This is a genomic window from Maritimibacter fusiformis, assembly GCF_008086115.1.
Lineage (GTDB): Bacteria > Pseudomonadota > Alphaproteobacteria > Rhodobacterales > Rhodobacteraceae > Muriiphilus > Muriiphilus fusiformis.
In genome coordinates this window covers 390,980-439,101 of the sequence record NZ_VSIY01000015.1, presented here as the reverse complement: position 1 = coordinate 439,101, position 48,122 = coordinate 390,980, and the positions used below count along the sequence as shown (strand labels likewise).

Annotated in this window: 51 protein-coding genes (1 of these 51 cut by a window edge); 23 read left to right on the top strand and 28 right to left on the bottom strand. The window is 67.1% G+C overall.

All coding sequences use genetic code 11. From position 1 onward, the window contains the following. The 9 genes from FVF75_RS16920 to mutM form a co-directional block, all read right to left on the bottom strand. Nucleotides 1–345: IS110 family transposase (locus FVF75_RS16920; RefSeq protein WP_148379376.1), on the bottom strand; the 345-nt coding region annotated here is incomplete at its 3' end. 874 nt (nucleotides 346–1,219) lie between these two features. Beyond that, entirely contained in the window at nucleotides 1,220–3,637 is a 2,418-nt protein-coding gene (gene gyrB, locus FVF75_RS16915) for a DNA topoisomerase (ATP-hydrolyzing) subunit B (protein ID WP_148379957.1), read from the bottom strand. An 87-nt stretch (nucleotides 3,638–3,724) separates the two neighbouring features. Continuing rightward, complete coding sequence (locus FVF75_RS16910; RefSeq protein WP_342779826.1) at nucleotides 3,725–4,147, bottom strand: VOC family protein; 423 nt, start codon at nucleotides 4,145–4,147, stop codon at nucleotides 3,725–3,727. Continuing rightward, nucleotides 4,144–5,262: a DNA replication/repair protein RecF gene (recF, locus tag FVF75_RS16905; protein WP_148379956.1), complete on the bottom strand. Its 1,119-nt coding sequence runs from the start codon at nucleotides 5,260–5,262 to the stop codon at nucleotides 4,144–4,146. The genes FVF75_RS16910 and recF overlap by 4 nt, the downstream gene beginning before the upstream one ends. Beyond that, a complete protein-coding gene (gene dnaN, locus FVF75_RS16900) occupies nucleotides 5,259–6,377 on the bottom strand; it encodes a DNA polymerase III subunit beta (RefSeq protein ID WP_148379955.1) in 1,119 nt (372 codons plus the stop codon). The genes recF and dnaN overlap by 4 nt, the downstream gene beginning before the upstream one ends. A gap of 127 nt (nucleotides 6,378–6,504) precedes the next feature. Beyond that, complete coding sequence (gene dnaA, locus FVF75_RS16895) at nucleotides 6,505–7,857, bottom strand: chromosomal replication initiator protein DnaA (RefSeq protein ID WP_148379954.1); 1,353 nt, start codon at nucleotides 7,855–7,857, stop codon at nucleotides 6,505–6,507. A 532-nt stretch (nucleotides 7,858–8,389) separates the two neighbouring features. Then, nucleotides 8,390–8,653, bottom strand: a complete 264-nt coding sequence (gene rpsT / locus FVF75_RS16890; protein ID WP_148379953.1) for a 30S ribosomal protein S20 — start codon at nucleotides 8,651–8,653, stop codon at nucleotides 8,390–8,392. Nucleotides 8,654–8,816: 163 nt separating this feature from the next. Continuing rightward, on the bottom strand, nucleotides 8,817–9,593 hold the full coding sequence (locus FVF75_RS16885; protein WP_148379952.1) for an enoyl-CoA hydratase: 777 nt from the start codon (nucleotides 9,591–9,593) through the stop codon (nucleotides 8,817–8,819). A 73-nt stretch (nucleotides 9,594–9,666) separates the two neighbouring features. Further along, nucleotides 9,667–10,512 carry a bifunctional DNA-formamidopyrimidine glycosylase/DNA-(apurinic or apyrimidinic site) lyase gene (gene mutM, locus FVF75_RS16880; RefSeq protein WP_148379951.1) on the bottom strand — a complete coding sequence of 282 codons (846 nt, stop codon included), beginning with the start codon at nucleotides 10,510–10,512 and terminating at the stop codon, nucleotides 9,667–9,669. Between the two features lie 76 nt (nucleotides 10,513–10,588). Here mutM and ubiE point away from each other — a divergent pair, with 76 nt between their 5' ends. Continuing rightward, on the top strand, nucleotides 10,589–11,341 hold the full coding sequence (ubiE, locus tag FVF75_RS16875) for a bifunctional demethylmenaquinone methyltransferase/2-methoxy-6-polyprenyl-1,4-benzoquinol methylase UbiE (protein ID WP_148379950.1): 753 nt from the start codon (nucleotides 10,589–10,591) through the stop codon (nucleotides 11,339–11,341). Further along, complete coding sequence (gene ubiB / locus FVF75_RS16870) at nucleotides 11,341–12,870, top strand: 2-polyprenylphenol 6-hydroxylase (protein ID WP_148379949.1); 1,530 nt, start codon at nucleotides 11,341–11,343, stop codon at nucleotides 12,868–12,870. Before ubiE ends, ubiB begins: the two co-directional genes overlap by 1 nt. Here the strand turns inward: ubiB and FVF75_RS16865 are convergent. The 3 genes from FVF75_RS16865 to FVF75_RS17890 all read right to left on the bottom strand — a co-directional run bounded on the left by FVF75_RS16865 (nucleotide 12,860) and on the right by FVF75_RS17890 (nucleotide 15,608). Continuing rightward, entirely contained in the window at nucleotides 12,860–13,783 is a 924-nt protein-coding gene (locus tag FVF75_RS16865; protein WP_148379948.1) for an aminoglycoside phosphotransferase family protein, read from the bottom strand. The two genes, ubiB and FVF75_RS16865, sit on opposite strands and share 11 nt — an antisense overlap. A gap of 62 nt (nucleotides 13,784–13,845) precedes the next feature. Then, the gene (locus FVF75_RS16860; protein ID WP_148379947.1) at nucleotides 13,846–14,523 is read right to left on the bottom strand and encodes a flagellar hook capping FlgD N-terminal domain-containing protein; all 678 of its coding nucleotides are present in this window, start codon (nucleotides 14,521–14,523) and stop codon (nucleotides 13,846–13,848) included. 14 nt (nucleotides 14,524–14,537) lie between these two features. Further along, nucleotides 14,538–15,608, bottom strand: a complete 1,071-nt coding sequence (locus FVF75_RS17890; protein ID WP_281289633.1) for a flagellar hook-length control protein FliK — start codon at nucleotides 15,606–15,608, stop codon at nucleotides 14,538–14,540. Nucleotides 15,609–16,570: 962 nt separating this feature from the next. Between FVF75_RS17890 and FVF75_RS16850 the strand changes: the two genes are divergently transcribed. The 6 genes from FVF75_RS16850 to FVF75_RS16825 all read left to right on the top strand — a co-directional run bounded on the left by FVF75_RS16850 (nucleotide 16,571) and on the right by FVF75_RS16825 (nucleotide 20,579). Then, entirely contained in the window at nucleotides 16,571–16,855 is a 285-nt protein-coding gene (locus tag FVF75_RS16850) for a rod-binding protein (protein ID WP_148379945.1), read from the top strand. Then, nucleotides 16,842–17,195: a flagellar biosynthesis protein FlgN gene (locus FVF75_RS16845; RefSeq protein ID WP_148379944.1), complete on the top strand. Its 354-nt coding sequence runs from the start codon at nucleotides 16,842–16,844 to the stop codon at nucleotides 17,193–17,195. Before FVF75_RS16850 ends, FVF75_RS16845 begins: the two co-directional genes overlap by 14 nt. Nucleotides 17,196–17,410: 215 nt before the next feature. Then, the gene (locus tag FVF75_RS16840) at nucleotides 17,411–18,925 is read left to right on the top strand and encodes a flagellin (RefSeq protein ID WP_148379943.1); all 1,515 of its coding nucleotides are present in this window, start codon (nucleotides 17,411–17,413) and stop codon (nucleotides 18,923–18,925) included. Between the two features lie 89 nt (nucleotides 18,926–19,014). Continuing rightward, entirely contained in the window at nucleotides 19,015–19,377 is a 363-nt protein-coding gene (gene flaF / locus FVF75_RS16835; protein WP_246138123.1) for a flagellar biosynthesis regulator FlaF, read from the top strand. Beyond that, nucleotides 19,374–19,784, top strand: a complete 411-nt coding sequence (flbT, locus tag FVF75_RS16830) for a flagellar biosynthesis repressor FlbT (RefSeq protein ID WP_148379941.1) — start codon at nucleotides 19,374–19,376, stop codon at nucleotides 19,782–19,784. Before flaF ends, flbT begins: the two co-directional genes overlap by 4 nt. Nucleotides 19,785–19,787: 3 nt before the next feature. After that, nucleotides 19,788–20,579, top strand: a complete 792-nt coding sequence (locus FVF75_RS16825; RefSeq protein ID WP_148379940.1) for a DUF1217 domain-containing protein — start codon at nucleotides 19,788–19,790, stop codon at nucleotides 20,577–20,579. Here FVF75_RS16825 and FVF75_RS16820 read toward each other — a convergent pair. Further along, nucleotides 20,576–21,925 (bottom strand): FliI/YscN family ATPase, encoded by a 1,350-nt coding sequence (locus FVF75_RS16820; protein WP_148379939.1) that lies wholly within the window; start codon nucleotides 21,923–21,925, stop codon nucleotides 20,576–20,578. The two genes, FVF75_RS16825 and FVF75_RS16820, sit on opposite strands and share 4 nt — an antisense overlap. A gap of 82 nt (nucleotides 21,926–22,007) precedes the next feature. Here FVF75_RS16820 and FVF75_RS16815 point away from each other — a divergent pair, with 82 nt between their 5' ends. From FVF75_RS16815 to FVF75_RS16775, 9 genes are read left to right on the top strand one after another with little or no spacing between them, the layout of a single operon-like run. Beyond that, the gene (locus tag FVF75_RS16815; RefSeq protein ID WP_148379938.1) at nucleotides 22,008–22,397 is read left to right on the top strand and encodes a FlgB family protein; all 390 of its coding nucleotides are present in this window, start codon (nucleotides 22,008–22,010) and stop codon (nucleotides 22,395–22,397) included. A gap of 11 nt (nucleotides 22,398–22,408) precedes the next feature. Beyond that, nucleotides 22,409–22,801, top strand: a complete 393-nt coding sequence (gene flgC / locus FVF75_RS16810) for a flagellar basal body rod protein FlgC (protein ID WP_148379937.1) — start codon at nucleotides 22,409–22,411, stop codon at nucleotides 22,799–22,801. Nucleotides 22,802–22,812: 11 nt separating this feature from the next. Then, nucleotides 22,813–23,103: a flagellar hook-basal body complex protein FliE gene (gene fliE / locus FVF75_RS16805; protein ID WP_148379936.1), complete on the top strand. Its 291-nt coding sequence runs from the start codon at nucleotides 22,813–22,815 to the stop codon at nucleotides 23,101–23,103. After that, nucleotides 23,103–23,372 carry a flagellar biosynthetic protein FliQ gene (locus tag FVF75_RS16800; RefSeq protein ID WP_148379935.1) on the top strand — a complete coding sequence of 90 codons (270 nt, stop codon included), beginning with the start codon at nucleotides 23,103–23,105 and terminating at the stop codon, nucleotides 23,370–23,372. Before fliE ends, FVF75_RS16800 begins: the two co-directional genes overlap by 1 nt. 1 nt (nucleotide 23,373) lies before the next feature. Then, nucleotides 23,374–24,093 carry a flagellar hook-basal body complex protein gene (locus FVF75_RS16795; RefSeq protein ID WP_148379934.1) on the top strand — a complete coding sequence of 240 codons (720 nt, stop codon included), beginning with the start codon at nucleotides 23,374–23,376 and terminating at the stop codon, nucleotides 24,091–24,093. Nucleotides 24,094–24,108: 15 nt separating this feature from the next. Beyond that, entirely contained in the window at nucleotides 24,109–24,894 is a 786-nt protein-coding gene (gene flgG, locus FVF75_RS16790) for a flagellar basal-body rod protein FlgG (RefSeq protein ID WP_148379933.1), read from the top strand. Then, the gene (flgA, locus tag FVF75_RS16785; RefSeq protein WP_148379932.1) at nucleotides 24,894–25,340 is read left to right on the top strand and encodes a flagellar basal body P-ring formation chaperone FlgA; all 447 of its coding nucleotides are present in this window, start codon (nucleotides 24,894–24,896) and stop codon (nucleotides 25,338–25,340) included. Before flgG ends, flgA begins: the two co-directional genes overlap by 1 nt. A gap of 6 nt (nucleotides 25,341–25,346) precedes the next feature. Beyond that, nucleotides 25,347–26,078 (top strand): flagellar basal body L-ring protein FlgH, encoded by a 732-nt coding sequence (flgH, locus tag FVF75_RS16780; protein WP_148379931.1) that lies wholly within the window; start codon nucleotides 25,347–25,349, stop codon nucleotides 26,076–26,078. Between the two features lie 7 nt (nucleotides 26,079–26,085). Next, a complete protein-coding gene (locus tag FVF75_RS16775) occupies nucleotides 26,086–26,592 on the top strand; it encodes a flagellar basal body-associated FliL family protein (RefSeq protein ID WP_342779825.1) in 507 nt (168 codons plus the stop codon). A 2-nt stretch (nucleotides 26,593–26,594) separates the two neighbouring features. Here the strand turns inward: FVF75_RS16775 and FVF75_RS16770 are convergent, their stop codons facing one another. From FVF75_RS16770 to FVF75_RS16725, 10 genes are all read right to left on the bottom strand, one after another. Next, on the bottom strand, nucleotides 26,595–26,993 hold the full coding sequence (locus FVF75_RS16770) for a hypothetical protein (RefSeq protein ID WP_148379929.1): 399 nt from the start codon (nucleotides 26,991–26,993) through the stop codon (nucleotides 26,595–26,597). After that, nucleotides 26,990–28,099, bottom strand: coding sequence for an EscU/YscU/HrcU family type III secretion system export apparatus switch protein (locus tag FVF75_RS16765; RefSeq protein WP_148379928.1), 1,110 nt, complete (start codon nucleotides 28,097–28,099; stop codon nucleotides 26,990–26,992). Before FVF75_RS16765 ends, FVF75_RS16770 begins: the two co-directional genes overlap by 4 nt. Continuing rightward, nucleotides 28,099–28,872, bottom strand: coding sequence for a flagellar biosynthetic protein FliR (locus FVF75_RS16760; RefSeq protein ID WP_148379927.1), 774 nt, complete (start codon nucleotides 28,870–28,872; stop codon nucleotides 28,099–28,101). Before FVF75_RS16760 ends, FVF75_RS16765 begins: the two co-directional genes overlap by 1 nt. Further along, the gene (gene flhA / locus FVF75_RS16755) at nucleotides 28,869–30,956 is read right to left on the bottom strand and encodes a flagellar biosynthesis protein FlhA (protein WP_148379926.1); all 2,088 of its coding nucleotides are present in this window, start codon (nucleotides 30,954–30,956) and stop codon (nucleotides 28,869–28,871) included. Before flhA ends, FVF75_RS16760 begins: the two co-directional genes overlap by 4 nt. A 9-nt stretch (nucleotides 30,957–30,965) precedes the next feature. Continuing rightward, nucleotides 30,966–31,679: a transglycosylase SLT domain-containing protein gene (locus FVF75_RS16750; protein WP_246138122.1), complete on the bottom strand. Its 714-nt coding sequence runs from the start codon at nucleotides 31,677–31,679 to the stop codon at nucleotides 30,966–30,968. A 173-nt stretch (nucleotides 31,680–31,852) separates the two neighbouring features. Then, on the bottom strand, nucleotides 31,853–34,186 hold the full coding sequence (locus FVF75_RS16745; RefSeq protein WP_148379925.1) for a hypothetical protein: 2,334 nt from the start codon (nucleotides 34,184–34,186) through the stop codon (nucleotides 31,853–31,855). Next, the gene (gene motA / locus FVF75_RS16740) at nucleotides 34,183–35,052 is read right to left on the bottom strand and encodes a flagellar motor stator protein MotA (protein ID WP_148379985.1); all 870 of its coding nucleotides are present in this window, start codon (nucleotides 35,050–35,052) and stop codon (nucleotides 34,183–34,185) included. Before motA ends, FVF75_RS16745 begins: the two co-directional genes overlap by 4 nt. A gap of 74 nt (nucleotides 35,053–35,126) precedes the next feature. Further along, complete coding sequence (locus FVF75_RS16735) at nucleotides 35,127–35,726, bottom strand: MotE family protein (protein ID WP_148379924.1); 600 nt, start codon at nucleotides 35,724–35,726, stop codon at nucleotides 35,127–35,129. A 3-nt stretch (nucleotides 35,727–35,729) separates the two neighbouring features. Beyond that, a complete protein-coding gene (locus FVF75_RS16730; RefSeq protein WP_246138130.1) occupies nucleotides 35,730–36,128 on the bottom strand; it encodes a hypothetical protein in 399 nt (132 codons plus the stop codon). Between the two features lie 30 nt (nucleotides 36,129–36,158). After that, the gene (locus FVF75_RS16725; protein ID WP_148379923.1) at nucleotides 36,159–36,656 is read right to left on the bottom strand and encodes a flagellar basal body-associated FliL family protein; all 498 of its coding nucleotides are present in this window, start codon (nucleotides 36,654–36,656) and stop codon (nucleotides 36,159–36,161) included. A 109-nt stretch (nucleotides 36,657–36,765) separates the two neighbouring features. Between FVF75_RS16725 and fliF the strand changes: the two genes are divergently transcribed. The 4 genes from fliF to fliP are packed head-to-tail and all read left to right on the top strand — an operon-like array spanning nucleotide 36,766 to nucleotide 40,068. Next, the gene (gene fliF / locus FVF75_RS16720) at nucleotides 36,766–38,412 is read left to right on the top strand and encodes a flagellar basal-body MS-ring/collar protein FliF (protein WP_148379922.1); all 1,647 of its coding nucleotides are present in this window, start codon (nucleotides 36,766–36,768) and stop codon (nucleotides 38,410–38,412) included. Beyond that, nucleotides 38,409–39,038, top strand: coding sequence for a FliH/SctL family protein (locus tag FVF75_RS16715; RefSeq protein WP_246138120.1), 630 nt, complete (start codon nucleotides 38,409–38,411; stop codon nucleotides 39,036–39,038). Before fliF ends, FVF75_RS16715 begins: the two co-directional genes overlap by 4 nt. Continuing rightward, a complete protein-coding gene (locus tag FVF75_RS16710) occupies nucleotides 39,031–39,312 on the top strand; it encodes a FliM/FliN family flagellar motor switch protein (RefSeq protein WP_148379921.1) in 282 nt (93 codons plus the stop codon). The genes FVF75_RS16715 and FVF75_RS16710 overlap by 8 nt, the downstream gene beginning before the upstream one ends. A gap of 9 nt (nucleotides 39,313–39,321) precedes the next feature. Beyond that, the gene (fliP, locus tag FVF75_RS16705) at nucleotides 39,322–40,068 is read left to right on the top strand and encodes a flagellar type III secretion system pore protein FliP (RefSeq protein ID WP_425463238.1); all 747 of its coding nucleotides are present in this window, start codon (nucleotides 39,322–39,324) and stop codon (nucleotides 40,066–40,068) included. A gap of 15 nt (nucleotides 40,069–40,083) precedes the next feature. On the opposite strand, the gene FVF75_RS16700 is transcribed toward fliP, so the two are convergent. Genes FVF75_RS16700 through FVF75_RS16680 form a run of 5 tightly spaced genes read right to left on the bottom strand, consistent with a single transcriptional unit; the run spans nucleotide 40,084 to nucleotide 45,864 of the window. Next, entirely contained in the window at nucleotides 40,084–41,160 is a 1,077-nt protein-coding gene (locus tag FVF75_RS16700) for a flagellar basal body P-ring protein FlgI (protein WP_148379983.1), read from the bottom strand. Nucleotides 41,161–41,189: 29 nt separating this feature from the next. After that, complete coding sequence (locus tag FVF75_RS16695; RefSeq protein ID WP_148379919.1) at nucleotides 41,190–42,200, bottom strand: flagellin; 1,011 nt, start codon at nucleotides 42,198–42,200, stop codon at nucleotides 41,190–41,192. A gap of 2 nt (nucleotides 42,201–42,202) precedes the next feature. Then, nucleotides 42,203–43,663 carry a flagellar hook-associated protein FlgK gene (flgK, locus tag FVF75_RS16690; protein WP_148379918.1) on the bottom strand — a complete coding sequence of 487 codons (1,461 nt, stop codon included), beginning with the start codon at nucleotides 43,661–43,663 and terminating at the stop codon, nucleotides 42,203–42,205. Between the two features lie 23 nt (nucleotides 43,664–43,686). Then, nucleotides 43,687–44,994, bottom strand: coding sequence for a flagellar hook protein FlgE (locus FVF75_RS16685; RefSeq protein WP_148379917.1), 1,308 nt, complete (start codon nucleotides 44,992–44,994; stop codon nucleotides 43,687–43,689). A 60-nt stretch (nucleotides 44,995–45,054) separates the two neighbouring features. Further along, complete coding sequence (locus tag FVF75_RS16680; RefSeq protein ID WP_148379916.1) at nucleotides 45,055–45,864, bottom strand: flagellar motor protein MotB; 810 nt, start codon at nucleotides 45,862–45,864, stop codon at nucleotides 45,055–45,057. Nucleotides 45,865–46,046: 182 nt separating this feature from the next. Between FVF75_RS16680 and hmgA the strand changes: the two genes are divergently transcribed. Next, nucleotides 46,047–47,393 carry a homogentisate 1,2-dioxygenase gene (gene hmgA, locus FVF75_RS16675; protein ID WP_246138119.1) on the top strand — a complete coding sequence of 449 codons (1,347 nt, stop codon included), beginning with the start codon at nucleotides 46,047–46,049 and terminating at the stop codon, nucleotides 47,391–47,393. A 34-nt stretch (nucleotides 47,394–47,427) separates the two neighbouring features. Continuing rightward, a protein-coding gene (fahA, locus tag FVF75_RS16670) for a fumarylacetoacetase (RefSeq protein ID WP_148379914.1) crosses the window boundary here: on the top strand, nucleotides 47,428–48,122 show its 5' portion. It continues 571 nt past the right edge of the window; only the first 695 of its 1,266 coding nucleotides appear in the window; it begins with the start codon at nucleotides 47,428–47,430; its stop codon lies off the right edge, out of view.

The window sequence follows — 48,122 nt, the reverse complement described above, 5'->3', positions numbered from 1 at the left end:
CTCAGCGCTCTTCACTGCAACGAACCGCATGCTGGGACGGCTGGCCGCTTCGGCTATCGCCTCGGCGTCGGCGCGGTCATTCTTCTGGCGTTTCACGAACGGCTTCACGTAGGCGGCCGGAATCAACCGCACCTCATGGCCACTTGACTGGGCAACACGGCCCCAATGATGCGACGTAGCACAGGCCTCCATCGCCACCACACAATGCGCTTGCTCCGCTAAGAGCTGATACAGCCGTGGGCGCGTTACCGACCTATTGAATGCAACAGCGCCGTCCGCCATGACGCCGCAAACCTGAAAACTGCCCTTGGCAACATCAATCGCCAAAATGCTAATCTCTGACATGGATGCCTCCCTCGCGTTGGTTCCTACGAAACCGTTATGGCACACTCGATGCCGTCGGGTGGGGGCATCCACGGGTGGGGGCATCCACCGCATCAGTTCACAGTGCCCGCAGCCGCTGCGGCACCTGCACCGCCGTCTGCGGGGACTGCATCACCGTAAACTCTCTTTACAATTTCATTGGGAATGGCGTGCCCCAGCTATGGTGTGGGCCCGGCTTTCCCATGCCGAGCCTTTAGTCTCGGCCCTTCGGACTGCAATCCCATTGCGCTTGGGGGCGGGACGCGCGAGTGCAACCCTACTCACTGAAAAATTGTTCCCAAGCAAGACCGCACCCGGTTCGTGGCGTCGAAGTTCCGCTTCGCCGGCTAAAGGAAGTCACTTCTGCAGCGCAGCGAATTCACACTTCCCGCCCATTTCGTTGAAAAACTCCCCAATCGACGGAAAGAAGACAGGTCGGCAGAACATCATCCCGAGAAGCAGCGAGATCGCAAACGATGTTTGCAGGGTGGTACATCACGGGAACGATGTTCCAAATTCTTGAGACGGTTTTCTGGTTGAAGGGTTTTTTTACAGAATCCGCCCTCCTTGACGTCCAGGTCGACCGCTGCACGGGTCTGGCCCTTGTGCATTCGGACATCCTATTTGCTGTACAGGTCGCTTGATGGGCAACGGGCTACTGCAGCCGGAGACGATATCTGCCCCGATGCTATGAACTTGAGGCGGCTCGACATGAAGCTGAGCGAAGCAGGAAGCGCCAAGTGACGCGCTTCGAACCAACCCCCTTGAAAAGCCTAATAAATGCGAACAGGGCATTGACCACAGCGCGAAAAAATATGCGCGCCGCGAAAAAAAATACTCGCTCCCCTACAGCGCCTCAGAAATCGAGGTTTTCCACCGACAGGGCGTTGGACTGTATGAACTCGCGGCGCGGTTCGACCACGTCGCCCATCAGCTTGGTGAAGAGGTCGTCCGCCTCGGCCAGATCGTCGACCTTGACCTGTAGAAGCGTGCGCGCCTCGGGGTCGAGCGTGGTTTCCCAAAGCTGATCGGGGTTCATCTCGCCCAGACCCTTGTAGCGTTGCAGGGTCAGGCCCTTCTCGCCCTCAGCCAGCACCGCCTCGAGCAGTTCGGTGGGGCCGTGGATCAGTTGCTCACGGTCCTTGCGCACCAGATTGGCCGGGTCGCGGTAGTGGTCGCGGGTCTCGGCGCTGATCTGGCCCAGCCGCCGCGCCTCGCCCGAGCGCAGGACGGCCCCGTCCAGCGTGCGCACCTCTTCGACGCCGCGCAGGATGCGCGCCAGCCGGATGCCGTGATCCTGGGTGATCCGGCCCTGCCAGCCGCGCTCATACTCCGCCGCGACCAGGTCAAGGCGTCGGGCCACGTTGTCGGCCACCGCCTGCAGATCGCCATCGGCCGCGCCCGGGTCGAACGCCCCGGCCAGCGCCGCCTGTTCGAGGATGTTGCGCGGATAATGCGTCGGGAAGGCGTCGAGCACCCGGCGCACGCTGCGCGCGGCCTCGACCACGCGGGCCAGATCTTGCCCGGCGATCTCCTCGCCGTTCGACAGCTTGAGCACGGTGCCCTCGGTGCCCTGCTGGATCAGGTAATCCTCGAGCGACGGCTGGTCCTTGATGTAGACCTCGGACTTGCCGCGCGCGACCTTGTAGAGCGGCGGCTGCGCGATGTAGAGATAGCCGCCCTCGATGATCTCGGGCATCTGCCGGAAGAAGAACGTGAGCAACAGCGTGCGGATATGCGCGCCGTCGACGTCCGCGTCCGTCATGATGATGATCTTGTGATAGCGCAGCTTGGAGATGTCGAACTCGTCGCGGCCGATGCCGGTGCCAAGCGCGGTGATCAGCGTGCCGATCTCCTGGCTCGACAGCATCCGGTCGAACCGCGCCCGCTCGACGTTCAGGATCTTGCCCTTGAGCGGCAGGATCGCCTGGTTGTGGCGCGACCGGCCCTGTTTCGCCGATCCGCCCGCGGAATCGCCCTCGACCAGGAACAGCTCGCGCTTGGCGGGGTCTTTTTCCTGGCAGTCGGCCAACTTGCCGGGCAGCGACGCCACGTCCAGCGCAGACTTCTTGCGCGTCATCTCGCGCGCCTTCCGCGCCGCTTCGCGCGCCAGCGCCGCCTCGACGATCTTGCCGACGATCATCCGGGCCTCGGCCGGGTGTTCCTCGAACCAGTCGCTGAGTTTTTCGTTCATCAACCCCTCGACCGCCGGGCGCACCTCGGACGATACCAACTTGTCCTTGGTCTGCGACGAGAACTTGGGGTCCGGCACCTTCACCGACAGAACGCAGGTCAGCCCTTCGCGGGCGTCGTCGCCGGTGAAATTGACCTTTTCCTTCTTCGCCAGCCCGGAGGAGTTGGCGTACAGGTTGATGGTCCGCGTGAGCGCGCCGCGAAAGCCCGCAAGGTGGGTGCCGCCGTCGCGCTGCGGGATGTTGTTGGTGAACGGCAGAACGGTCTCGTGATAGCTGTCGTTCCACCACATCGCGACCTCGACGGTGATGCCGTCGCGCTCACCGACCATGTGGATCGGCTCGGGGATCATCGGGCTTTTGTGCCGGTCGAGGTATTTGACGAATTCCATCACCCCGCCGTCATAATGCAACTCGGTGCGCAGCGGCTCGGCCGGGCGCTCGTCCTCGAGGAGGATGCGCACGCCCGAGTTCAGGAACGCCAGTTCCCGCAGCCGGTTTTCCAGCGTCTTGAAACTGTAGTCGAGGTTCGAGAACGTGTCGGTCGAAGCCATGAAACGCACCATCGTGCCTTTCCGGCCCTCGGCGTCGCCGACGACCTCGAGCGACTCGACCGTGTCGCCATGTTCGAACCGGACCCGGTGTTCCTTGCCCTCGCGCCAGATCGTCAGTTCCAGCCAGTCCGACAGCGCGTTGACCACCGAAACGCCGACGCCGTGCAGGCCGCCCGACACCTTGTAGGAGTTCTGGTTGAATTTGCCGCCGGCATGAAGCTGGGTCATGATGACCTCGGCCGCCGAGACGCCTTCTTCTTCGTGGATGCCCACGGGAATGCCGCGCCCGTTGTCCGTGACCGAGACGCTGTTGTCGGCGTGGATCTTCACGTTCACCGAGTCGGCATGGCCGGCCAGCACCTCGTCGATGCCGTTATCCACGACCTCGTAGACCATGTGGTGCAGGCCCGAGCCGTCATCGGTGTCACCGATATACATGCCGGGGCGCTTGCGAACCGCCTCTAGTCCCTTGAGAACCTGGATAGAATCCGCCCCGTATTCCGGGGACTTCTGCGCGTCGTCGGCCATGCAAGCCTTCCTTGGAATGAATGCGCAAGTTATAGGGGGTTCGGCCCCGGTTTACCAGCGTTTCGCCCCCATATTTGGGGGTCCGGCTCAGGCGATATGCCCGGCCTCGTCAAGCGGCGAGAACGGGTTGAAAGCAAACTCCCAAAGGTGCCCGTCGGGGTCGGCGACATAGCTGGAATAGCCGCCCCAATCGGTCCTGAACGGTGCGCGCACCGGGGTCGCGCCAGAGGCGATCGCATGGGCATAGGCCGCGTCCACCGCCTCGGGCGAGGGCTGGTTCTGGGCCAGCGTCATCGCGCCGGTCTTGAATTCGCCGATGTCGCGCCCGGTTTCCTCGGCCAGACCTTCCAGCGTGAACAGGGCGAACTTTGCACCGTTCATGTCGTAGAAAGCGACCTTGTCCATCGCCTCCTCCAGCACCCAGCCCAGCGCCTCGTAATAGGCGCGCGCACGGGCCAGGTCGGCCACGGCGAGGGTGATGAAATTCACCCGGTTCAACGGCAGGCTCATGTGTCGGTCCTTTCCTCGATCTCGCTGACCCCGTTCACGTCGCGAACCTCGATCTGTTGTGCGCGCGCGCCCAGGGGCTCGAACAACTCCGGCCCGGTGCCGGTCATGAAGGCCTGCGCCCCGAGCGCGCAGATCTCATCGTAGAGCGCGGCGCGGCGGGTGGCGTCCAGATGCGCCGCGACCTCGTCCAGCAACAGGATCGGCGGCGCCCCGAAATCGCGCGCCAGGGCGCGAGCATTGGCCAGGATCAGCGACACCAGCAGCGCCTTTTGCTCGCCGGTCGAGGCATCCTTGGCCTGGACCCCCTTGGCGGCATAGGTCGCGGCCAGATCGGCCCGGTGCGGCCCGGCCAGCGTGCGCCCGGCCATCAGGTCGCGCGCCCGCCCCTCGTCGAAAGCAGCCAGCAGCGCGTCCTCGCCCTCCGGCCCGTCCTCGGCCCCATCGGCATGCAGCAGCGTCAGGTCGGCGGTGGGAAAGCCGGTCTCGGCCTCGGCCTGCGCGCCGGCCAGAAGGTCGACCGTCGCGGCGCGGTTGTCTTGGATTTCGGCCCCGGCCCGCGCCATCTGCGCCTCGAGCGCGTGATACCAGTGCCGGTCCCGCGCGCCGTCCTTCAAAAGCCGGTTACGCTCGCGCATCGCCTTGTCGTAGGTCAGCACCGCCTCGGCATGTCCCGGCTCAAAGCTCATCGCCATCCGGTCGAGAAAGCGCCGCCGCCCGTCCGACCCCTCGGTCCAGAGCCGGTCCATCGCCGGCACCAGCCAGACCATGCGCGCGATCCGCCCCAGCGCCAGTTGCGGCGCGGTCTTGCAGTCGATGGTGACTTGCCGGGGCTGGCCGGGTTCGGCCCAGGTCTCGACCTCGTGCAATTGGTGCAGCGACTGGACAAGCGCGGTGATCTTCCAGCCTAGCGCCTCGGGCCGGCGCGCGACCTCGTCCGCCGCGGCCCGGCGCAGACCGCGCCCCGGCGACAGCAGGCTGACCGCTTCGAGGATGTTGGTCTTGCCCGCGCCGTTCGCCCCGTAAATCGCCACCGGCCGCCCGTCCAGCGCCAGCACCGCGCGCCGATGCGAGCGGACATGGCTGAGCGTCAGGTTGCGCAGGAAAAGAGCGGTCACACGCGCATCGGCATCACGACATAGATCGCGCTGGTGTCATTGCCTTCGCGCATCACCACCGGCTGGCCGGAAGTGTCGAACAGGAATACCGCGTTCTCCCGGTCGACCTGGCTGGCGATCTCCAGCAGATACTTGGCGTTGAAGCCGATCTCGATCGGCTCGTCGCCGTAGGCCACCGCCAGTTCTTCCTCCGCCGCCCCGGCGTCGGGGGCGTTCACGGACAGGATTAGCTTGTCCTCGGACAGCACCAGCTTGACGGCGCGCGAGCGTTCGCTCGACACCGTGGCGACGCGGTCGACCGCCTGGGCGAACTCGCGCGCGTCAACCTCCATCTTCTTGGTGTTGCCGGTCGGGATCACGCGGCCATAGTCGGGGAAGGTTCCGTCGATCACCTTGGAGGTCAGGGTGATTTCCGGGGTCGCGAAGCGCACCTTGGTTTCGCTGACCGAGACCGCGATCTGGGCCTCGTCATCGTCAAGCAGCTTGCGCAACTCGCCCACAGTCTTGCGCGGCACGATCACGCCGGGCAGACCCTCGGCGCCCGCGGGCAGATCGGCATCGACCCGCGCCAGCCGGTGCCCGTCGGTCGCCACGCAGCGCAAAACCTTGCCGCCCTCGGCCTCGGCCACGTGCATGTAGACGCCATTGAGGTAATAGCGCGTCTCCTCGGTCGAGATCGCGAATTTCGACTTGTCGAACAGCCGCCGCAGCACCGGCGCGGGGGCCGAGAAATTGGCGCTGTATTCCGAACTGGCCATCACCGGGAAGTCTTCGCGCGGCAGCGTGGCCAGCGAAAAGTTCGAGCGCCCGGCCTCGACCGTCAAACGCCCCGAGGCGCCATCGTCGGCCAGCACCACCAGCGCCCCATCGGGCAGCTTGCGCACGATCTCGTGCAGGGTCACGGCGCTGACGGTGGTGGCGCCGGCGCGCTCGACCATCGCCGGCACGCGGTCGACCACCTCGATATCCAGATCGGTGGCGCGGAACGAGACATTGCTGCCCTCGGCCTCGATCAGCACGTTGGCCAGGATCGGGATGGTGTTGCGCCGCTCGACAACCGATTGCGCCTGCCCGACCGCCTTGAGCAGCGAGGCGCGTTCGATGGAAATCTTCATGTCCCACTCCCGGCAAATATAGGGACGCCGACCATAGCCCGTGACGCGTCCGTCGCAAGATTTTTCTGGACTTTCCGAGAGTTTCCCAAGGCCGTCAAGGGCTGTGCGACGCACGTGGCGCCGCGTCTCAGGCCTCGAGCGCGCGGCGCAGAAGCTCGACATCCTCCGCGATCTGCGAGTCGGTCTTGATCAGCTCTCCGATCCGGCGCACCCCGTGCATCACCGTGGTATGGTCGCGCCCGCCAAAGCGGCGCCCGATGTCGGGCAGGCTGCGGGTGGTCAGTTCCTTGGCCAGCCACATCGCCACCTGGCGCGGACGCGCCACAACGCGCTGACGCTTGGGGCCGACCATGTCGGACATGCGGATGTTGTAATGCTCGGCCACCTTGCGCTGGATCTCTTCGACCGTGACCTTGCGGTCGGTCATGCGCAGGATGTCGGCCAGCGCGTCCTGGGCCTTTTCCAGCGTGATCTCCTGCCCGACCAGCGAGGCAAAGGCGAACAGCCGCATCAGGCCGCCCTCGAGCACCCGCACGTTGGTGGTGAGGCGGTGGGCGATGAATTCCAGCACTCCGTCGGCGATCTTGAGTTCCGGGTATTGCTCGCGGTAGCGGGCGACCTTGGTTTGCAGGATGCCCAGGCGCAGTTCGTAGTCGGTCGGGTGCAGGTCCACCACCAGCCCCGATTGCAGGCGCGAGCGGATGCGGTCCTCGAGATCCTTGATCTCGCCCGGCGCGCGGTCGGCCGACAGGATGATCTGCTTGTTGTGATCCACCAGCGCGTTGAAGGTATGAAAGAATTCCTCCTGCGTCGATTCCTTGCCGGCGATGAACTGCACGTCGTCCACCATCAGCACGTCGACCGAGCGGAACAGGTGCTTGAAATCCATCATCTGCTTTTCGCGCAGCGCCTGCACGAAGCGATACATGAACTGTTCCGCCGACAGATAAACCACCTTGAGCGACGGGTCGCGCGCGCGCATGTCCCAGGCGATGGCGTGCATCAGGTGGGTCTTGCCCAGCCCCACGCCGCCGTAAAGAAACAGCGGATTGAAGGTGACGGGTCCGCCCTCGGCCACCCGGCGGGCGGCGGCATGGGCAAGCTGGTTGGGCTTGCCGACCACGAAACTGTCGAAGGTGAACCTGTTGTCCAAGAGCGCGCCAGGCAGGTCGTCGCCCTCGGCCCGGACGGGCCTCGCGCCGGTCGCGCGGTCCGGCGTGGCCGCCGGGCTCTTGTCGAGCTTGGGCACCGCGAACACCAGCCGCGAGACCTCGGCACCCGAACGCACCAGGTGTTGCAGGATCTGGTCGCCGAAATTCCGCTCGACCCAGTTGCTCATGAAGTTGGTCGGCACCAGGAACGTCGCGACACCGTCCTCAAGCTCGGCGAACTCCAGCGGCTCGATCCAGTTGCGGTAGTTGTTCTGACCGACTGCCTGTTGCAGCGAATCGCGGACCTTGCCCCAGTGCTCGTTTGTCATTCTCGTTCCGACCCGAATCTGTCCCTGGCCGCATCGCGGCGATTGTCTGTCCCGTCACGCCGGCCAAATCGCGGCGCCCCGCGACGCTGTGGTCACGGGCTGCAATCCTGTGCCGAAATGGCACGCTGACATGGAAAGACATGCGCCCACGGCGCAGGCGCGCCGGTGGCGGTAACGGACGACCGAACGCCAGGATCCCCACCCCCCGTTCGGTCAATCATGTCGTGACGACACCGCGAACCGTCCCCCCGGACCGTTCGCGATAGGCTGCCGGCGGCATTGTCGCCGGACCTGCGCGCCCCGAGTCGTTTTCCCAAGTCAGCGAAGTGAATCGCCTGGGCAAATTAGCGGTCGGGTCGCGCGCTTCGCAACCGATCTTCAACCTTGACTCTGAAAAGGCGGAAACGAATCCCGGGTGCCTTTCACGAATCCGATTTTTTCACAGGAAAACCGGCCGCGGACAAAAAAAGACGCGCCCGAAGGCGCGCCCCAGCGTTGTAGTTTGGCCGCAGTCTGGCCTTGCGAACGGCGCTCAGCCCAGCGCCTTCACCCGCGCCGACAGGCGCGACATTTTGCGCGAGGCGGTGTTCTTGTGCAGGACGCCACGGGTAACACCGCGCATGAGTTCGGGCTGGGCCGCTTTCAGGGCGGCGGCGGCCTTGGTCTGGTCGCCCGAGGCGATCGCCTCTTCGACGCGGCGCAGATAGGTGCGGATGCGCGAACGGCGGGCTTTGTTGATGTCCATGCGGCGCTCGTTCTGACGAGCGCGTTTCTTTGCTTGGGGCGAATTCGCCATTGGTCTTTCCCTTTCCCGGGTCTCGATTTCAATTCTGTCGCGCAACGAGACCCGACCGGGGTTTTCCAAACCGGCTCATCCGACCAAAGCGGGTCTCACGCGCATGTGGGGGCCTCTTACGAGGTTTTCGCCGCGTTGTGAAGCCCCCCGGAAACGTCGGCCTCTAACGGTCGCGGAACTGCGGTTCGCGCTTTTCGAGGAAGGCGGCCATGCCCTCCTTCTGATCCTCGGTCGCGAACAGCGAATGGAACAGGCGGCGCTCGAACAGGGTCGCCTCGGTCATCGGCATTTCCTCGGCGCGGTTCACCGCCTCCTTGATCGCCATGACCGACACCATGCTTTTCTCGGCGATCTTGCGGGCCGCCTTCTGCGCCTCTTCCATCAGCTTCTTGGCGGGCACCACGCGGCTGACCAGCCCGGCGCGTTCGGCCTCTTCGGCGTCCATGAAGCGCCCGGTCAGGTTCATGTCCATCGACTTGGCCCGGCCCACCAGCCGGGTCAGGCGCTGGGTGCCGCCCATGCCGGCCATGACGCCCAGGTTCACCTCGGGCTGGCCGAATTTCGCGGTATCCGACGCGATGATGAAGTCGCACATCATCGCCAGTTCGCAACCGCCGCCGAGCGCATAGCCCGACACCGCCGCGATGATCGGCTTGCGGATGCGCAGGATCGCCTGTTCCTCGGCGGTGAACAGGTCGCCCGCGAACACCTCGACGAAGCTTTTCGTGCTCATCATCTTGATGTCGGCCCCGGCGGCGAACGCCTTTTCCGAGCCGGTGACGATGCAGCAGCGCACCTTGTCGTTCTTCTGCGCCTCGCCCAGCGCCTCGCCAAGCTCGCGCAGCAGGTCGATGCTGAGAGCGTTCATCACGTCCGGGCGATTGAGCCGGACCGTGCAGATGTTGTCCTCGATATCGACGATGATGTTCTTGTAGGCCATGAGCGTTCCCGATCCATCCCTTGGGCTGCCGTCAGGGTCCGACTCCTATGCGAGTCCCGCCCAAAGGATCAAGTCATCTTTGGCAACGCGGGCAATAGAAGCTCGACCGCCCGGCCTGCACGATCCGGCGCACCCGGCCCGCGCAACCCTCGGTCGGGCAGGGTTCGCCCTCGCGTCCATAGACCCGGAACCCGTGCTGGAAATAGCCCAACTCGCCGTCCGCCTGCCGGTAGTCGCGCAAGGACGAACCGCCGGCGGCGATCGCATCCGTCAGCACCGCGCGGATGATCGGCACCAGCCCCGCAATGCGCGCAGCCGAGATCGCGCCTGCCTTGCGCGCCGGATGGATACCGGCCCGAAAGAGCGCCTCGCAGACATAGATATTGCCCAGCCCGGCGACGATACGCTGGTCCAGAAGGGCGGATTTGATCGGCGTATTCTTCCCCGCCAGCGCCGCGACGAGGTAATCCTCGTGAAACGCATTGCCCAGCGGCTCCGGCCCCAGCCGGGCCAGAAGGGGATGCGCGCTGCCGATGGCGAACAGGTCCATCGCGCCGAACCGGCGAGCGTCGTTGAAGGTGATCCGCGCGCCGCCGTCCATGTCCATGACGACATGATCGTGCTTTTCCGGCGCCGGGTGATGGTGGTGAAACTTGCCCAGGCTGGTGCCGGAAATCAGCATCCGCCCGGACATGCCCAGATGGATCAACAGCGTCTCGCCGGTGTCGAGATCGGCCAGGATATACTTCGACCGTCGTCCCAGCGCGGTGACCGTCGCCCCGGTCAGCCGCGCCGCCATGTCCGGCGGAAACGGCCAGCGCAGACCCTCGCGCCGCACCTCGGCGCGGGCGATCCTCTGGCCCATCATCACCGGCGCCAGCCCGCGGCGCACTGTCTCGACTTCCGGCAATTCCGGCATTGGCGCGGCCCCTTCCATTGTCTGCCCCTGCCCGGCGCTATATGAGGGGTCAGATTGCACCTGTGGACAAGGGCCGATGACAGCGCCAGACAAGAAAACCACGCATTTCGGCTATCAAACCGTCGACGAGGACCAGAAGGCCGGGATGGTCCACGGTGTCTTTACCAACGTCGCCTCGAAATACGACATCATGAACGACGCCATGTCGATGGGCATCCACCGCATCTGGAAAGACGCGATGATGGACTGGCTGGCGCCGCGCCCGGGGCAAAAGCTGCTCGACGTGGCCGGCGGCACCGGCGATATCGCCTTCCGCTTTCTCGACCGCGCGCCGACGGCGCGGGCCACCGTGCTGGACATGACGGAATCGATGCTGGTCGAGGGCCGCAAACGCGCCGAGGCCGGGCGCATGGCGGCGAGCCTTGACTGGGTGGTGGGCGACGCGATGGCGCTGCCGTTCCCGGACAATGCCTTCGACGTTTACACCATCAGTTTCGGCATCCGGAACGTCACCCGCATCCCCGACGCGCTGTCCGAGGCTTTCCGCGTGCTGCGCCCGGGTGGGCGGCTGATGGTGCTCGAATTCAGCCAGATCCCGAATGCGCTGATGCAGAAGGTCTATGACCTCTATTCCTTCAACGTGATCCCGCGCATGGGCAAGCTGATAGCCAACGATTCCGACAGCTATCAATACCTCGTCGAATCGATCCGCAAGTTCCCCGACCAGGAAACCTTCGCGGCCATGATCCGCGAGGCGGGGTTCGAGAACGTGAGCTATCGCAACCTGTCGATGGGCATCGCGGCGCTGCACTCCGGCTGGAAGATCTGATGCGCGGGCCGCACAACATCTGGCGCCTGGTGCGCACCGGGGCGACCTTTGCCCGGACCGGCGCGCTGGGCGTGGTGCTGGAGGCGATGGAGGCGCCGCCGCTGGTGCGCGTGGCGGTGCGCGTGGTGAGTTGGCCCTTTGCCTTTCTCGGCCACAAGGGCGACCCGGAGCGCCCGCCGCTGACCCGCGCGCTGACGGCGCTTGGCCCGGCCTACATCAAGTTCGGCCAGACCATGTCGACCCGGCCCGACGTGGTCGGCGAAGACCTGGCGCGCGAACTGGCTTATCTGCAGGACAAGCTGCCGCCGTTTCCCACCGAGATCGCGCGACAGACCATCGAAGCCGAGCTTGAGATCGAGGTCGACGCGGTATTCTCGGAATTCTCGCCCCCGATCGCCGCCGCCTCGATCGCCCAGGTTCACCGCGCCCGCATCGCCGCCACCGGCGAAGAGGTGGCCGTCAAGGTGCTGCGCCCGCGCATCGAGCGCGCCTTCCGCACCGACCTCGACGCGTTCCATTTCGCCGCCGCGATCCTCGAGGCGATGCTGCCGATGTCACGCCGGTTGCGCCCCTCGGACGTGGTGCAGCACTTCGAAGATACGGTGATGGGCGAGCTTGATCTGCGGCTGGAAAGCGCCTCGGCCTCGGAATTCGCCGAGAACACCAAGGACGATGCAGGGTTCGTGGTGCCGGCGGTCAACTGGGGGCTGACCTCGAAGCGGGTGATGACGCTGGGCTGGGGCGAAGGCATTCCGGCCAACGAGGTCGGGCGCGTGCGTGAGGCCGGGCTGGACTGCGAGGCGCTGGGCAACCGGGTGCTGCACCTGTTTCTCAGCCACGCGCTGCGCGACGGCTTCTTTCACGGCGACATGCACCAGGGAAACCTGAAATTTGCTCTGAACGGCGACATCGTCGCGCTGGATTTCGGGATCATGGGGCGGATCGACGAATACACCCGCCGGGTCTATGCCGAGATCCTGTTCGGCTTTATCCGCCGCGATTACCGCCGCGTGGCCGAGGTGCATTTCGAGGCCGGATACGTCCCCGCCGATCAGGATGTCGACGAGTTCGCCCGTGCGCTGCGCGCCGTGGGCGAGCCGATTTTCGGCATGGACGCCACCCAGATCTCGATGGGCCGGCTGCTGCATTACCTGTTCGAGGTGACCGAATGGTTCGGGATGCAGACCCGGACCGAGCTGATCCTGCTGCAGCGCACCATGGTCGTGGTCGAGGGCGTCGCGCGCTCGCTCAACCCGCATATCAACATCTGGCAGGTCGCCCGCCCGGTGGTCGAAACCTACATCTCCGATTCGATCGGCCCCAAAGCGGTGCTGACCGACCTTGCCAAGACCGCCCGGGTGCTGGCCCGGTTCGGCCCGCGCCTGCCGGGATTGGCCGAGGCGGCGCTGATCCGCCAGGCACACCCGCCGCAGGACGAACGCCGCGCCCGGCCCTATCGCGCGATGGGCTATGTCGCGCTGGGTGGCGGCATCGCGCTGGCCGGGGTCTGGCTGGTGTCTATCCTCTGAGCGCGGCGCCGAGCGCTTGGCCTTCCAGCTTTGCCGCCCGGGCATAACCGGCATCGCCGCGCGCCGCGCGCCACAGGCAATAGGCCGCCATGCGCCAGTGAAACAACGGCTGCAACGCCCGGAAGCGCGCCACGATGTCCGGCCTTCCATAGGCGTCGAGGAACGCCTCGGCCTTGGCCGCGGACAGCGGCGCATTGCCCGACACCGCCTGCATTGCGGGTGACAAGAACAGCGACAGGTCGCCCGCTGGATCGCCCCGCCCGGGGCATTGCCAGTCGATCAGCGTGACCCCGGCGGGCGTGACCAGAACATTTCCGGCGGTCGCATCGCCATGCACGAACACCGGCGCGGCCCCGGAGGTCGGGGCCTCCGGCGGCTCCTGCGCGGCAAGTTCGGCCCCGGCCTGCCCGATATCCGCCAGCATCGCCCGCGCCTGGTCGCGCATCGCCCGCGCATCGCTCGGGCGCGGCGGCAGGTCGGGCGGCAGCGGTTGCGAATGCAGACAGGCCAGCGCACGCGCCACCGCGCCCGCATCATCCTGCGGGCGCCAGACGCGGCCCGCGACATGCAGATAGATCAGGCTGCCGCCCGCCTCGGTCGCGGCGTCCGCAACGAAATCCGGGGCCAGCCCGGTGCCGGACAGGGCCCGCAACGCCGAGGCTTCGGCTGCGGGATCGTTGGCGAACAGCGGCGTCTCGCCGCCGGGGCGGTAGAGCTTGCACACCAACACCGGCGCGCCGGGCCCGGCCGGCACGATCCGCCAGACCCGGTTGGTATTGCCGCCCGGCAAGGCCTGCCAGCGCGCTTTCGGCGCAACAACCCCGGCCGCGACCCAATGCGCCACCAGCGCGGCGGGCGGTTCCGCCGCTCCGCTGCCATCGGGTTTGTCTGCCTGCACCTTTGCCGTCACCACGCGCGCCCTTCGAAGGCGCGCACGCTAGGGCCGTGCCTGCGCTGTGGCAAGCCCGGGCCGGCCTATTCCGCCTCTCTCGGCGCGCGCAGCGAGCCGACATCGCCAGCCCTGACCTCGGCCCCGCCATTCAGGACCAAAATGGTCTCGCCCTCCTCCACCCGGGCTTCGACGATCTCGGAATAGGCCGCCACCGGGTCTTCGCCGATCACCTCGCCCTGCGACAGGCTGAGCAGCGAAAAGCTGTAGAGACCCGGGGAAAACGGCTGGCCAAAGGCATCCACCCCGGCCCATTCGACCGGCTGATCCGACACCGGAAGCTCGATCCGATCTCGCTCGGCCCCGGCACTGTCGCGCACCACCAGCACGGTTCTTTGCGCCCCGCTGGCCGGTTCGGGGTGCAGCGAAATCGGCCGGTTGTCGAACCAGACCGGCGCGGCGGCGCGCGCCTCCATCCCGACCCAGCCGGCCAGGTCGGTCATTCCCATCGCGCCAAGCTGCTTGCCCAGCGCCGACAGCAGGTCGTTGGTCTTGACCTGCTGCTCGACCCCGGAAAAGGTGGCAAGCTGAACCGCGTAATCGGTGCTCTCGATCGGGTTCATCGGGTCCTGGTTCTGCATCTGGACGGTCAGCATTTTCAGGAACGTCTCGAAATCCGACGAGATCATCTGCCCCGCGGACGGGGCCGGCGTCGCCGCGCTGGCGGGGGTGATCTGTGGGGTGTTGGCAGTGGCGATTTCCATCGCGGTCTCCTTGGTCAAATCCTGATGTCGATCCCGGCGCGCGGGCCAAGCGGGACCGGCGCGGGTGTCATGGCGGCTTCAGCGGCGATATCGGCGGGCAGCGTTGGCGGCTCGCCGCCGGGCGGGGTCATCGCGGCGCCGGGCTGTGCGCCACCGCCCCCCGGCGATCCATGCTGGAAACTGAACCCGACCGAACCATGCCCCAGCCGCCGCAACTCCTCGGCGAACAAGTCGATATGCCGCCGGATCAGGTCGAGCGTCTCGGGCCGGTCGGCCTGCAACGTCACGGCGAGAGCGCCGTGTTCCGAGCTCATCGAAATCCGCAATCGGCCCAGCTCTTCGGGCTGAAGCGTCACGTCCAATGAACGCGAGCCTCCCTGAGTCACGGTTTGGGCAATCTGAACCGCAACGCCGCGAGCCAGATCAGGGGCATTGGCGGGCGACACGAAGTCACCACGCCCGCCCGCCGCGCGCGGCGAGACCTCGGCGCCGGGCGGCGAGATGCCCTCTGCAAGGTCCGGTTCGAGGGCGGGTGACGGTTGCGAACCGGCCTCCGCCGGCGTTGCGGAACTGGCCTGTTTCGGGATCTGCCCCGCGGCGGTGGGCGATGACGCCGTGCGCCCAACCTGAGCTTCGGGCGTCTGGGCAGGGGCGTTGACCTCGCGGGATGCCGGGGCGCCCGGCAACGGCGTGACGTTCGGTGTCCCCGGCGATGCGGACCCTGCCGCAGGATGGGGGGCAGGCACGCTGGTCTGCGTGCCCTCACGAGGTGCTGCGGATGCGACCGGTGGCACCCGTTGCAGGGGCTTTTCGCCGGGTGGCGCGTCAGCGCGCGGTGCGGTTTCCCCTGCTGCGACGGGCGGTTGCGGATACTCGCCGGGCTGTGTGGTCGCCGGCGACGAAACAGTCGGTTTCGCAGGCCCGCCGACGACGGCCTGAGGCGTTTGCAAAGCCGAACCATCGGGAGCGGTGGCAAGCCGCGACGGGCTGGCCGAAAACGGGATCTCCACTGTGCGCGCGGTCGACACCGGGCGGCCCGGCACACCCGGCTCTCCCTCCCGGCCGCCATCTGCTTTGCGCGTCATAACGCCGCCCGGGCCGGTTTCCCGTGTCTCGGTCTTTCCCGCGCCACCCGGCAGCCCCGGTCCGGGGTGAGCAGGCGTCGAGAGGTCGGGCGTCCGCGCGGTCTGGGACTGACCAGACTCCAGTCGCGCGCCGTGTGCGATCGCTCGTGCCGCGTCCGCTGCGTGATGACCTGCCACCGTGCGAACCGGGGCGAATACATCCGTGGGCGGTGCCGCCGAAATGCCTGGCGCCGCGGATTCGGTCGCGACAGAGCCGCGTGACGCATTCACGAATTGGCCCCCCGCACCGCTGCCCTTCTCGTGGGCGCGCGGTGCGGGTATCTCGGCGCGATCCGGTGCCGCCGCAACCAATGTGGGTGGTATCGGCTCAGCCGCCGCCTCGCTCTCCCGTTGCGCCAGGTCAGGCGCCGGTAGAAACGCCGCCGATTCATCCTGCGCAGCCGGGTCTGCCGGATGGTCGACCGAGCTGGGCGGTTCGTCCGGCGTTTTCGCCCCCCGCGCCGGGATCGCGTCACGAGCGTTGATTGCGCTTGCGGATGCGCCTTGCAGGACCTCGCCCGTCCGTGGCCCGGCCGGCGATGTCACCGGCCAGACTGCGTTGACAAAAGACCCGACAGCGCGAAAGCCCGCCGACCCATCCGGCATCGTCGCTTTGCCAGCCTGTTTGCCCGTCGACGGTTCGAGCCCAACCGACAAACTGCCCGCGGTTGGGGGCGCCACCAGGTCCGCCATCGCGAGAACGAAAACACCGCCCAACCCCTGCCCCGGATCAGGCTGCGCCACGCCGGCAGCCACGCCGGCAAGGACTGGGGCCGCGCAAGGGCTGGGTGCGGATACTGGAAATTGCATGATCATCCCGGGTTTTCTGACGCCGATTTCCGCACTTTGGCGCAGAACAATTACCGAATCTTTACCGGCGCGCGCCAAGATGGCCGAAAGCGCATCGAATTGGACCGAATCGAATGACCCCTGTCTCCCTCACGCTGGCCACCCCGCAGGCCCCAGCGACCGGACCCGATCCCCTGATGGCCGCCGCCCGCGAGCTCGAGGCGACTTTTCTGGCCGAAATGTTCGCATCCGCGCAACTCGGCGCCGCGCCAAAAGCCTTCGGCGGCGGCCCGGGTGAGGAGCAGTTTGCATCGTTTCTGCGACTGGAACAGGCCCGTGGCATGGTCGCCGCGGGGGGAATCGGCCTGGCCGAATCACTCTTCGAGGCGATGAAGGAACGTTCGCATGGGGCGGACTGACACGGGCACGAATCGTGATGCGCTGGAAGACCTGCTGGAGCGGGAGCGGACGCTGATCCTTGCTGGCGATTTCGACGGGCTCATGCGGCTGACCCGCGAAAAGGACGCGGGTTTCGCCGGCCTTCGCGCGCAGCCCGAAGATGCCGCCGCGCTCGACCGGATTCGCGCGTCCGCGCGGCGCAACCAGAGCCTGCTGAACGCGGCGGCGCGCGGATTTCGCGCGGCGCAGGAGCGGCTGGCGGCACTGGAGCGCCCTGGGGCGGCCCTGCGCACCTACGGGCGCGATGGCGCGCCACGCGATCTCACCCGGCAGCCGTCCGGCCTGATCCGGCGCGCCTGAGCGACCGCATCGAATTCGCCTAAAATCCGCGATATCCGACCCGTTCGAATTCACCCTTCCTTCAGCACTGGTCGCGCAGGGTGCAGTCGCATCCTGAGGGGGTGGCGCGGACGGCGACCGATCCGCAGAGGTCAGAACGGCCCTGAACCAGCCCCGAACCGGGCGGACCGCTCACCAGGCGCAAAATGGCGCCTTACGACTGAAGGAACTGAAACATGTCCAGTATTCTCACCAATTCCAGCGCGATGGTCGCGCTCCAGACGCTCAAGTCGATCAACTCGAACCTCGCCAAGACGCAAAGCGAAATCTCGACCGGCAAGGCCGTGGCCAGCGCCAAGGACAATTCCGCCGTCTGGGCGATTTCCAAGGTGATGGAGGCCGACGTGAACGGCTTCACCGCGATCTCCGACAGCTTGTCGCTGGGCGAATCGACAGTCGCGGTGGCCCGCCAGGCAACCGAAACCGTCACCGACCTTCTTACCCAGATGAAGGGCAAGATCGTCGCCGCGCAGGAAGAAAACGTCGACCGCGAAAAGATCCAGACCGACATCGCCGCCTTGCGCAACCAGATCGCCTCGGTCGTGGGCGCAGCCCAGTTCAACGGGCTGAACATGGTGCAGGGCAGTGATGACGTGAACATCCTCTCCTCGCTTGACCGCGCCTCGGACGGCAGCGTCACCGCCTCGAACATCACCGTCGCGCGCCAGGACATGACCACCGGCCAAGGCACCTTCGGCACCGGCGCATCGCTGGCCGCGAACGGCACCGCATCCGCCGCCGCCGTCGCCAATACCGCCAACACCGCGATCGTGAGCGTGGGCAACACCTGGGCCAACAATGATGTCGCCAACCTGACCGTCGCGGGCGTGGAGCTTGCCTATACGTTCCAGACCGGCGACAGCGTCAGCGATGTTGCCGCCTATTTCGAAGGCGCGATCAACGGTCTCGGCCTCGAGGGGATTTCCGCCTCGAGCTCCGGCGGCGACCTGACCATCAGCACGACCCGTGCCTTCGAGGAGGTCGCCATCGCGACGGCCGAAACCACGGCAGGCGACGGCGACGTGCTGATCACCACGCTGAATGGCACCGGCTCGCTCTCGCTGACATCGGGCGATATCGCCGAACGCGCCGAGAGCATCGCGTTCTCGACATCGGCCGCGGTCAACGAAGGCGACAGCTACAAGGTCACAATCGGCTCGGCCTCCTACGACTATATCGCCGGGGCCGGCGAATCCATGGAGGACGTGGCCAAGGGGTTGAAGATCGCCGTCGATTCGGCTGGCAATGCGGACCTCACCACGCGGGTGGTACAGGACAGCACGACCGGCGCCTGGTCTCTCAAGGTCGACAACAACGGCAGCTCGGCGGCATTCTCGCTGTCCGGCAACGCCGATGGCGAGGCGTCGGGCGGCCTGTTCGGGCTTTCCAGCATCGACGTCACGACCTCGGCCGGTGCGACCGCCGCGCTCGACAACATCGAGACCTTCATCGACAACGCGATCGACGCATCCGCCTCGTTCGGTTCGGCCCAGGGCAGGATCGAGACCCAGAACGACTTCATCGGCAAGCTCACCGATTCGCTGAAAAGCGGGATCGGATCGCTGGTCGATGCGGACATGGAGGCGGCTTCGGCCCGCTTGCAGGCGCTCCAGGTGCAGCAGCAGCTGGGCACCCAGGCGCTTTCCATCGCCAACCAAGCGCCGCAGAACATCCTGTCGCTGTTCCGATAGGGCGCCCGGGCGGGGCGCCGCTCCGGCGCCTCGCCATCCCCACCCATCCCCACATTCCAGCGATAGGATAACCCGTGACCGCTCTTTCCATGGCCAAAACGGCCTATGCCGCCAACAAGACCCCGATCCGCACGACGCGCGGCACCGAATACGACGCCTTCGCGCTCGTCACCCACCGCCTGCGGACCGCCGAAGCGCGCGGGCGGCCGGGTTTCGCCGACCTCGCCCAGGCCCTTCACGCCAATCGCCGGCTCTGGACCATGCTGGCCGCCGATGTCGCCGAAGACGGCAACGCCCTGCCACCCGGGTTGCGCGCGCAGATCTTCTACCTCGCCGAGTTCACGACCCAGCACAGCCGCAAGGTCCTGCGCGGCGACGACACCGCCGAGGCGCTGGTCGACATCAACACCGCCATCATGCGCGGGCTGCGCACGAGCGGAGTGGCCGCATGACCGGCCTGGTTCTGAAACTCGGCCCGAAGGAACGGGTCCTGATCAACGGTGCGGTGATCGAGAACGGCGACAGGCGCTCGCGGCTCTCTATCGTCTCGCCCAACGCCAACATCCTGCGCCTTCGCGATGCCATCCACCCCGAGGAGGTGACGACGCCGGTGCGCCGCGTGTGCTACATCGCGCAGCTTGTCCTGTCCGGCGACGCCGACAAGGACGAGGCCCGCCTGCAACTCCTGCGCGGGATCGAACAACTCAGCCAGGTGCTGACCGACCACGACAGCCGGTCCCGGCTGACCGAAGCGACCGAGGCGGTGGTGGGCGGCCAGGTCTACCAAGCGCTCAAGGCCCTGCGCGCGCTTCTGCCGCGCGAAGAACGGCTGTTCGCCGCCGCACCGGCCCGGGCCTGAGCCATGGGTTTCCAACCGATCGTTCCCTTCGGCGGCATGGCCGGTTGGGCATTTCTGCAACGCACCCGCGCTGCACAGGCGGCAGCCCACGAGGCCACCCCGGCGATCTCGCGCGACACCGCCTATTTCGCCGAGAAGATCGGCAGCATCGACAGTGCCGCCGATCTTGTCGGCGACTACCGCCTGCTCAAGGTCGCGCTTGGCGCCTTCGGGCTGGACGACGACCTGCCGAACAAGGCCTTCATCCGCCAGGTGCTCGAGGGCGGGTCCATCGCCCCCGACAGCCTGGCCAATCGAATGGTCGACAAACGCTACCTCGCGATGACCAAGGCGTTCGGCTTCGACCTTGGCACACCGCGCACCAGGCTCAGCGATTTTGCGGACGAGATTCTGTCATCCTATCGCGGCCGGCAGTTTGAAATCGCGGTTGGCGAGCAGAACCCTGACATGCGCCTTGCGATGTCGCTGCCCCGGGATCTGGGCACCATCGTCGAATCCGACAACACCGCCGACGGGCGCTGGTTCGCCGTCATGGGAAACGAGCCGTTGCGAAAGGTGTTCGAAACCGCGCTTGGCCTGCCGTCAAGCCTGGCGATACTCGACATCGACCGTCAGCTCGGCGTTTTCCGCGAGCGGGCCGCGGCGGTGTTCGGCTCTGGCGAGGTCAGCCAGTTTGCCGACCCCGACCGGCTCGAAGACTTGAACCGGCTGTTCCTCATGCGCGCCCAGATCGCGGACGGCGGCGCAAGCATGTCCCCCGGCGCGGTGGCCCTGACACTGCTGCAATCCATCTAGCCGGTGCTGTCATCGGCGCCCTCTTCGTTTCGGGCGCTTTCTGACGCAAGACAGGCGGCCAGCCGGCGGAAACTGGCAGCGCTGTCCTCGCGTTCGTCCTGGGCCAGGAACGCATCGAGCGCCGGCCAGCTTTCGATCGCCGCATCGAGCGCGGGATCCGAACCGGCGGCATAAAGCCCGGCGCGGATCATCATCTCCGAGCGGTCGTAGGCCCCAAGCCGGCGCCGCGCCTCGCCGATCAGCGTGTTTTCCGCAGCATTCGCGGCATCCGGCAGCGCCCGCGACACCGACCGCAGCAGGTCGATGGCGGGAAACCGGCCGCGTTCGGCGATCTTCCGGTCAAGCACGACATGCCCGTCGAGCACCCCGCGCAGAATGTCGGACACGGGCTCCTCCATGTCCGAACCGGCCACCAGGACCGAAAACACCGCCGTTATGTCACCGCCTGAGCCGGCCCCCGGCCCGGCCCGCTCGCACAACGTGGTGATCTGGTGCGCGGTCGAGGGCGGGAAGCCGCGCAGGCTGCCCCCCTCGCCGGCGGCAAGTGCGATCTCGCGATGGGCCTCGGCGAACCGCGTCACCGAATCGGCCAGCAACAAAACGTGTCGGCCCTGGTCGCGGAAGTGTTCGGCCACCGCCATCGCCGTCCAGCCGCAGCGCCGGCGCACCAAGGGCGACTGGTCCGACGTGGCCGCCACCACCACCGCGCGCGCCATGCCGGCGGTCCCGAGCACCCGCTCGATGAATTCGCGCACCTCGCGCCCGCGCTCACCGATCAGGGCGATGACGACGACATCGGCATGAACCCCGCGGGCAAGTTTCGCCAGCAAAGTCGACTTGCCCACACCCGACCCGGCGAACAGCCCGATGCGCTGCCCGCGCACGATCGGCAACATGGTGTTGAACACCGCCAGCCCGGTTTCGAGCCGCGTGCCCAGCACCCGCCGTTCGGTCGGGTTCACCGGCTGGCCGCGCAACGCCCGCGCATCGCGCCCGCGCAACAGCGGCCGCCCGTCGAGCGGTTCGCCCATCGGATCGATCACCCGGCCGATCCAGCCATCGTCCGGCGCGATCTGGCTGGTCCCGACCAGGGCCACCTCCGCCCCGATCCGAAGCCCCTCGACATCGCCATCGGGCAGGACGCAGACCAGGTCTTCCGCAAGGCTCAGAACCTCGCCGCGCCGCCCATCGCCGCCGATCGTCACCATGTCGCCATGGCCCGCGACATGCGACAGGCCCGTGACCTCGATGGTGCCGCGCCCGATCCGCACCACGCGCCCGATATCGCGCGCGACCGGAATTGCGGCCACCTCGGCGACCAGATTTTCAAATCCGAACTGTTTCATCCTGCCCTCCCGGCCTTGGTGAAACCGTTTATAAACGAATCAGAGTTAAGCCTTGGTTGAACGCAATCGAGGCAGAAACCCGATGTTCGAAAAACTGGAAGTCCTTCAACTGGCGCAGGGCCTGGCGCGATACGGTGCCGCGCGTCAGGCGGCCATCGCCGAAAACGTGGCCAACGTTGATACGCCGGGCTACCGCGCCCGCGACCTGGCGCCATTCTCCGAGGTGTTTCGCACCGGCGGCGACGCAATGCGTGCCACCCGATCCGGGCACATTGCCGGTGCAAGCGGCAGCGCCGAGCTGACCGCGCGCGAGGTTCAGCGCCCCGGCGCGGCCTCGCCCGATGGCAACACCGTCACCCTTGAAACCGAGATGTTCGCCGCCGCCGAGGCCAAGCGCGACCACGACAGGGCGCTGGCGATCTATCGCTCGACGATGTCGGTCCTGCGCGCCGCCGTCTCGGGCCGAGCATAGGAGGCAGGACCATGAGCGACCTTCTCTCCTCCGTCCGCGCGGCGACCAGCGGCATGGCCAGCCAGGCCGCGCGACTCAGGCATGTGTCGGAGAACATCGCCAACACCGACACGCCGGGATACCGGCGCAAGATCGTCGCCTTCGAGCAGGTGCTGGAGCACGGGCGCGCAACCGGCCGGGTCGAACCCGGTCCGGTGCGGCTCGACCCCGGCGCGCTGCCGCGGATCTACGACCCCACGCATCCGATGGCGGACGAAACCGGTCACTACGATGGATCGAACGTCGATCTGGTGATCGAAATCGCTGACGCGCGCGAAGCGCAGCGCAGCTACGAGGCGAACCTCAAGATGTTCGAGCAGGCGCGCGACATGGGCCGCAGCCTGCTCGAACTGCTTCGCAGATAGGAGGGTCCGGAATGGACGTCAAATCCGCCCTGGCGACACAAGGCTATGCGGCCACCCGCCCGGCCACCGCGCCAAAGGCGCAGCCGGACGGGGCAGGCGCGGCATTCGGCAACCTCGCCGGTGACTTCGCCGCGACCCTGAAACAGGGCGAGGACATCGCCCAGGCGGCGATGACCGGCGGGGCCGATCCGCACGCGCTGGTGATGGCGCTGGCGCAGTCCGAACTGGCGGTCGAAACCGCCGTGACGGTGCGAAACAAGGTCGTCGAGGCCTACCAGGAAATCCTGCGGATGCCGGTGTAATGATGGGGGAAATCGTCTTTTTCGACACCATGCGCGCGGGACTGTGGAACGCGGTGATCATCTCGCTGCCGATCCTGTCGGTGGCGCTGGTCGCGGGTGTCGCGGTCGGGCTGTTTCAGGCGCTGACCTCGATCCAGGAAATGACCCTGACCTTCGTGCCCAAACTGGCGGCGATCCTGGCGGTGTTCTGGGTCTCGATGGGCTTCATGTCCTCGACCCTGACCGGGTTTTTCCAGGACACCATCATCCCCCTGATCGCGGCAAGCTGACATGGACGCGGCGCTTTACACCACCCTCACCCGCCAGTCCGGCCTGATGTCCGAGATGGAGGCGGTCGCCCACAATATCGCCAACGCCTCGACCACAGGCTACCGGCGCCAGGGCGTGATCTTTTCGGAATTCGTGGCCGCGCTGGGCAATGGCGACCCGTCGCTGTCGATGGCGCTGGGCAATGTCCGCGACACCCGGCTGGACCAGGCACCACTGGCCCAGACCGGCGGCACCTTCGACCTCGCCATCGAGGGCGATGGGTTTTTCATGGTCGAGGGGCCGGAAGGCCCACTTCTGACCCGCGCGGGCAGTTTCACACCATCGGAGACCGGCGAACTGGTCACGCTGGACGGGTTGCGCCTGCTGGATGCCGGCGGCGCGCCGGTGTTCGTGCCGCCAGATGCGCGCGCCGTCGCCGTTGCCGCCGATGGCACCATGTCCGCCGACGGTCGCCCGCTGACCGAGATCGGGCTTTACCTGCCCGCCGACCCGACCGACCTCAGCCACCGCGACGGCGTGCGCTTCGAGGCTCCCGGCGGCGCCCTGCCGGTGATCGAGGGCGCGCGCATCCTGCAAGGGTTTCTTGAGAAATCGAATGTGGATCCGATCGCCGAAGTCACCCGGATGATCGAAATCCAACGCGCCTACGAACAGGGCCAGACCTTTCTCGACCGCGAGGATGAGCGCATCCGCGGCGTGATCCGGTCGCTTGGCCGCTAACCGAAGGAGGCCGCTATGCGTGCCCTGAATATCGCCGCCACCGGGATGCTGGCCCAGCAGATGCGGGTCGAGACGATCTCGAACAACCTCGCCAACATGTCGACCACCGGCTACAACGCCCGCCGCGCCGAGTTTGCCGACCTGCATTATCAACAACTGACGCGCGCCGGCACGATCAACGCCGCCGACGGCACCGTGCTGCCGACCGGCGTGCAGCTTGGCCTTGGCGTGCGCCCGGCAGCGGTCACGATGATGATCCAGCAGGGCGCGCTCGACCAGACCGGCGGCGATCTTGACATCGCCATCGAAGGGCGCGGCTATCTCGAGGTCACGCTGCCCTCGGGCGCGTCGGGGTTCACCCGCGATGGCGGGTTGAAACGCACCGGCGACGGGCTGATCGTGACCTCGGACGGCTACCCGGTGGTGCCCGACATCACCGTTCCCTCCGACGTGCGCGCAATCTCGATCAACGCCGACGGCGAGGTCTATGCCTATTTCAACGACGAGGTCGAGGCGCAGCTTCTGGGCCAGTTCACACTGGCGCAGTTCACCAACGAAAAGGGGCTCGAGGCGATCGGATCGAACACCTTCCGCGAAACCGCGGCCTCGGGTCCGCCGCTGGTCGGCGTGCCGGGCGAGGACGGACTGGGCGCGCTTCGCCAGGGCTATCTCGAGCAAAGCTCGGTCGACGCGGTGCGCGAAATCACCGAACTGATCGAGGCCCAGCGCGGCTATGAGCTGAACTCCAAGGTCATCACCGCCGCCGACCAGATGCTCGCCGCCGCAACGCAGGTGCGCTGATGTTGCGTCTCGCCTTTCTCGTCGCGCTGGCCATCGCCCCGCCCGCCACGGCCGAAACCGTGCTGGCTGCCCGCACCATCCGGGCGCAGGCAATCCTGGCGCCCGGCGATGTCACGCTGGCCGCCCACGAGGTGCCCGGCACCTATGTCGCCATCGACGAGGCCGTCGGGCTGGAGGCCCGCGTGGTGCTCTATGCCGGCCGCCCGATCCGCATCGAGGATCTCGGCCCGCCCGCAATCGTCGAGCGCAACCAGATCGTCACGCTGATCTATCGCACCGGCGGCCTGGCCATCGCCGCCGAGGGCCGGGCGCTGGCGCGCGCCGGGATCGGCGACCGGCTGCGGGTGATGAACCTCGCCTCGCGCCACACCGTGTCCGGTCATGTCCGCGCCGACGGCACCGTTTCGGTCGGCCCGCTTTCCCCTTCATTGCTGCCCCAGGAGTAACCCCATATGCGTCTTCGCACCCCTTTCATCGCCATCGCGGCCCTGATCGTCACGCTTTCCGGCTGCGGCGACCGGCTGGAAAACATCGGCCGCCCCCCGGCCCTGACCGGCATCGAGGGCACGCGCGAGGCCGCGGCGATGAACACCCTGCCGCTGCCTCACGACATCACCGCGCGCGCCGCCGCCGATGACGCCTCGCTCTGGACCGGCGGACGGCGCTCGCTTCTGGGGGATCGCAGGGCGCAGGCGGCGGGCGACATCCTGACGGTGGTGATCGAGATCGACGACGAGGCCGAGTTCTCCAACATGACCGAACGTGGTCGGTCGGGGTCCGAGAAGATGACCATCGCCGCCTTCCTCGGCCTGCCGCAACTGGGCCCCTTCGCCAATGTCGCGCTTGATCCCGGCGTCGCGGTCACCTCGACCGGCGCCAGTGCGGGCGACGGCACCACGCGGCGCAACGAGGAACTGACGCTCCGGGTTGCCGCCACGGTGGTCGGCACGCTGCCCAACGGCGTGTTGCAGATCCAGGGCAGCCAGGAAGTGCGGGTCAACAACGAACTGCGCGAATTGCTGGTCACCGGCTACGTCCGGCCCGAGGATATTTCCCGTCAGAACGAGATTCCCTACGACAAGATCGCGTCGGCACGGATTTCCTACGGCGGGCGCGGGCAGATCACCGACATGCAGCAGCCGCGCTACGGTCAGCAGCTGACCGACATCGTCCTGCCGTTCTGAGCGCATGATGGCCAAGCTGCTTCCCCTTATCCTCGCCCTCCTCGGCCTTGCCGCCGGGGGGGGTGCCGGCTTCCTGCTGCGCCCCGACCCGGCACCGCCGTTGGCTGACGCGGTCAATCCCTGTGGCGACGCAACCGCGCCTGTCGCCGCCCTGCCCGTGGACAGCGGCCATGGCGACGAAGGCACCGGCGGCACGGATTTCGTAAAGATAAACAACCAGTTCGTCATCCCCGTGGTGCACGACACCGACATCGCCGCGCTGGTCGTGATGTCCCTGAGCCTCGAGGTGGTGTCGGGCCAGACCGAAGCGATCTATCAGCGTGAACCGAAACTGCGGGATGTCTTCCTCCAGGTCCTGTTCGACCATGCCAATGCGGGTGGTTTCGACGGCGTGTTCACCCAGCTCGGCCGGATGGACAGCCTGCGCGCTGCCCTGACCGAGGTGGCGCAGGGCGCCGTCGGGCCGCAAGTCGTGGATGTGCTGATTACCGACCTCGCCCGCCAGGATCTCTGAAGCTAGCGCGCGTCGGTGAACAGCCGCCGCTGCGCGCGCTGCTTCTGCTCGGCCTCTCCCAGTTGCTCAAGACCCGAGATCGCCTCGACCCGCCCGAAGGCGCGCCGGGTCACGACCCTTTGCGCTTCACGCCGCGCGGCGGCATCGGCCAACGCGCCCATCAACGCGCGCCGCCGCGCCGCGACCCAGTCAAGCCACGGTCCGTCGCGCCCGGCCATGCGCGCACAATCGGCATCTTGCGGTTCCGCGAGTTGCCCCGCCCGCGCGCGCACGTCCCGATCCAGGTCAGCAATCGCCGCCCGCAGGCCGGCAACCTCGTCGCTGATACGCCGCAACCGCGCAAGTTCGGCGTCGAGGATCAACTGCGTCACCTCCGCCATCCCTGCCAGTTCCGTGGTCATCGCGGTGCCGGCCCGGATATGCGGCCGGTCCGTGCCCGCATCTTCTGCCGCATCGCCTCGGCAAATCGGATCGCCGCGGCGATCTGCTGGTAATGCTCCGGCCTGATCTCCTCGCCGACCCCGACGCTGGCATGGATCGCCCGCGCGCACGGCGGATCGCGATGGATCGGCACGCCGGCCTCGGCCGCGACCTCGCGGATGCGCGCGGCGATCTCGTCCACGCCTTTCGCCACGCAGATCGGCGCGGCCCCCGGCGCGCGGCTCCATTTCAGGGCCACGGCGTAATGCGTCGGGTTCACCACGACCACGTCGGCTTCGGGCACATCCGCGAGCATCCGGTTCATCGCGATGTCATAACCGCGCTGCCGTCGCTGCTGTTTCATGTGCGGGTCGCCCTCGGCCTGCTTGGCCTCGTCCATCATTTCCTTGCGCGACATCCTGTGGCGGCGCAGATGCTCGTGGCGCTGCCACAGGAAATCGACGGCACCGATTGCCAGCGCGATCAGCACGACCAGCGACAGGAACTGCACGCAAAGATCGAGCAGAACCGCCGTCGCCATCGCCGGCGACAGCGCCAGCGTCCCGACCACCTCGGGCATCCGGCGCCACAGAAACACGCCAAGCACGGCGGAATAGACCGTGAGCTTGAAGAAACTCTTGGCGAACTCGAACAGTCCGGAGCGCCCGAACTTGTTCTTGGCATTGGACAAAAGGCCGATCCGGCTTGCCTTGGGTTTCAGTTTCTCGGGCGCGACAACGAAACTGCGCTGCACCACGACCGACACGATTGCCAGGGCCGCCGGCACCAGAAGCCACGGGGCCAACCCACCGGCGATACCCGCCAGGATCGTGCCAAGGATCGGCCAGTGCCCGCCGGAAAACAGGTCCGCCGACAGGCTGTCGGGCCGCGCGATCAGCCCGGTCAGGACGGCGCCAAGCCCGGTCAGCAGCGGGCCGCCGACCGACAGCGCCACCACCAGGAACCCGCCGTAGCTGGCCGCGGCGGTCAGGTCGGCCGAGCGCGGCACCTCGCCCTTGCGGCGCGCGTCATCGAGCTTTTTCTGCGTCGGTTCATATTGTTTGTCTTCGTCCTGACCCTCGGCCATCACGGCGCTCCGAACGGATCGGCCAGGACCACGAGCAGCCCGTCGCCCCACAGCCCGATCAGAAGCGGCGCGACCAGGAACAACAGCAATAGCCCGCCCGCGGTGATCGCCGGTGCCCCGACGAAGGCGACCATGAGTTGCGGCATCGCCCGGTTGATCACCCCAAGCGCCAGGTTGTAGACCAGCGAGGCGACGACGAATGGCGCGGCCAGCGTGAAGGCCAGCGCAAAGGCCCGCCCGACATGGGCGCGGCCCCAGGCGGTGAACAGGTCGGCCCCGGGCAGCACCCCGGGACGAAAGGCGTCATAGGACTGGACCAGCACTTCGGTCAGCCGCACGTGCAGCCCCAGCATCACCGCCAGCGCCAGCCCGGCGACCATCAGCACATGGCCCATCGCCGGCTGTGGATCGACATTCGCGCCGCCGAAAATCTGCGCCAGCGAGGTCGATTGCGCGGCGATCGACCCGGCCATCTGCAGGACCAGCACGAACAGGCGGATTACCACGCCGATGGCCAGCCCGGCCAGGGTTTCGGTCAGGACGAACCGGCCCCAGTTGCCGCCGGACATGACCGGCTCGACCACCGGCGCAACCGCCGGGGCGACGATCACGGTGAACGCCAGTGCGAGCATGAGGCGCACCCGTTCGGGCACCGAGCGTTCGCCGAAGGCCGGAAACAGCGCCATCGCCGCGCCCACCCGCAGGAACACAACGAAGCCCAGCGCCAGCCAGTCCTGACCCAGTTCCGCCAGCGCCGTTGCCGCCGCCGTCATGCCGGTACCAGGCCGACCAGCGCCGGGCGCGCATCCGTGCCGATTTCCTCGAAGGAAAACACCGGGTTGGCCAACCCCTTGGCGGTCAGGACGGTGCGCAGGAAACGGCGGCGGCGGGTCGAGGTGACGAGCGCGGGATAGACGCCCTTCTCGCCCGCCTTGGCGATCCGGTCGGCAATACCCGAGGCCAGCCTGTTGAACGCCTCCGGCGGCAGCGCGATGTCCTGCGGCCCGCCATCGCCACCCACTTGGTAGGCGGTGAAGGTCTCTTCCCACTCCGGGGCAAGCTGCACCAGCGGCAGCGTCCCGTCCTCGCGCCTGATCTCGGCGATCAACTGGAACCCGAGCCGCTGGCGCACGTGTTCGCAGATCGCCTCCGGTCCGGCCTGGCCCTGTCGGGCCTCGGCGATGGCCTCGAGGATGGCTGGCAGGTTTCGGACCGACACGCGTTCGTCCAGCAACAGACGCAGCACCGACAGCAGCAGGTCGACCGGCACCTTGTCGGGCACCAGTTCGTCGAGCAACCGGCGGTTGGCCTCGGCCCGGGCCGGGTCGGAGAGGTTGGTGAATTCGTCGAGCAACCGTCGCAGCGCCTTGAGGCTGAGAAGGCGTGCGAAATTCTGTTTCATCACCTCAAGAAGGTGCGTGGCCAGAACCTCGGTCGGGGTTACCACCGTGGCGCCCTGCAAGGCTGCGTCTTCCTGCATTTCCGCGGCGATCCACCGGGCCGGGGCGCGGTAGACCGGCTCTTCTACATCATCACCGGGCGGCAGTTCGGCCTCGGCCCCGCCAAGAATGGCAAGCACCCGGGCCGGTTGCAGCCTGTCGCGCGCCTGTTCGACCCCCTGCACGCGCACGACGTAATGTCCCTGCGGCAGCGACGGGTCGTCGGTCAGCCGGATCTCGGGCAGGATCAGGCCATAGACGCTGGCCACATGCGTGCGCATGTTGGCGATACGCGCGTCCAGTCCGGTGGCCGGGTCAAGCACAAGGGTCACCAGGTCGGTCGCGAATTCGACGTGGATATCGTCAAGATCGAGCACATCTCCGAGCGAGTCGCGCGGCTTGGTCTCGGCCGGATGCGCGTCGGCGACCGCACGCGCCGCATCCGCAGCCTTTGTCTTGCGATGCACCCACCAGGCCGCCCCGCCCAACCCGATGGCGCCCGCCAAGAAAGGCACGAACGGCAGGCCGGGCACCAGGGCGAACAGGGCCAGCAGCACCGCCACCGTCGTCAGCGCCGGCGGGTAGCGGCCAAGCTGCGCGAACAGCGCCAGATCGGTCGGGCCGGTCGCGCCGCCGCGCGCCAGGAGCAACGCCGAAGCGATCGAGATGATCACAGCGGGTATCTGGCTGACCAGACCATCGCCGACCGTCAGGATCGCATAGGTCTCGAACGCCCGGCCAAGGTCCATGTCATGAATCGCGACCCCCATGATCAGGCCCATCACGATGTTGAGCAGCGTGATCAGAAGCCCGGCGATGGCATCGCCCTTGACGAATTTCGACGCCCCGTCGAGCGACCCGAAAAACGTGGTTTCCGCCTGTTCGCGTTCGCGTCTTGCCTTGGCCTCGTCATGGCCGATCGCGCCCGACGCCACATCCGCGTCGATCGCCAGCTGCTTGCCCGGCATCGCGTCGAGCGCAAAGCGCGCGCCCACTTCGGCCATCCGGCCGGCACCCTTGGTGATCACGATGAAATTGACGATCAGCAGAACGCCGAACACCACCAGGCCCAGGAAAATGCTGCCCGACATCACGAAATTGGCGAAGCCCTCGATCACGTTGCCCGCCGCGGAGGTGCCGGAATGGCCCTCGCCGATGATCAGCTTGGTCGAGGACACGTTAAGCGACAGCCGCAGCATCAGCGAGGCCAGCAGCACGGTCGGAAAGGCCGAGAAATCCAGCGGCCGCTCGATGAACAGGGTCACCGTGAACATCAGGATCGCCAGCGCAAATGACGCGGCAAGACCGATGTCGAGCACCCAGGCCGGCATCGGCAGGATCATCATCACGATCACCGCCATCAGAGCCAGGGCCAGCAGGATCGTGGGGCGGAACATCTGCGCCAGAACCGGTTTCATCGCACCGCCCTAGCCCGCGCCATCGCGCGCGAACAAACTGCCGGATGCCCCACGCGCATCCAGCGGAACCAGCGAGCCGATCGCGGCATCCCCACCGGCCTGAAGCAGCGGAAAGGTGTTGACCCGTGCGTGCGACGGGGGCGCGGCGCCGCCGCCCGTCCCGCCCGCGATCGCGGTCACCCGCAGCGGAAGAGCATCCTCGGCCAGAAACATCGCGCGATAGGACGCGAACCGGGCGCGATAGCGTTCGGCGTGGTCGGGCGTGCGCGAATGGTAGGCACCGGCGGCAAGCTCCCAATCGCCGGTTTCGGCAAAGAGCTGTTGCAGGAAACCAGCCGCGTAGAGCGCATTGGCAGCCGGGTCGAACATCTGGTCGATCGTGGCGAAAGCCTCGTGGTGCCATTTGTAGTTGATCTGGAAGCACCCGATATCGAAACTGCGCGCGCCCAGGTCATGATGCGCCGTGGCATAGGCGAGTGCCGCGGTCCGGTCATCGAACCACATGCCCTTGCCTTCCATGTTCACCGTCCATGGCCAGGGCCGGGCGATGCCGTCGCGGGTGCGGCCGGTTTCGGTCAGCGTGATCGCCTTCATCACCGATATCGGCACACCGGTCCGTGCCGAGGCCAGGGTCGCGGCCTGATCGCAGATGACCGCTTGATCCAACGCCGGCTCGGTTGCCGCCATGATTGGCCCGTTGACCGCGATCTGTGCGAACGCCACGGCCACGGCAACCCTCGCGGTGCGCCCCGCACGCTTTGCGGCGCGTGACCACCTGCTCGGATTGGTCCGACGAAACCAGATCATGGGCGATTTCAGCTCCTCGCGCCGCCGCATTCTTGCGGTCGCCTCCCAGTCTAGAGCCCAGGTATTGACAATTGGTAAGCGGGCAGCCGTCAGTCCCGCGGCCCTGGTACCTCATCCAGGATGCGCTGCAACGTGGCGCGCACCTCGGCACTGGCGGCGACCAGCCCCCTTGACCGGGCGAGCGGCGGGCCGTTCTGAAGACCCTGGTCTGGCCCGTCCTGCAACATCAGGCGTGCCGCCGCGGCACGGGGTTCACCCTCGAGATCCGCGAGCCGATCCCACAACCCGCCAAGCCAGGCGGTTTCGGTTTCGGCGGCGGCGTCGCCTAGCTCTTCATATTCGGATGCCGCCCCGAGATGATCGGACGCCGCCGCCATCGCCTCGGCACGCAGTCGCTGCGCGGCCGCTCCGTCCAGGCCGGCAAGATAACCGACCGCGACCTTCGGCTTGCCCTCGCGCAAAGCGACACGGGCATAAAGCAACCTGTCCTCCGGCTCCGGCAACGCGCTGCCGCCGTCGAGCAGGCCGCGCGCGCGATCGGTGAAGCCGAGGTCAATCAGCCGCGCGGCAACCGCGCGCCGCGTCTCGGCCTCAAGCGGCGTGGTTTTCGCATTCAATGCGACCACTTGTCGAAGGAACGTGGCGTCTGACGCATCCGACGCCAGCTTCCGGGTCAGCCTGTCGGTCAGGTCCTCGTGCCGGCCGGCGGGAAGGTCATTGCCTCCGGACGATTGCGCAAGAAGCGCGAACGCCTCATCGAATCGCGACGCCGAGGCAAGCGCCTCCAGGCGCGCCGCCCGCAGTTGGCGCCCAGCGGCGCTGCCGCGGCGCTCGAACTCGAGGCTTTCGATCAGGTCAATGGTCGCCTCGGGCACCACTTCGCCGCGCGAGAGCGTTGTCTCCACCCGCTCCAACAGCGCCTCCGGCAAAACGCCGGAGCCATCCTCGATCAGCGCATCCAGATGGGTGTCAGCCGCCTCGGCATCGCCGGTCGCCCGTGCCAGCCGGGCCGACACAAGACCGAGGGCCGGGGTCGGGGTCGGGGCGCCTCGTTCAGAGGCGCTGCGGATCGCGGCCGCCGTCTCGGTGTCGCCGATGTCCAGGAACTTCTGCGCCAGGATCGGCCCGAGGTGCCGGCGGTGTTGCGCGGACAAGGCACCGAATGACAGCAGGACGGCGCGCCGGTTGATCGGTTGCCCCACGTCCAGGCGTTTCGCGGCCAGCACCGCCCAGAGCGCGGTTGCGCCGTCGCACTCCGCCTGCCCGGCCAAAGGGCCGTCCGCATCGGCGTGCCCGTGGTCCATGATCTGCGCCATGGCGGCAAGCAGGTCGGCGCGAACCACGTCATCGGGATGGCGCCGGATCACCGCCAAGGCCTCGGCGCCGAACCCGATAAAGACATAGTAGCGCGCCAGTTCGGTGACCCCTTCGCCATTGGCGATGTCGAATTCGCCCAGCAATCGCGCGCGATACGCACCGATTTCGGTTCCGTTCTCGACCGGGGCGCCCCACGTCTCCAGCGCAAGAAGCGCGGGGTCGATACAGGCTCCGCCATCCTCGGTTTCCGCCCGACCGCCAGCGGCGCGGTCCAGGCTGGTGGTGACGGCGACATGATCGCGGGCCGAAACCGGCGGCGGTGGGACCGGGGCCGGGGGCAATTCGGGGCGCGCGGTCGGAGGCTCGCCCAGCGGATGGGTGGCTGCTGCGATCTCGTCTTGCATGGTGCTCATGTCCGCCTCGACCAGACCCTGCGCGGCCGCCCGTGCGATCTGTTCGAGAAGGGCGGTTTCTGTTTCCGTGACCCTTGGATCAGGGGCTGCCATCGTCACCGGCGGGTCCGGCAACGAGATCTCGATCGGTCGTATCGGTCCGGCCTCGGCGGCAACAACCCCGCCCGGCGGCAGAAACCGCAATTCAGGTCCGGCGTCACGGGGGGATTCTGGTGCGATCAGCGGCAAGCCCGCCCGGTCGCCCACCGCCACCGCAACCGCAGGGGCCGTGGTTTCGGCCAGTGTTGGCAAAGCCGCGGCAGGCAAGGTTGCCTGGAACTGCGCCGCGGAGGCCGAGGCCGTTCCGTCCTTAATATCCAGCACGACTCGCCCGCCGCGCAGGTCGAACGCATCGCCGTGGCAGGCACAGTCTACCGAGAGAAACAGCCGCCCGCCGCCGCGATCCTCCATCTCGGCTATTCGCGTGCGCGGGATGCGGTCGAAGGCGCGGCGAAGATCGTAGGTGATGTCCGACCGACCGGGGCGGAATTCGAAGCCGCCGTCGACCCGGCCAAAGACCCAATCGGCCGCAACGTCGGTGTCGATGACCAGCCGGGTGAAATCCTCGTGCTCGCCACCGAGCACCAGCACCTGTTGCGCCACGCCCGGCACCGGAGTGAGCAACGCAAAAACCAGGGCGACCAGCCGGATCATGCGGCGTCCTTCTTGACCTCTTTGAGCGCGTCCTCAAGCTCGAAGAAACTCGGGCGGATGTGGCTGGGGGTATTCTGCCGCCCGACCTCGATGCAGATGTTGGTGGCGTGGCTGTAGAGGTTGGCGACCAGAACCTCGCGGATCAGCTGATAGAAATGTGCATCCTCCTCGACCACGGTTTTGACCTTGGTCGCGAACGGGCCGACCAGCCCATACGCAAGGAAGACCCCCAGAAACGTGCCGACCAGTGCACCGCCGATCATTTTCCCAAGGATTTCCGGTGGCTGGTCGATCGACCCCATCGTCTTGATCACCCCGAGCACGGCCGCGACAATGCCCAGCGCCGGCAATCCATCGGCGATGGTCTGAAGCCCGTGACTGGAATGCAGGGCGTGGTGAAGGTTGGCTTCGATTCGCTTTTCCAGCACCTCTTCCACCTGGTGCGGATCGTCGTAGTTCATCGACGCCGACCGCAGCGTGTCGCAGATCAGGTCGACCGCCTCGCGGTCCTCGAGGATGCGCGGGTAGCGGGCGAAAATCCCGCTTTCGCCCGGGTTCTCGATATGCTCTTCGAGCGCCACGGCATCCTGTCGCGCCTGCCGGATCAATTCGAACAGAAGGCAGAGCAAGTCCTTGTAATCGGACGGTTTCCAGCGCGGGCCGTTGAACACCTTGCCGATGTCCTTGAAGGTTTGCTTGATCGCCGGGATATCGTTGGAAATCACGTAGGCGCCAGCCGCCGCGCCACCGATCATGGTGAACTCGAACGGCAGGGATTTGAGGATGATGTCGAGATGGCCGCCGGCGGCAAGGTAGCCGCCGAACACCATCACGAAGATCATCGCTATGCCGACAAATCCGATCACCGCATTCTCCTGCCCGTCCCGTTTCGGGATCATCCTGCGCCAAAGGCGTTAAGAAACCGCTGCCATTTCCGGGCCTATTCGGTCGGCACTTCGGCATTGCGCCCGGCCAGAAGGACGCTGATCGCGTAGGCCGCATCCGGCGTGAGGCCGGCCATGATCGCGGCAGCCGCGTCGGCCCGCATCCGGCCCAGGAACCCGGCGGCGAATTTCGGGTCCATCGCGGCGAAGACCTCGGCCGCCTCCTTGGGTTTCATGTTCTCGTAGACCGCTGTCAGCCGCGTCAGGTCGTCCTCGGCGGCGGTCGAGGCCAGCGCCATCGTTGCCGAAAGCGAGGCCTCGGCCTGTTCCAGCGCTGCCATGTTGCGCGCGATCTGCTCCTCTGCGACCGCCAATGCCTGCATTCGCGTCGCGAGCGTGGCTTCGCGGTCGTCAAGCGCCCCTTCGCGCTCCTTGAGAAGCGCGAGCACCTCGGAAATGTCATCGTCCCCAGCGCATTCCGCCGCGCCGGCGTCAGCCCGGCCGCGGGCCGCAAGCTCGCTGGCGATCGCCGGGCCGCTGCCGGCGCCGAGCCGGATCAGGCCGGAGGCCGCCAGGCACAACGCGATGATCCAGAGCACGCCGCGGGCGCCGCGACGTCTGCGCTTGCCTTTGGGTTTCCCGGGCTTTTCTGCCATCGGCTACCCCCCCATCCGGCGTTTGCTGGAAAACAGCGGCTGGGCGGCTTCGTTCGCCGCCTCGGTCCAGGCCGCGTCCTGTTCGGCCTCGTCGCGGGCCAGCGGGGTCGGCGCCGTCTCGGGAAGGTCATGCAGCGACGCCATCATCAGCTCCAGCTTGCTGGCCGACGCCTCGGCGCGCCCGGTCAACCTGGTCAGGGTGTCGGCCGATTGCGCCGCCGCCGTGCGCGCCCGGTCGAGCGTTCGGGTCATGTCATCGACCTGCGCCGACAGCACCGCCACCGCACCGCCGACCCCGTTCTCGAGGTTGTTGAACCGCTTGAGCCGCCGCGCCAGCACGATGCAATAGAGCGCCGCGCCCAGCGCGCCCGCGCCCAGCAGGATGTCGGATATCATCGTCAGGATCTGGTCCATTCTGGTCCTCCTTGTCCGTCAGTTCAGGACGAACTCCATGATCAGCAGGTCACGCACCCGGCCTTCACCGGTCACAAGCTGGATGCGTCGCAACATCTGTGCGCGCAGGTCGATCAGCGCATTCGGGTTCTCGAGATCGGCGACCTCGACCGCGCGCAGGTAGGAATTCAACACGTCCACGACGCGCGGGATCACCTTGGTCACCTCACTCTCATGCCCTGGTTCGACCTCGAGCGCGGCGCGAAACCGCAGGTGCCGGTTGGCGGCCGAATCGCCGACCGAGACCACCAGCGGCTCGAGCGACACGAAGGCCACCGGTGGCAGATCCTCGATCGGGCCGGGGCTGTCGGCCCCATGCGAATCGTCCGCCGGCGCGCCAAGGATCAGGCCGGAATAGACGGCATAGAATCCGCCACCGCCCAGCGCCAAGGCCAGGACCAGCCCGATCAGCAACCCCGCCTTGCCCGGTTTTTTCGGTGCCTTGGCTGCGTCCGTATCCGTTTGCGCATCCGACATGTCTTGCCCGTCTGTTTTCTTCGAATCGCTTATACGCCGACAGGGGCTAACCGAATCTTAAGGGCATGCGGTCCAAGGTGACTCGCAGACGGGCAGAAGCCCGCCGGGAATGGAGCCGCCCTTGCAACAGATCCTGACGATTTGGCACGCGCTGGACATGCGCAAACGGATCATCGTCGTCGCCGCCACCGTGGCGATGTTCGCCGCCGTGCTGGGCCTCGCGCGCATGGCCGCGCAACCGACGATGGCGCTTCTCTATGCCGGGCTGGAACCGGGGGCGGCCGGCGAGATCGTCACCGCGCTCGAAGCGCGCGGCGCGGTGCACGAGGTGCGTGGCGGCGCGATCTATGTCGAAACCGCCCGGCGCGACGAATTGCGCATGACCCTTGCCGCCGAAGGGCTTCCGGCCAACTCGTCGCGCGGTTACGAGCTGCTCGACTCGCTGTCGGGATTCGGCACCACGTCGCAGATGTTCGACGCCGCATACTGGCGCGCGAAAGAAGGCGAGTTGGCGCGCACCATTGTCGCGTCGCCCAGGATCGAAGCGGCGCGGGTCCATATCGCGGCGACCAGCGCCAATGGCTTGCGCGCGCGCGCCGCGCCGACCGGGTCGGTCACCGTCACGACCGGCGGCGACGGGCTGGGTCCAGCCCAGGCGCGGGCGTTGAAATACCTCGTCGCCTCGGCGGTGCCGGGGCTGGCGCCCGAGGATGTCTCGGTGATCGACGCGGTGCATGGCCTGGTGCTGTCGGGGGACGAATCCGCCGGTGCCAGGCTAGACGGCAGCGACCGGGCCGAAGCGTTGAAACGCAGTGTCGAGCGGCTGCTCGAAGCCCGCGTCGGCTTTGGCAACGCGGTGGTCGAGGTGACCGTCGATACCGCGATGGAAAGCGAAACCATCGTCGAACGCACGCTCGATCCCGACAGCCGGGTGGCGATCTCGACCGAGGTGGAGGAAACCAGCACCTCGGCCACCGACAGCCGCGCCGGGGCCGTGACCGTCGCCTCGAACCTGCCCGCCGGCGATGGTGCCGCGGGCGACGGCGAATCGCGGTCCAACGACACCGGCACGCGCGAGCGGACCAACTACGAAGTGTCGGAACTGACGCGCGAGGTGCAGCGCGGCCCCGGCGCCATCCGCCGCATCACGGTCGCGGTCCTGGTCGACGGGTTGGAAGGCGTGGACGCCGCCGGCGCTGCCACCTGGTCACCGCGCCCCGAAGATGAGCTTGTCGCCCTGCGCGACCTGGTGGCCTCGGCGGTGGGTCTGGACGAGGCACGTGGCGACTCGATCACGATCAAGTCGATGCAGTTCGAACCGGTCGCCGAAGCCGGAACCGCGGCGCAATCCGGGTTCTTCGCGGGCCGCGCCCTCGACGCGATAGCTCTGGCCCGGATCGGCGCCCTCGCGCTGGTCGCCCTGATCCTCGGATTGTTCGTGGTGCGCCCGATCCTGGCCAGCCGCAACTCGGCCGACCCCACCATGCTGGCGCCGCCGGACCCGGCGCCCCGCGCCAACGCGCCAGACCTGCCCGCCCTGACCGGCGAGATCGACGACGGCAGCTTCCCGACCGGGTCCGACATGGCGGTCGTGTCCGACTTCAACCCGGGCAAGGGCACCGACCTTGCTGTGCCCGGCAACGGCAACGCCGCCGACCCGGTCGACAGGTTGCGGGCGCTGATCGCCGAGCGTCAAACCGAAACGGTGGAAATTCTGCGCGGTTGGATGGAAGACGAAGCCGGAGAAAACGCGTGACCTCGGCACGCCTGAACCTCGAGGATTTCTCGGCCTTCGCCGCCAGCCACGAGGCCGCGCCGCGCGCAACCGGCGCCGCGTCGCCGGCCCCGGCCAGTCAGGCCGACGCCGAGGCCGCGCGCCTGGAGGGCTACGAGGCCGGCTACCGCGCCGGCTGGGATGATGCCGCGCGCGCCGAGGCCGAAGATCAGAGCCGCATCGGCGCCGAGTTCGCGCGCAACCTGCAGGATCTGGGCTTCACCTTTCACGAGGCGCGCGCCCATGTGATGCAGGCGCTGGAACCGCTCCTGACCGGCATGGTCGAACGCGTATTGCCGCGGTTGGTCTCCGAAACCATCGGCCAGACCATCGTCGAAGAGCTTCTGCCGCTCGCAACAGCGGCGGCCGGCAACCCGATCGAAGTCGTGGTCAGCCCCGCGAACCGTCCGGTGGTCGAGGAAATGCTGGCCCGCTCCGACACGGTTCCATTCACCCTGGTCGAAGAACCGACCCTGGCCGAGGGTCAGGTCTACTTGCGCTCCGGCGCGCTCGAACGGCAGATCGACTTCACCGAAGCGGTCGACCGGATTGGTGCCGCGATCGGCAGTCTTTACCAACTCAACGAAAAGGCTTTCCAACATGGATGATGCCCGCAACACCCCGGCCGAGAGCAACCCGTTCACCCAGGTCCCGATCGAGATCGTGGTCTCGGTCGGCAAGGCGCGCCCACTGGTGCGCGACCTGCTCCGCCTGGCACAAAACTCGGTGCTGGAGCTGGATCGCAAGGTTACCGACCCGGTCGAATTGTTCATCGGCGACAAGCTGGTGGCGCGGGGCGAGTTGGAAGAGCTGGACGGCGAGGCCGCCGGTCAGCTCGCCGTTCGCCTGACCGAGGTGGCCGACCTCAAGCCCGGGCTCTGACCGATGCGAGTGCACCCTCAATTCCCGGTCCCCGTTTGGCTGATCGCGTTAACCACGATCCTGCTCGTCGCCTCCGCCCCTGCGGTCGCGCAGGACGTTTCGATCTCGTTCGATGGCGGCGAAAGCCTGGCGACGCGTTCGATCCAGCTTATCGTGCTGATCACCCTGATCAGCCTGGTGCCGGGGCTCGCGGTGATGATCACCTGCTTTCCCTTCATCGTCACGGTGCTGTCGATCTTGCGCCAGGCGATCGGGCTGCAGCAGTCGCCGCCGAACATGCTGATCGTCTCACTGGCGCTGTTTCTCACCTATTTCGTGATGGAGCCGGTGCTGACGGAGGCCTGGACCAACGGCGCCGAGCCGTTTTCCAACGGCGAGATGCCGCTGGAAGAGGCGTTCATGGCCGCGCTCGCGCCGTTTCGGGTGTTCATGGCCGGGCGGGTCGACCCGGCGACCTTCGAATCGCTCGCCGCCCTGCGCGACACCACGTTCGCGCCTGGCCCCGGTGCCGACTCTCCGATGTCGGTCCTGGTGCCGTCGTTCCTGCTCAGCGAAGTTTCGCGCGCCTTCCAGATCGGGTTTCTGATCTACCTGCCGTTCCTGATCATCGACTTGGTCGTCGGGGCGGTCTTGATGTCGATGGGCATGATGATGGTCCCGCCCGCGATCGTGTCACTGCCGTTCAAGCTGGCGTTCTTCGTCGTCGCCGATGGCTGGACGCTGATCTCGGGCGCGCTGGTGCGCAGTTACTTCTGACGTGTCACCCGCGGCTCAGCGAACCACGAATTCGGCGTGCAGCGCGCCCGCCGCCTTGATGCTTTTCAGGATGTCGATCATGTCGCGCGGCGACACGCCCAGCGCGTTCAGCCCGGCGATGACCTCCGACAATGACGTGCCCTCGCGCAGCTCGGCCAGCCCGGTTCCCGGCTCTTCCTCGATCGACACGCCGGTGCGGGGCACGACGATGGCCTCGCCGTCGGAAAACGGGTTGGGTTGCACGACCAGCGGCGCCTCTTCGATCCGAAGCGTCAGGTTGCCCTGGCTGACCGCAACCTGGCTGATACGCACATCCGCGCCCATCACGATGGTGCCGGAGCGCTGATCGACCACCACCCGCGCGCGGCGTTCGGGCTCGACCCGGATGTTCTCGACATCGCCCAGCGCATGCGCCGGGCTGATCGCCCCGGTTGCAGCGATGTCGAGCGCCACGGTGCCCGCGTCCAGCATCCGCGCCACCGCGCGGCCATAGGAGGCGTTGATCGCCACCTCGATGCGCTCGGCGGTGGTGAAATCGGGGGTGCGCAGCGCCAGCCGGATCGACGTGAGCTTGGTGAAATCGAAGTCGATCTCACGCTCGACCCGCGCCCCCGAGGGCACCATGCCAGCGGTCGGCACGCCCTCGAAAACGCTTGCGCCCGCTCCTTCGGCCGACACGCCGCCCGCGATCACGGTGCCCTGCGCCACCGCGTAGATCTCGCCGTCGGCGGCGTTCAGGGGTGTCATCACCAGGGTGCCGCCCAGCAGGCTTTTCGCGTCCCCGATGGCCGAAACCGTCACGTCGATGGTCGAGCCGGAGCGTGCGAAGGGGGGCAGGCTGGCGGTCACGAACACGGCCGCGACGTTCTTTGGGCGAAACTGCTCGCCGGTGATGTTCACACCCAGACGCTCGAGGATGTTCGACATGATATCCTCGGTGAACGGTGCGTTGCGTATGCCATCGCCGGTGCCATTGAGCCCGACCACAAGACCGTATCCGACCAGGTCGTTGCCGCGGACCCCATCGAATTCGACCAGGTCCTTGATACGGATCGCGTTGCCCGAGGCAGCACCGGCAAACAGCGTTAACATCAGCCCGAAAAGGGCGAGGCGGACGAGGGTCATCGCATGTAATCCGTGAATTTCAGGCCCGCGATGCGGGCGGTTACGGTGTAGAGCATTTCGATCCGGGAATAGACCGCCTCAAGCTCGGTCGCGGTGTCATAGGGGTCGGCGCCGATCAGGCCGGCGCGGGCAAGCTCATAGGCCGACGCCTCAGCGGCGTTGCGCGCACGCGCATCCTCGATCCGGGCCTCGATGGCGCCGATGTCGGCGCGCAAGTTGGTGATGTCGCCGTCCGCGGCCAGCATTCGCTCCGAGGCCGTGCCGATCAGTTCCGCCTGTTGGTCCTTATCCGCGTCCAGCACACCTTCGGCGATCAGTGCAGCCAGCGCCTGTGATTTCAGCACCGCGCGCAGGGCGGGGTCGTCGGCCCGCGCCGGCACTGCCACGGATTCGCCCTCGGCGATGGCCATCGGGCCCATGTCGCTGGCCGCTCCGAGATAGGCGACGGTTTCAAACCCGCCGCCCGGCGCATCGAACCAGGCGTCCACCGCCGCGGTGACGCCGGCGGCGGCGGTCTCGCCTGAAACCGCGGCGACCAGCGCCGCCATGATCGTCTCGGCGGGGGCCATCGCCGGGCGGTCGGTGGCGGCACCCGCCAGCAAGGTCCGGTCGGCGGCGCGGGTGTTGAGCGCCGCGACGCTGGCGGAAAACTTCTGGTGCGCATCCCGACTGGTGGCGTGGATCATCACGGGGTCGCGTGAACTCGCCGCGGTCAGCGCGCCGGGCGTCAGGTCGCGGCCCAACTGCTGCACCGCCTCCAGCGCGAGTTGCGTGGCTTCCATCAACCCGGCCGCTTCGGCGTTCGAGGTGCGATAGGCGGCCATCGCGGAAAGGCTGCGCTCGATCGCCGAAATCGGGCCGAAGTCGCCCGATACCTGCGCGCCGAGATCGCTTCGCACCCCGGTCGCCAGTTCGCGGCCCAGGCGCGTCAGGTCGGACTTCAACCCGGTCGATTGCCGCCGGATCTGAAAGGTGCTGGCAAGATCGCCGATGGACAGGATCGGCATCGTCAGATCCTCATCAGCGCGTCGAGCATGGCGTCGACCGTGGTGATCACCCGGGCATTGGCGGCATAGGCCTGTTCGATCAGCATGAGTTTCTGCATCTCGTGGTCGGTGTCGACGCCGGTGCTCATCTCGGCCTCGACCAGGCTGTCCTGCTGGGCCACGGAGAAGCTCTGCGCGCCCTCGGCGTGCAGGCGGGCCGCGCCGACGAGTGACAGGAAATCCGCCGCCAGCCCGCTGGACGAGCGCGCGACACCGAGAAACCCGCCCGAGGCAGGCACCCGTTCGGCGCCCAGCGCGGCGGTGAGATCACGCAGCAGCGACGAATTGCTGACAGCGCCGGGCACCGCGGCGCCAAGGCCGTCGCGCAGGCGCCAGAGCGCGCCGCCGCGGTCGGGGTCGGCCAGCGCGTTGACCTCGATCCGCGAGGCCAGCGCGATCTCGTCGATGCTGGCAAAGGCCGCACCCGCGTCGGTGAACAGGCCGGCGGCACCGGGCGCGCGGGTGGCGTCGACGGCTGGCGCCTGGAGCCGTTCGACCAGGTCGCGCGCCACCGCGTCGAGGCGGGTCTGCGCCTCGGGCGCCAGGGTGTCGCGCACCTCGAAAGCCGCGCCGAGCGTGCCACCGCCCAGCGGGCTGCGCCCCGCGCCGGTGGGCACGTCGAGGCCATTGACGGTCAGGCCCGACAGCGCGCCGCCGGCCTGGGTCATTTCCGGCACGATGACGCCGACCGGGGAAAACCCGATATCGGCCGCGCGACCGTCAAGCAGGATGGCCCCACCGGTCGAGAACAGCGCGATCGTGCCGTGCCCGCGTTCGACCTGCTTCATCGGGACGATGGCCGAGATCGCGTCGACCTCCTGCTGGCGCAGGTCCAGAAGCGGCGAAGCATCCTGGCCGCGCGACCGCGCCTCCTTGATCTGGTAGTTGAGGTGCTGCACCCGTCCGAGCCCGTCGTTCAACTGCCGCAGCTGGGTGTCGATCGAAGCATCGGCCTGCATCCGGATCGACTGGACGGCATCTGACGCCTGGTTCAGCTTGCCGGTAACATCGCCGGCGGCCTGCAACACGGCGGCCAGGCGCGCCTGGCTGTCCGGGCGCGAGGCCGCCTCGATCAGGGTCGCCTCGAACCGGGCCAGGCGGCCCGACAGCGATCCGGCCGCGTCGGGCGTTCCGAGGATCGCCTCGATGTCCTTGTGAAACCCGGCCAGCGCGCTGTCGTGACCGACGGCGGCATCGGCCAGGCGGCGGTCCTGCACGATGCTCATGTCGACTTCGCGCCGGACCCCGGTCACGTTGACCCCGGCAGAGGTGCCGTCGCCGATATGGCGCGCGGCCAGTGAAATCTCGCGCCGGCCATAGCCCGGGGTCATCGAATTGGCGACATTGGACGAGACCAGTTCGGCCGCGCGTGACGCCGCCGTCAGCCCCGACAGGGCATTGGCCAGCGAACCGGTGATGGTCATGTGCTACCTCCGGGCGTCCTGCCCTAGCGCTTGATGTTGGTGGTCTCCTGCAGCATTTCGTCGACGGTCTGGATCACCTTGGCATTCGAGGAATAGGCGCGCTGGGTCTGGATCAGGTTGGTCAACTCGCCCGCGACATCGGTGGTCGAGCCTTCGCGGGTGAAGCCGATCACCTCGCCGGTCGGGCCGTCACCCGCATCCCACAGGAAGAACGAGCCCGATTGCGGCGAGACCTGGTAGGTCTGGTTGGAGTGCGAGATCAGCCCGTTGGGGTTGGCCACATCGACCAGCGGCACCTGGTAGATGGTGCGGGTGAAGCCGGTGTCATAGCTGGCGGTGACATAGCCGTTCACGTCGATCTCGACCGAGGTGAGGTTGCCCACCGGCGAGCCGTCCTTGGTGATCGATGTCGGCGCGAAACTGTCGGAGAGTTGCGTCAGCCCGGCGGGATCGCCGATCCGGCCGATGGTCACCTCCATCGGACCGCCATCGACGGTCAGGTCAAGTGTGCCGTCGGTCGCGTTATAGGCCCCGCCCGACAGCACGGTGACCGATTGCAGCGTGCCGCCATTGGCCCGGCTGTCGTCGAACACCAGTTCATATTCCCCGATCACCGCGTCGTTCGACGCCGAGTCGCGCAGTTGCATGGTCCAGGTGTTGGACGCGCCGGTTGCCGGGATGGTGGGCGTGAAGGTGACGTTCAGCGCCTCGGAGGTGCCGAGGTTGCCGAAATATTCGATCGACAGCGGCAGCACATCGCCGGATGCCCCCACCTCGGTCTCGGTGGCCGGCAGGTTCACGCCCAGGTTCATGCGCGTGGTCGGATCGCCGGATTGCTGGTTCACCTGCACCCGCACCGGCTCCAACGCCGTGACGGTGTCGCGCGGGTAAGTGCCGACATTGCCATCGGCATCGGCGGGCCAGCCCAGAAGCACCATGCCCGTCCCGGTCTTCATCACGCCGTTCTCATCGGCGCGAAACGAGCCGGTTGTGGTCGTCATCATCGGCATGTCTTCGCCGGAATATTCGAGAAACGCCTCTTTCGTCACCGGCAGCATTCCACGGCCGGAAATCGCGATATCCATAGGGTTGGAGGTCGAAATCAGTGGGCCGCGTTCGTCGATCAGGCGTTGCGTCGTCGCGCGCACGCCGCCGGCGGAATACCGGCCCGCGCCGGGGGTGCCGCCGATCACCATCGATTCGAAATCGGTGGTCGAGCGTTTGTAGCCGTAGGTGGCCGAGTTCGCGATGTTGTCCGAGATCGTCGCGAGCCGCGTGGCATTGGCGTTCAGGCCGGCGACCCCGGCACTCAGCGAGGAAGAAATCGTCATGGTGCGCCTTTCTGCTGCATCATTTACCCACAGCTCTAGCACCGACGGATTAACACCCGGCTAACGCGGTGCACGCAGCAGGATCAGCACGATCCGGTTGTTGCGCGCGGCCATCGGATTGCGCGCCGCCGGGCTGCGGTCGGAATGACCGGTGACGCGCTTGATCCGGGCCGGCGCGATGTCTTCGGCCTCGAGCAGTTCTCGCACCCTGTCGGCCCGTTCGGCGGACAGATCCCAGCCGGAATAGTCAGCGACGACAACGGGCCGCGCCGCCACATGCCCCTCGACCGCGATCCCGTTGGTGACCAGCGCGAACACCCGCCCCAGCATCGCCACGAGGTCGATGAGCAGCGCGGTCGGCTCGGCGCCCTCAGTGAACACCGGCTCGCCTTCGAGGTCGAAAATCTCGATCATCAACCCTTCGTCGGTAATCTCGGTGACGATGTGGCGGCGGGCCGGATCGCTGATCATGCTTTCACCGGAATTGCCGGTCAGCATGTCTTCGAGCCGCTCCAGCGTGCGCGCCTCGACCGCCGCGTCTACGCCCGCGCCGCTGTCATCCGGGGGGCTGTCGAAACCGCCCTGCCCGTTCTGCGCCAGGGTCTCTTCCGAGAAAACGCTGTCGCCGCCGAACGCCCCGTCGCCGCCGCCCGAGGCGCGTGTGACCGGGATCGTCGGGCTGAAGTAGTCGGCGATTCCCTTGCGTTGTTTCTCGGTCGTTGCGTTGAGCAGCCACATCAACATGAAGAAAGCCATCATGGCGGTCACGAAGTCGGCATATGCGACCTTCCAGGCGCCACCGTGGTGGCCGCCGCCCGAAACCTTTTTGACCCTCTTGATGATGACGGGCGCATTGGTATGCGCAGCCATCCCACCACCTCTTGTTTCACCCGGGATCATGTGTAGCGCAGAGCGGTAAAGCCCGGCTTAACTTTTCAATTTGTTCATAGTTTTTGCCGCTCCGGCCGGCCCGGCTTGACTTCGAATCAAACGCGCCGATACGCTGCCGCTGCGTCAGGATGACACAGCATCCGCCACCCGGGAGATCCGCCATGACCCGCGACATTACCCGCGCGCGCGACAGCATGGGAACCGAACCGGGCTACATGCCCGGTTTCGGCAACGACTTCGAGACCGAGGCCCTGCCCGGCGCCCTGCCGCAGGGGCAGAACAGCCCGCAGAAATGCGCCTACGGGCTGTATGCCGAGCAGCTTTCGGGCACCGCCTTTACCGCGCCGCGCGGCCAGAACGAACGCACCTGGTGCTATCGCATCCGCCCGTCCGTCAAGCATGTCGGGCGGTTCGAACGGATCGACATGCCCTATTGGAAGAGCGCGCCGCATGTGCGCGACGACGTGATCTCGCTGGGCCAGTACCGCTGGGACCCGGTGCCGCATTCCGATGCGCCGCTGACCTTCGTGACCGGGATGCGGACGATGACCACGGCGGGGGACGTGAACACGCAGGTCGGCATGGCGGCGCATGTCTACCTCGCCACCGCCTCGATGCAGGCCGAGTATTTCTATTCCGCCGACAGCGAGCTGCTGGTGGTGCCGCAGGAGGGCGCGCTTCGGTTTCACACCGAGCTTGGCACCATCGACCTGGCGCCAAGGGAGATCGCCATCCTGCCGCGCGGCCTGGTCTATCGGGTCGAGGTCACATCCGGCCCGGCGCGTGGTTTCGTCTGCGAGAATTACGGGCAGACCTTCGATCTGCCGGGGCGCGGGCCGATCGGCGCCAACTGCATGGCCAATCCGCGCGATTTCAAGACCCCGGTCGCCGCCTTCGAGGACCGCGAGACGCCGTCGAGCGTCATCGTGAAATGGTGCGGACAGTTCCACCGGACCGAGATCGGGCACAGCCCGCTGGACGTTGTGGCCTGGCATGGCAATTACGCGCCTGTGAAATACGACCTGACCACCTATTCCCCGGTCGGCGCGATCCTGTTCGATCACCCCGATCCGTCGATCTTCACCGTGCTCACCGCGCCCTCGGGGCAGGAAGGCACCGCCAATATCGACTTCGTGCTGTTTCGCGAACGCTGGATGGTGGCCGAGCACAGTTTTCGCCCGCCGTGGTATCACAAGAACATCATGTCCGAGCTGATGGGCAATATCTACGGCCAGTATGACGCCAAGCCGCAGGGCTTCGCGCCCGGCGGGATCAGCCTGCACAACATGATGCTGCCGCACGGGCCGGACCGCGATGCCTTCGAAGGTGCGTCGAATGCGATGCTGAAACCGGAGAAGCTCGACAACACCATGAGCTTCATGTTCGAGACCCGCTTTCCACAGCACCTGACCGAGTTCGCCGCGCGCGAGGCGCCGTTGCAGGACGACTATGCCGAGTGCTGGAACGGGCTGGAAAAGAAATTCGACGGCACGCCGGGGGTGAAGTGACCGTGCCGCCCTCGGTTCCCGCCCGGAGTTTGCCATGCCCTTGCTGAAGTCATGGATCGACAGCGCCAACAGCGCCACGACGCCGTTTCCGCTGAACAACCTGCCCTGCGGGGTGTTTTCGGTCGGCGAGGGCGATCTGCGCTGCGGGGTGGCGATTGGTGATCGGATTCTGGACGTGACCGGGCTGGAAGAGGCCGGGGCTCTGCGCGCCGACCCCGAGGCGACGGTGCTGGACGCGCCCGACTGGAACGACTTCATGGCGCTAGGGCCGGAGGCCTGGGCCGCCTTTCGCGCCCGGTTGCAGGCGATGCTGGGCGAGGCCGCCGACGAGGCGACACGCGACATCTGCACCACTTATTCGGTGCGCCTGCACGAGGCGGACCTGCACATGCCGTTCCGGGTGGCGGAGTTCACCGATTTCTATGCCGGGCGGCACCATGCCTTCAACGTCGGGCAGATGTTTCGCGGGCCGGAAAACGCGCTGCCGCCGAACTGGCTGCACATGCCCATAGGCTACAACGGCCGGGCCTCGTCGGTGGTGGTCTCGGGCACACCGGTGCGCCGGCCCTGGGGGCAGATCAAGCCGGCGGGTGCCGATCAGCCGGATTTTGCGCCCTGCCAGCGCTTCGACTTCGAGCTTGAGTTGGGCGCGGTCGTGGGGCAGCCCTCGTCCGGCCCGGTAAGCGTTGCCGAGGCCGACGCGATGATCTTCGGCTATGTGCTGCTGAA

Coding starts and splice junctions, on each gene's coding strand:
- gyrB (WP_148379957.1), bottom strand. CDS start 3,637: ATGGCCGACGACGCGCAGAAGTCCCCGGAATACGGGGCGGATTCTATC.
- FVF75_RS16910 (WP_342779826.1), bottom strand. CDS start 4,147: ATGAGCCTGCCGTTGAACCGGGTGAATTTCATCACCCTCGCCGTGGCC.
- dnaN (WP_148379955.1), bottom strand. CDS start 6,377: ATGAAGATTTCCATCGAACGCGCCTCGCTGCTCAAGGCGGTCGGGCAG.
- dnaA (WP_148379954.1), bottom strand. CDS start 7,857: ATGACAAACGAGCACTGGGGCAAGGTCCGCGATTCGCTGCAACAGGCA.
- rpsT (WP_148379953.1), bottom strand. CDS start 8,653: ATGGCGAATTCGCCCCAAGCAAAGAAACGCGCTCGTCAGAACGAGCGC.
- FVF75_RS16885 (WP_148379952.1), bottom strand. CDS start 9,593: ATGGCCTACAAGAACATCATCGTCGATATCGAGGACAACATCTGCACG.
- mutM (WP_148379951.1), bottom strand. CDS start 10,512: ATGCCGGAATTGCCGGAAGTCGAGACAGTGCGCCGCGGGCTGGCGCCG.
- ubiE (WP_148379950.1), top strand. CDS start 10,589: ATGACAGCGCCAGACAAGAAAACCACGCATTTCGGCTATCAAACCGTC.
- ubiB (WP_148379949.1), top strand. CDS start 11,341: ATGCGCGGGCCGCACAACATCTGGCGCCTGGTGCGCACCGGGGCGACC.
- FVF75_RS16860 (WP_148379947.1), bottom strand. CDS start 14,523: ATGGAAATCGCCACTGCCAACACCCCACAGATCACCCCCGCCAGCGCG.
- FVF75_RS17890 (WP_281289633.1), bottom strand. CDS start 15,608: ATGACGCGCAAAGCAGATGGCGGCCGGGAGGGAGAGCCGGGTGTGCCG.
- FVF75_RS16850 (WP_148379945.1), top strand. CDS start 16,571: ATGACCCCTGTCTCCCTCACGCTGGCCACCCCGCAGGCCCCAGCGACC.
- FVF75_RS16845 (WP_148379944.1), top strand. CDS start 16,842: ATGGGGCGGACTGACACGGGCACGAATCGTGATGCGCTGGAAGACCTG.
- FVF75_RS16840 (WP_148379943.1), top strand. CDS start 17,411: ATGTCCAGTATTCTCACCAATTCCAGCGCGATGGTCGCGCTCCAGACG.
- flaF (WP_246138123.1), top strand. CDS start 19,015: ATGGCCAAAACGGCCTATGCCGCCAACAAGACCCCGATCCGCACGACG.
- flbT (WP_148379941.1), top strand. CDS start 19,374: ATGACCGGCCTGGTTCTGAAACTCGGCCCGAAGGAACGGGTCCTGATC.
- FVF75_RS16825 (WP_148379940.1), top strand. CDS start 19,788: ATGGGTTTCCAACCGATCGTTCCCTTCGGCGGCATGGCCGGTTGGGCA.
- FVF75_RS16820 (WP_148379939.1), bottom strand. CDS start 21,925: ATGAAACAGTTCGGATTTGAAAATCTGGTCGCCGAGGTGGCCGCAATT.
- FVF75_RS16815 (WP_148379938.1), top strand. CDS start 22,008: ATGTTCGAAAAACTGGAAGTCCTTCAACTGGCGCAGGGCCTGGCGCGA.
- flgC (WP_148379937.1), top strand. CDS start 22,409: ATGAGCGACCTTCTCTCCTCCGTCCGCGCGGCGACCAGCGGCATGGCC.
- fliE (WP_148379936.1), top strand. CDS start 22,813: ATGGACGTCAAATCCGCCCTGGCGACACAAGGCTATGCGGCCACCCGC.
- FVF75_RS16800 (WP_148379935.1), top strand. CDS start 23,103: ATGATGGGGGAAATCGTCTTTTTCGACACCATGCGCGCGGGACTGTGG.
- FVF75_RS16795 (WP_148379934.1), top strand. CDS start 23,374: ATGGACGCGGCGCTTTACACCACCCTCACCCGCCAGTCCGGCCTGATG.
- flgG (WP_148379933.1), top strand. CDS start 24,109: ATGCGTGCCCTGAATATCGCCGCCACCGGGATGCTGGCCCAGCAGATG.
- flgA (WP_148379932.1), top strand. CDS start 24,894: ATGTTGCGTCTCGCCTTTCTCGTCGCGCTGGCCATCGCCCCGCCCGCC.
- flgH (WP_148379931.1), top strand. CDS start 25,347: ATGCGTCTTCGCACCCCTTTCATCGCCATCGCGGCCCTGATCGTCACG.
- FVF75_RS16775 (WP_342779825.1), top strand. CDS start 26,086: ATGGCCAAGCTGCTTCCCCTTATCCTCGCCCTCCTCGGCCTTGCCGCC.
- FVF75_RS16770 (WP_148379929.1), bottom strand. CDS start 26,993: ATGACCACGGAACTGGCAGGGATGGCGGAGGTGACGCAGTTGATCCTC.
- FVF75_RS16765 (WP_148379928.1), bottom strand. CDS start 28,099: ATGGCCGAGGGTCAGGACGAAGACAAACAATATGAACCGACGCAGAAA.
- FVF75_RS16760 (WP_148379927.1), bottom strand. CDS start 28,872: ATGACGGCGGCGGCAACGGCGCTGGCGGAACTGGGTCAGGACTGGCTG.
- flhA (WP_148379926.1), bottom strand. CDS start 30,956: ATGAAACCGGTTCTGGCGCAGATGTTCCGCCCCACGATCCTGCTGGCC.
- FVF75_RS16745 (WP_148379925.1), bottom strand. CDS start 34,186: ATGATCCGGCTGGTCGCCCTGGTTTTTGCGTTGCTCACTCCGGTGCCG.
- FVF75_RS16735 (WP_148379924.1), bottom strand. CDS start 35,726: ATGGCAGAAAAGCCCGGGAAACCCAAAGGCAAGCGCAGACGTCGCGGC.
- FVF75_RS16725 (WP_148379923.1), bottom strand. CDS start 36,656: ATGTCGGATGCGCAAACGGATACGGACGCAGCCAAGGCACCGAAAAAA.
- fliF (WP_148379922.1), top strand. CDS start 36,766: ATGGAGCCGCCCTTGCAACAGATCCTGACGATTTGGCACGCGCTGGAC.
- FVF75_RS16710 (WP_148379921.1), top strand. CDS start 39,031: ATGGATGATGCCCGCAACACCCCGGCCGAGAGCAACCCGTTCACCCAG.
- FVF75_RS16700 (WP_148379983.1), bottom strand. CDS start 41,160: ATGTTAACGCTGTTTGCCGGTGCTGCCTCGGGCAACGCGATCCGTATC.
- FVF75_RS16695 (WP_148379919.1), bottom strand. CDS start 42,200: ATGCCGATCCTGTCCATCGGCGATCTTGCCAGCACCTTTCAGATCCGG.
- flgK (WP_148379918.1), bottom strand. CDS start 43,663: ATGACCATCACCGGTTCGCTGGCCAATGCCCTGTCGGGGCTGACGGCG.
- FVF75_RS16685 (WP_148379917.1), bottom strand. CDS start 44,994: ATGACGATTTCTTCCTCGCTGAGTGCCGGGGTCGCCGGCCTGAACGCC.
- FVF75_RS16680 (WP_148379916.1), bottom strand. CDS start 45,864: ATGGCTGCGCATACCAATGCGCCCGTCATCATCAAGAGGGTCAAAAAG.
- hmgA (WP_246138119.1), top strand. CDS start 46,047: ATGACCCGCGACATTACCCGCGCGCGCGACAGCATGGGAACCGAACCG.